The organism is Pseudomonas sp. MWU349, assembly GCF_017947325.1.
GTDB lineage: Bacteria > Pseudomonadota > Gammaproteobacteria > Pseudomonadales > Pseudomonadaceae > Aquipseudomonas > Aquipseudomonas protegens.
The window spans coordinates 1-56,198 of sequence record NZ_JAFEVP010000005.1; the positions used below are offsets into that span (position 1 = coordinate 1).

The window sequence follows — 56,198 nt, forward strand, 5'->3', positions numbered from 1 at the left end:
CCTGTGGAATCTGCCGTCAACAGTTATTTTCATAAATCTGTCATATCGGTCAGAAAACCCCATAAAAGCAAAGGCCGGCCCCAAGGGGCCGGCCTTTACGCTTCACATTTACAGGCTAGGGAAGGCGAACTGCGAGGCTTCGTGGCTGGCGCGTTGCGGCCAGCGCTGGGTGATCGCTTTGCGACGGGTATAGAAACGCACACCATCGGGACCGTAGGCATGCAGGTCACCAAACAGTGAACGCTTCCAGCCACCGAAGCTGTGATAGGCCACAGGCACCGGCAGCGGCACGTTGACGCCCACCATGCCCACCTCGATCTCGTCGCAGAACAGACGTGCCGCTTCACCGTCACGGGTAAAGATGCAGGTACCGTTCCCGTACTCGTGATCGTTGATCAGTTGCATGGCCTCCTCCAGGCTGTTGACCCGGACGATGCACAGCACCGGCCCGAAGATCTCTTCCTTATAGATGCGCATCTGCGGGGTAACGCGGTCGAACAGGCAGCCACCGAGGAAGAAGCCGTCTTCATGACCGGCCACGCTCAGGCCACGACCGTCCACCACCAGTTGCGCACCTGCGGCCACGCCGTCTTCTACATAACCACTAACCTTGTCACGCGCCTGGGCGGTAACCAGCGGCCCCATGTCCAGGCCACAGGAAGTACCGGCACCAATCTTCAGCGCCTTGATCTGTGGCACCAGCTTGGCCACCAGGGCATCGGCCACCTGATCGCCCACGCACACAGCTACCGAGATCGCCATGCAACGCTCACCGCATGAACCGTAGGCCGCGCCCATCAACGCACTGACGGCGTTATCCAGGTCGGCATCCGGCATCAGCACCGCGTGGTTCTTCGCCCCGCCCAGAGCCTGAACGCGCTTGCCGCGCTTGGTGCCTTCGGCATAGATGTACTCGGCAATCGGCGTCGAACCGACAAAACTCAGCGCCTTGACTTCCGGCGCCTCGATCAGCGCGTCCACCGCTGTTTTGTCACCGTGCACCACGTTCAGCACGCCCTTGGGCAGGCCGGCTTCATGCAGCAGCTCGGCAATCAGCAGGGTCGAGCTTGGGTCACGCTCAGAAGGCTTGAGGATGAAGCAGTTGCCACAGGCGATCGCCAGCGGATACATCCACAGCGGCACCATGGCCGGGAAGTTGAACGGAGTAATGCCGGCCACTACGCCCAGCGGCTGGAAGTCGGACCAGGCGTCGATGTTCGGGCCCACGTTACGGCTGTACTCGCCCTTGAGGATTTCCGGCGCGGCGCAGGCGTATTCGACGTTTTCGATACCGCGCTTCAATTCGCCCGCAGCGTCTTCCAGGGTCTTGCCGTGCTCTTCGCTGATCAGCTTGGCAATACGGGCTTCGTTCTGCTCCAGCAGTTGCTTGAAGCGGAACATCACCTGGGCGCGCTTGGCCGGTGGCGTATTGCGCCAGGCCGGGAATGCCGACTTAGCCGAGTCGATGGCTTGCTGGATGGTTTCACGGCTGGCCAGCGGCACTTTATGGATCGCCTGACCGGTGGACGGGTTGAACACGTCGGCGCTGCGACCGTTGTCGCTTACCAGCTCACCGTGGATCAGGTGTTGAATCAGACTCATGCGGGGACTCCTGAAAGAGGGAAAGCGCAGGCGCGAAACACTTCGCGCCTGCTTCTATATAAGAAGGATCGAATCAGTCGAGCTTGCTCAGCACTTCGCCAACCGCGTCGAACAGGCGATCGAGGTCCTGCGGCTTGCTGTTGAAGGTTGGGCCGAACTGCAAGGTGTCGCCGCCGAAGCGCACATAGAAGCCGGCCTTCCACAACGCCATGCCGGCCTCGAACGGACGCACGATGGCATCGCCATCACGGGGGGCAATCTGGATCGCGCCAGCCAGGCCGAAGTTACGGATGTCGATCACGTTCTTCGTACCCTTGATGCCGTGCAGTGCATTCTCGAAATGCGGGGCAACTTCGGCCACGCTCTGCACCAGGTTTTCCTTCTGCAGCAGGTCCAGTGCCGCCAGGCCCGCAGCACACGCCACCGGGTGCGCCGAGTAGGTGTAGCCGTGGGGGAATTCCACTGCGTACTCGGGTGTCGCCTGGTTCATGAAGGTCTGATAGATCTCGGAGCTGGCAATCACCGCGCCCATGGGGATCGCGCCGTTGGTGACCTGCTTGGCCACGCACATCAGATCCGGCGTCACGCCGAAGCTGTCAGCGCCGAACATGGCACCGGTACGGCCGAAGCCGGTGATCACTTCGTCGAACACCAGCAGGATGTTGTGCTGGTCGCAGATTTCCCGCAGGCGCTTGAGGTAACCCTGTGGCGGCACAAGCACACCAGCAGAGCCAGCCATCGGTTCGACGAAGACAGCAGCGATGTTGGAAGCATCGTGCAGTTCGATCAGCTTCAGCAGCTCATCGGCCAGGGCGATACCGCCCTGCTCCGGCATGCCGCGAGAAAACGCGTTGCTGGCCAGCAAGGTGTGCGGCAGGTGGTCGACGTCCATCATCGCCTGGCCGAACAGCTTGCGGTTGCCGTTGACACCGCCCAGGCTGGTGCCGGCGATATTCACCCCGTGGTAGCCACGGGCACGGCCGATCATCTTGGTCTTGGTCGACTGGCCTTTCAGGCGCCAGTAGGCGCGCACCATCTTCACGGCGGTATCGGCGCACTCGGAGCCGGAGTCAGTGAAGAACACGTGGTTCAGGTTGCCCGGGGTCAGGTCGGTGATCTTCTCGGCCAACTGGAACGACAGCGGGTGGCCGTATTGGAAGCCCGGGGAATAGTCCAGGGTGCCCAACTGCTTGGCGACCGCTTCCTGGATTTCCTTGCGCGAGTGGCCGGCACCGCAGGTCCACAGACCGGACAGCGAGTCATAGATCTTGCGGCCCTTGTCATCCACCAGCCAGCTGCCTTCGGCGCCGACGATCAGGCGCGGGTCACGCTGGAAGTTGCGGTTGGCGGTGTAGGGCATCCAGTGAGCGTCGAGCTTGAGCTGGCTGGCCAGGGACTGAGGGGCGGTTTCCGGCATGTTCATGAGCAAAACCTCGCAAGGCAATGAAGCGGCGTAGGAATAAAAAGCGTTGTTGCAGCTAAGTTGCCACGGCTATAAAGTCGGTGAAATCCAACTTTAATAACCTTCAGTCTGGCATCCACTAAACTATGAGCAGCCGTCGAGCCGACCCGCTGGCGCAAGTCAGCGACTTTGATATCCGCCTGCTGCGGATCTTTCGCAGCGTGGTGGAATGCGGTGGTTTCTCCGCCGCGGAAACCGTGCTCGGCATCGGCCGCTCGGCCATCAGCCAGCAGATGAGCGACCTGGAGCAACGGGTCGGCCTGCGCCTGTGCCAGCGCGGGCGCGCCGGGTTCTCCCTGACCGAGGAGGGCCGCGAGGTCTATCAGTCGACCCTGCAACTGCTCAGTGCCCTGGAAAGCTTCCGTACCGAGGTCAACGGCCTGCACCGCCACCTGCGCGGCGAATTGATCATCGGCCTCACCGACAACCTGGTGACCCTGCCCCACATGCGCATCACCCACGCCCTGGCGCAATTGAAGGAGCGTGGGCCGGACGTGCAGATCCAGATCCGCATGATCGCCCCCAACGAAGTGGAGCAAGGGGTACTCGACGGCCGCCTGCATGTCGGCGTGGTGCCCCAGGCCAGTGCCCTGCCCGGCCTGGAATACCAGCCGCTGTATGACGAACGCTCGCTGCTGTACTGCGCAGTGGGCCACCCGCTGTTCTATGTGGATGACCGGCAACTGGACGACCAGCGCCTCAACGACCAGGACGCCATCGCCCCGACCTTTCGCCTGCCGGCCGAGATCCAGGCCCACTACCAGGCGCTGAATTGCACCGCCAGCGCATCCGACCGGGAAGGCATGGCCTTCCTGATTCTCACCGGCCGCTACATCGGCTACCTGCCGGACCACTACGCCAGCCTCTGGGTGCAGCAGGGCCGGTTGCGTGCCCTCAAGCCCAAGTCACGCTTCTACGACCTCAGCCTGGCATCGGTCACGCGCAAGGGTCGGCGCCCTCATTTGGTGCTCGAAAGCTTTCTGGAGAGCCTGGCGGCAACCCGCTAGAGCGTCTTCACTCACCAGCAAGGTCCCGTACTCAAAGGCCCGCACCGCAAAGCAGACAAAATAACCTGAGCACCTGGACAGCTTTTTGCAGAGACCTCGGCACCTTGAACCCCAGCCCGAGCTCCACGCCATGCAGCCAGATGCTTCCCGCCCCAGCGAACTGATCTACGGCCTCGACGACCGCCCGCAACCCCTGCCCGCGCTGCTGGCGGCCCTGCAGCATGTGCTGGCCAGCTTTGTCGGCATCATCACCCCACCACTGGTGATGGGTTCGGCCCTGGGGCTTTCGGCGCACCTGCCGTACCTGATCAGCATGGCGCTGATGGTCTCCGGGGTCGGCACCTTTATCCAGGCCCGGCGCCCCTGGGGCATCGGGGCGGGCATGATCTGCCTGCAAGGCACCAGCTTCGCCTTCCTCGGCGCCGTACTGTCGGCGGGGTTCCTGGTCAAGCAACGGGGCGGCAGCCCGGAAGACATCCTGGCGATGATCTTCGGCGTGTGTTTCTTCGGCGCGCTGGTGCAGATCGTCCTCAGCCGCTTTATCGGACGACTGCGCCGGGTGATCACCCCATTGGTGACCGGCATCGTCATTAGCCTGATCGGCATCAGCCTGATCAAGGTGGGCATCACCGACCTGGGCGGCGGCTTCAATGCCGCAGACTTCGGCGCCCCGGGCAATCTCGGCCTGGGCCTGCTGGTGCTGCTGACCATCATTCTGCTCAACCGCAGCAACACCCCGTGGGTCCGCCTCAGCGCCATCATCATCGGCCTGGCCCTGGGCAGCCTGGCGGCCTGGTTCAGCGGCAAGCTGGTGCCCCAGCCACTGCCGGACCTGCCATTGATCAGCCTGCCCCTGCCCTTCAGGTACGGCTTCAGTTTCGACTGGAGCGCCTTTATCCCCGTAGCCCTGATCTACCTGATCAGCACCCTGGAAACCGTGGGAGATCTGACCGCCAACTGCATGCTGGCGCGCCAGCCCATTAGCGGCCCTTCCTATATAAGCAGGCTCAAGGGCGGGGTCCTGGGGGACGGCGTCAGTTGCCTGATCGCCGCCACCTTCAGCGCCTTCCCCAACACCACCTTCGCCCAGAACAACGGTGTGATTCAGTTGACCGGCGTGGCCAGCCGTTTCGTCGGCCTGTACATCGGCCTGATCCTGTTCTGCCTGGGCCTGTTCCCGCTGATCGGCGCGCTGCTGCAACAGATCCCCAAGCCGGTACTCGGCGGTGCCACCCTGGTGATGTTTGGCAGTGTCGCCGCCGCCGGGGTACGGATCCTCGCCCAGGCCCCGCTGGACCGGCGCAGCATGCTGATCATCGCCACGTCGTTCGGCGTCGGCCTGGGCATCGCCGCGCAACCGAACCTGCTGCACCTGCTGCCCAAGGTGGTGCAGACCCTGTTCGATTCGGCGATCACCAGCGGCGGCCTCACCGCCTTGCTGATGAGCCTGCTGTTGCCGGAAAACAAGGGCGCGGCGAATGACGCAAATACGCTTCCAGAAAACGACACCCTGAGGGCCCACTGAGGCTTTTGTAGCGCCAAGGCTTGTCTGATCCACGTGGGTGCGCTATCAACGCACAGGTTGCACCCACAGACTTGCTCGGAAACCTCCATGACCTTTGAAGTCCCCGCCCACAGCGCTCCTCACCCCGGCAAACCCGCCAGCCGCATTCGGCAGAAGAATGAAGAGGCCATCCTCCAGGCCGCCGAGGACGAGTTCGCCCGTCACGGTTTCAAAGGCACCAGCATGAACACCATCGCGCAGAAGGCCGGCCTGCCCAAAGCCAACCTGCACTACTACTTCACCAACAAGCTGGGGCTGTACATCGCGGTGCTGAGCAACATCCTCGAACTCTGGGACAGCACCTTCAACACCCTCACCGCCGAAGATGACCCGGCCGAAGCCCTGAGCCGCTACATCCGCGCCAAGATGGAATTCTCCCGCCGCCAGCCGCAAGCCTCGCGGATCTTCGCCATGGAGATCATCAGCGGTGGCGAATGCCTGAGCGAGTATTTCAGCCAGGACTACCGCGCCTGGTTCCAGGGCCGTGCCGCGGTGTTCCAGGCCTGGATCGACGCCGGCAAGATGGACCCGGTGGACCCGGTGCACCTGATCTTCCTGCTGTGGGGCAGCACCCAGCACTATGCCGATTTCGCCACCCAGATCTGCCGTGTCACCGGGCGCACCCGGCTGACCAAGCAGGACATGGAAGACGCCGGCAACAACCTGATCCGCATCATCCTCAAAGGCTGTGGCCTGACACCCGCACTGAAAGACTGACCCCATGCCCTTTACCCTGGCCGGCCTTTGCGAATACCGCGAGGAAATTCGCAAAAGCCGCTTCATCACCTTTGCCGCGCCCATCAGCAGCGCGGCCGAGGCCCAAGCCTTCATCCAGCAGTACAGCGACCTCAACGCTTCGCATAACTGCTGGGCGTGGAAACTCGCCGACCAGTACCGCAGCAACGACGACGGTGAACCCGGCGGCACCGCCGGGCGACCGATCCTCGCGGCCATCGAGGCCCAGGACTGCGACCAGGTGGCGGTGCTGGTGATCCGCTGGTACGGCGGCATCCAGCTGGGCACCGGCGGCCTGGCCCGAGCCTATGGCGGCGGCGCCAACAAGTGCCTGCAAGGCGCCGAGCGCATCGCCTTGGTCAACCGCGTACCGCTGCGTTGCGCCTGCAGCTTCAGCGAGCTGGCGCTGGTCAAGCTGCGGGTCGCCGAACTGGGTGGGCTGCTGGTCCAGGAAGACTTCACCGCCAACGGCGTAGAGCTGCAACTGGCCCTGGGCGAAGAACAGATCGACACCCTGCAGCAACAGCTGGCGGACCTCAGCCGCGGGCGCATCCTTTTGCAGCGCTGAAGGCACCAACCCGGCCCGGACCACCTTGTGCATAACCCGCAAGGGCCCCGGGCACTTGCCCACATCTACTGTGCACCCGACTGTGGATAAGCTGAGCACATAGCGCTGTAACCCTTCTGCAACGTGGCTTTGCGGGCTTTGTTCATTTTTTGTCCAAAGCGTCCCCAGGAAGCTTTTTTCCACAGCGAAACAGCCACTTAAGCCGGTTTATCGCAGTTCACGGACAAGCCAGTGGTGCTGATGCCCAAGCGCCGCTCTTGCACACAATTACTGTGGAGCAAGCTGTGGATAACCCGTGCAAGGCTGCTCCAGCCCCTGATTGCGCAGGGTCTGCAGGCAACTGATCATTTTCTGCGCAACGCCCTGGGGACAAAAACAGCGCCTTTTCAACCACCTTGCCCCGAAGTGGTGCCAGGACCCTGGTCCTGTCAGCCAGGCAGGATGCCGCCCGGGAGCACTCCACCGGCTTTCCTGACCCACTGGCCAGGAAATTGCTTTATCCACAGGCACAACTCCCAGAAGCCGAGCCTGTCATGTCCAATCACCCTGCACCCAGCAGCCAGGCTCCACGCCTGCAACTGCGCCGGATCAGCAAACGCTATCCCGGCTGCCTGGCCAACGACGCCATCGACCTGAACATCGCTGCGGGTGAAATCCATGCGTTGCTGGGCGAAAACGGCGCCGGCAAAAGCACCTTGATGAAGATCATCTACGGGGTGGTCCAGGCCGATTCAGGGGAGCTGCTCTGGCAAGGACAGCGCCAGCTCATCGACAACCCGGCCCAGGCACGCAGCCTGGGGATCGGCATGGTGTTCCAGCATTTCTCGCTGTTCGAAACCCTCAGCGTGGCGCAGAACATTGCCCTGGCCATGGGCGCCGGCGCCGGTACGCCGAACCAGCTGGAAGGCAGAATCCGCGAGGTTTCCCAGCGTTACGGCATGGCCCTCGAACCCCAGCGCCTGGTGCACAGCCTGTCCATCGGCGAACGCCAGCGGGTGGAAATCGTCCGCTGCCTGATGCAGGACATCCGCCTGCTGATCCTCGACGAGCCGACCTCGGTCCTGACCCCGCAGGAGGCCGACGACCTGTTCGTCACCCTGCGTCGGCTGGCCGACGAAGGCTGCAGCATCCTGTTCATCAGCCACAAGCTCGCCGAGGTGCGCGCCCTGTGCCACAGCGCCACGGTGCTGCGCGCGGGCCGGGTGGCCGGGCACTGCATACCGGCGCAGTGCTCGGATCGCGAGCTGGCGCGGCTGATGGTGGGGGATGCGGCGGCGATGATCACCGACTACCCGAAAGCCCGCGGCACGAACGACTTCCTGCGCCTGGACAACCTCAGCTGGGACAACCCCGACCCTTTCGGCTGCTCACTGAAGAACATCGACCTGCGCCTGCGCAGCGGCGAGATCGTCGGCATCGCCGGAGTCGCCGGCAATGGCCAGGACGAACTGCTGGCCCTGCTCAGCGGTGAACAGCGCCTGCCCCGCAGCGAAGCCGAACGTATCTGTTTCGCCGGCCAGGGCGTGGCTCATCTGTATCCCGACGCCCGACGCCAGCGCGGCCTGGCTTTCGTGCCCGCCGAACGCCTGGGCCACGGCGCCGTGCCGGAACTGAGCCTGGAGGACAACGCCCTGCTCAGCGCCTTTCAACAGGGCCTGGTGCGCCACGGTCTGATCCAGCGGCGCAAGGTGCGGGAACTGGCCGAGCGCATCATCCAGCGTTTCGGGGTCAAGAGCGCCGGTTCCCAGAGCCCGGCCCGCAGTCTGTCCGGCGGCAACCTGCAGAAATTCATCCTGGGCCGCGAGATTCTCCAGCAGCCTCGCCTGCTGATCGCCGCGCACCCGACCTGGGGTGTGGACGTCGGGGCCGCCGCCACTATCCATCGGGCCCTGATCGCCTTGCGCGATGCCGGTGCGGCGATCCTGGTGATCTCCGAAGACCTGGACGAGCTGTTCCAGATCAGCGACCGCCTCGCAGCCCTGTGCGCCGGGCGCCTTTCTCCCCTCAAGGCCTGCGCCGACACCTCGCTGGTGGAGGTTGGCGGCTGGATGGCCGGCCACGCCGATTCCCTGCACTCACCCGCTGCCCTGGCGATTTAACGGAGCTGTCCATGCTGCTTTCACTCGAACCCCGTGGCCGCCAGTCGCGGCTGATGCTCTGGTGCTCGCCACTGCTGGCGGCGCTACTGACCCTGGGCTGCGGTTCCCTGTTGTTCATGGCCCTGGGGCATGACCCCTGGCTGACCTTGCACACCCTGCTGATCGCCCCGGTCAGCGACCTGTATGGCGTGTCCGAACTGCTGGTCAAGGCGCTGCCTATCCTGCTCTGTGCCCTGGGCCTGGCGGTGGCCTACCAGGCGCGGGTGTGGAACATCGGCGCCGAGGGCCAGTTGCTGCTCGGGGCCCTGGTCGGCAGCGCCCTGGCGGTCAATCTCATCGAACTGCAAAGCCGCTGGGCGCTGGTGCTGATCCTGCTTGCCGGAACCCTGGCCGGCGCTGCCTGGGCCGGGCTCACCGCCTGGTTGCGCACCCGCTTCAACGCCAATGAAATCCTCACCAGCATCATGCTCAACTACATCGCCCTGAACCTCTTGCTGTACTGCGTGCATGGCCCGTTGAAAGACCCCGCCGGGTTCAACTTTCCCGAGTCGGCGATGTTCGGCGACGCCAGCCGCCTGCCGCTGCTGATGGAAGACGGCCGGGTCCACGCCGGGGTGTACTTCGCCCTACTGGCCCTGGTGGCGGTCTGGGTGCTGCTGCAGAAAAGCTTTGTCGGCTTCCAGATCAAGGTGCTCGGCCTGGACCCGCGTGCCGCCGGCTTCGTCGGCTTTCGCCAGAAGCGCCTGGTCTGGCTGGCGCTGTTGATCAGCGGTGCGCTGGCAGGGCTGGCCGGGGTCTGCGAAGTCGCCGGCCCCATCGGCCAACTGGTGCCCCAGGCCTCTCCCGGCTACGGCTACGCGGCCATTACCGTGGCTTTTCTCGGCCGCCTGAACCCCATCGGCATTGTGTTTTCCAGCCTGCTGATGGCGTTGCTGTACATCGGTGGCGAGAGCGCGCAGATGAGCCTCAACCTGCCCCAGGCCATCACCCAGCTGTTCCAGGGCATGATGCTGTTCTTCCTCCTGGCCAGCGACGTGCTGATTCTCTATCGCCCGCGCCTGAACCTGCGTTGGGTACGCCGTAACGCCAGCGCCACTGCAACCGCCGGAGCCCTGTGATGGATATCGATCTGCTGAGCAATATTCTCTACGCCATGGTTCGCTGCGGCACCCCGTTGCTGCTGGTGGCCCTGGGGGAACTGATCTGTGAAAAGAGCGGCGTCCTCAACCTGGGGCAGGAAGGCATGATGCTGTTCGGCGCGGTGATAGGTTTTATCGTCGCCCTCAACAGCGGCCATTTGTGGCTCGGGGTGCTGCTGGCGATGGCCGCCGGGATGCTGCTGGCGGCGCTGTTCGCCCTGGTGGCCCTGGTGTTCAACGCCAACCAGGTGGCCACCGGGCTGGCGCTGACGATCTTCGGGGTCGGCCTGTCGAGCTTTGTCGGTGCGGCCTGGGTCGGCAAGCCCCTGGCCGGCTTCGAACCGCTGGCGTTGCCGCTGCTGAGCGAGATCCCGCTGATCGGCCGCATGCTGTTCGCCCAGGATTTGCTGGTGTACCTGTCCTTCACCCTGTTCGCCCTCGTGGCCTGGGTGGTTCTCAAAAGCCGGGTCGGCCTGATCATCCAGGCCGTCGGCGAGAACCCCGACGCCGCCAGCGCCATGGGCCTGCCGGTGCTGCGGGTGCGCACGCTCGCGGTGCTGTTCGGCGGTGCCATGGCGGGGCTGGCCGGGGCCTACCTGTCCCTGGCCTACACCCCGATGTGGGCCGAGAACATGAGCGCCGGACGCGGCTGGATCGCGCTGGCGCTGGTGGTGTTCGCCAGCTGGCGGGTGTGGCGGCTGCTGCTCGGCGCCTACCTGTTCGGCCTGGCGAGCATCCTGCACCTGGTGGCCCAGGGCCTGGGCCTGGCGATTCCTTCCAACTTGCTGGCGATGCTGCCCTATGCCGCGACCATCCTGGTGCTGGTGCTACTATCCCGGGATGCCTTGCGCACCCGGCTGTATGCACCGGTGTCCCTCGGCCAGCCGTGGCAGGCGGGACACTAGAGGGCTGCCGGGGCCTTACCGGCAGCCGCTCGCACCGGCTGCAACTGGGCCACACACCAGGCCAGCTCGAAGAACAGGATCACCCCGATCAATGCCGTGGCTGCGTGGGCCAGGGCGTGGTGCACATAAATATCGCTCCATCGATTCAAGGAGCGCGCAGGCCAAAGCCTGGAGTATGCTTCAGGGTCAGCCCTTTCGAGCCCCATGCTTGCACATCGGAGAACCGGGCCAGTTGCGCCCCGTGCTGCAACTGCGACTGGGGCAAGCCTGTCCATTGAATCCGTGATCCTCACTTATCAAGGAACCTCATCATGTCCACGGCAAAAACCGCACTGATCATCGGCGCCTCCCGGGGCCTGGGCCTCGGCCTGGTCCAGCGCCTGCTGGAAGACGGCTGGCAGGTCACCGCCACCGTGCGCAACCCGCACAAGGCCGAGGCGCTGCAAGCCCTGGGCAAGGTGCAGATCGAGCAACTGGACATGGACGATCAGCAAGCGGTGATTGCCCTGAGCCAGAAGCTCAAGGACCAGGTGTTCGACCTGCTGTTCGTCAACGCCGGGGTCAAGGGCCCGGACAACCAGTTGCCGGGGCAGGCGACCCTGGCCGAAGTCGGCCAGCTGTTCTTCACCAACGCCGTGGCGCCGATCAACCTGGCCCAGCGCTTCGTCGGGCAGATCCGCAAGGACAGCGGCGTGCTGGCGTTCATGAGTTCGGTGCTGGGCAGCGTAACCATGCCCGACGCGCCGGAGCTGGCCCTGTACAAGGCCAGCAAGGCCGCGCTGAACTCCATGACCAACAGCTTCGTGACCCAGTTGGGGCAAAAGCTCACTGTGCTTTCGCTGCACCCGGGCTGGGTGAAGACCGACATGGGCGGCGAAGGCGCCGATATCGATGTGCAGACCAGCACCCGCGGGCTGATCGCCCAGGTCAATGCCTACACCGGCAAGGGCGGCCATCACTTCGTCAACTACAAGGGCGAAACCATTCCCTGGTAAGGCCGCGGCTGCCCCGGGCAGCCCTTGCACAGGCCAGCGAAGGCTCTGGAACGGGGGGCAAAATGCAAGTTTTGTCCCCCGGCAAATCTTTCGCTAGACTGCGCACCTCGCCCCTTGCGGCGACCCTGGATCAGCAGACAGGGCATCACTGAGCTGGCTAACCTGAACCCACTTTCAGAGGAGCCGGCCACCATGCCTGCGACCCGTACCTGGTTAAAAAATCCCCTGGCCATCTTCACCGGCAATGCCCTCGACGCCCGTGGCGGCCTGGTGCTGCAAGACGGTCTGATCGTTGAAGTGCTGGGCCTCGGCCAACAGCCTTCAAGCCCCTGCCAGCAGGTCTTCGACGCCCGCGAGCACGTGCTGCTGCCGGGCCTGATCAACACCCACCATCACTTCTATCAAACCCTGACCCGCGCCTGGGCGCCGGTGGTCAACCAGCCGCTGTTCCCCTGGCTCAAGACCCTGTACCCGGTCTGGGCCCGGCTGACCCCGGAAAAGCTCGCCCTGGCGACCAAAGTGGCACTGGCCGAACTGCTGCTCTCCGGCTGCACCACAGCCGCCGACCATCACTATCTGTTCCCGGACGGCCTGGAAAACGCCATCGACGTGCAAGTCGAAACCGTGCGTGAACTGGGCATGCGCGCCATGCTCACCCGCGGTTCGATGAGCCTTGGCGAAAAGGACGGCGGCCTGCCACCGCAACAGACCGTGCAGGAAGGCCAGGTGATTCTCGACGACAGTCAGCGCCTGATTCGGCAGTACCACGAGCGTGGCGACGGTGCGCAGATCCAGATCGCCCTGGCACCGTGCTCGCCGTTCTCGGTGACCCCGGAAATCATGTCGGCCAGCGCCGAACTGGCCAACGGGCTCGATGTGCGCCTGCACACGCACCTGGCCGAGACCCTCGACGAAGAAGACTTCTGCCTGCAGCGTTTCGGCCTGCGCACGGTGGATTATCTGGACAGCGTCGGCTGGCTCGGTCCGCGCACCTGGCTGGCCCACGGCATCCACTTCAACCCGGATGAGATCGCCCGCCTGGGCGCGGCTGGCACCGGCATCTGCCATTGCCCGAGTTCGAACATGCGCCTGGCGTCCGGCATCTGCCCCAGCATCGAGCTGACCGATGCAGGGGCGCTGTTCGGCTTGGGCGTGGACGGTTCGGCGTCCAATGACGCCTCGAACATGATCCTCGAAGCGCGCCAGGCGCTGTACATCCAGCGCCTGCGTTACGGCGCCGAAAAGATCACCCCGGAGCGGGTCCTGGGCTGGGCCACCCAGGGGTCGGCAAGCTTGTTGGGCCGTACCGACATCGGCGAACTGGCGGTAGGCAAGCAGGCGGACCTGGCGTTGTTCAAGCTCGATGAACTGCGTTTCTCGGGTAGCCATGATCCGATTTCGGCGCTGCTGTTGTGCGGCGCGGATCGGGCGGACCGGGTCATGATCGGCGGCAAGTGGCGGGTGATTGATGGCCAGGTCGAAGGGCTGGACCTGAAAAACCTGATCGCCGATCACAGCCAGGCGGCCCGGCAACTGATTGCCGGCACCTGATCGTTAACTCCAACGGCGAGGGAGCACATCCCTCGCCTGCGCGTTGAGCGCAATCGGCTCAAGGAAACATGTTAGTTTCCCCCCCCCTCTCCAACGAGCCGTTAGAAGGACATTACGTGAAACAAATGCACGGACTGGCGCTCTGCGTCGCGCTGCTGATTTCGGGCTGTGGGAAACAGGAGGTTGCAGGCCCCGCCAGCAAAGTGCTGTCACCTGAAAAAGTTGCCGACATTGCTTCGACCATCAGCCGCAGATACCCGGACCTGTCCCCGCAAGTCCGCGATGCGGTGCTCAACACCGTCGTGCGCTCGATGGACAACATGGTGCTGATTGAAGGGGGCGAATTCCAGATGGGGGATTTCGGCTGGCCCCGTGGCTTCGACCCACAGGCCTTGTGCCAATGGCCCTGTGGCGTGGACCCGGCCAACATGGAACGGATCAGCCTCGACATCGATGACGACTTCGTTCACCCGGTCAAATTGAGCAGTTATTACCTGTCCTCGCTGCAAACCACCTTGGGCGATTTCGATCTGTTCTTCCTGGCCCAAGGCAGGCCGCAATTCGACGCGGCACTGCGCAACCGCGAAGACATGAAACACCTCTACCAGGAAAACCTGCCCGCCCCGGCGTCTCGAAAATGGCAAGAGGCCAAGGATTACTGTGGCTGGCTGGCAGACCTCAGCGGCTATGCCGTGGATCTTCCGACCGAGGCCCAATGGGAATATGCGGCGCGCAACCGTGGCCAGCCGGTGATGTTCGCCACCGACAACGGCAATCTGGACTACGGCCGCAACTTTCCGGCGCCTGACGACAACGAAACCTTCGCTGTGGACAGGTTTGTGCCTAATCCGCTGGGCCTCTACAACCTCACCGGCAATGCCAGCGAATGGGTCAACGACTGGTACGACAAACACTACTACCGCGAATCTCCCGTGGAGAACCCGCAAGGGCCTGAAACAGGTATTTATCGGGCGCAACGGGGTGCCAACAACAAGTTTGCCAACGACCCGACCTTTTCTCCTTCGGCCAGCACCGTGCGCCGTTGGCGTTGGGGCGCACTCGCGGCCTGGAATGCCCCCGGGGTCAGCTTTCGCTGCGCTATCCAGTCGGCGCAACCCCTTTAAAGACCGAGCAGCGACAGCATGATGAAGGTGGCAAACAGCACGAAGTGAGTCATGCCTTCTATGGCATTGGTTTCACCGTCGTTGAGGTTGATCGCGCTGACGATCAGGGTGATGAACACCATCACCGTCTGTACCGGGGTCATGGCCATCTGGAACGGCTGGCCGGTGTACAAGGCCATGGCCTCCATCACCGGCACCGTGAGGATCACCGTCGACAGGGAAGCGCCCAGGGCCACGTTGACCACCGACTGCATGCGGTTGGCCAGGGCGGCGCGCAGGGCGGTCAGGATTTCCGGCGCGGCGGAAATCGCCGCCACCAGGATCGCCGTGATCACCGGCGGTGCACCCGTGTCTTCCAGCCCCAGGTCCAGGGTCTTGGACATCACCTCGGCCAGGGCGCCGATTACCACCACCCCGAACACCAGGATGCCGATGCTCCAGGCCAGGTTGATGGCATGGGGCTGTTCCTGGGCCTCTTTATTGCGGCGTTTTTCCGGGTAGCTGTAGCTGAAGAAATAGCTGTGCGGCCCGACCTGCATGCGCAGGAACAGGGTATAGAGCACCACCATGGCGCCGATGGTGAAGGCCGAGTAGACCTTCCAGTCGGCCTCGGGGATGAACTCCGGCACCACCATCGACACGCCCATGGCGGTAAGGATCATCACGCTGTAGGTGCGCGCCGAGTCGTCGTTGTAGGGCTGCTCGCCATGCTTGATGCCGCCCATCAGCGCGGCCAGGCCGAGGATACCGTTGATGTCCAGCATCACCGCCGAGTAGATGGTGTCGCGCACCAGGGTTGGCGAAGCCTCGTTGCTCATCATGATCGCCAGGATCACCACTTCCACCAGCACCGCGGCCAGGGTCAGGATCATGGTGCCGTAGGGGTCGCCAACCTTTTCCGCCAGCAGTTCAGCGTGGTGGGCGACGCGCATCGAAGCCATGACGATAAAGCCGATCAGCACCAGCCCGGCGCCCAGGGCGATGCCCTGGCCACTGCCCAGCAACAGGTGTTCAAGCGGATAGGCGGCCACGGCGGCCAACAGCGCAAGCAGTAGAAACTTTTCTTGCTTGAGGGAATTGAGCATTGCAGTCCTTTGACGGGAATAAAAACGAGTACAGGAGATGACTGAAAGACTGCACCAAGTCACTAACGTTTCGTTACATGTTAGTGCACCAGCCTCAGGCGCCGCGCACCGGGATGGATCTTGAACAGCCCTGCGCCGGCAAGCGGCCTCCTGCATTCCAACCCCGTAGAAGCTGGCTTGCCAGCGAAAAGCGCGCCCCAAAGCCCCCGTAGAAACCGCCTCGCCGGCGCAACAGCCATCTTTGTTGTCCTCTTGGTCAGCTATTTGCATTGCCCTCCAGCGCTTGCCGCCCCAGCCCCCACAACAAGATGGAGCTCCAATTCATGCATACACGCCCGTTGCACAAGTTGCTCTGCACCCTGGCCGCCGCCATCGGCCTGAGTGCCAGCCTTTCCGCCAGCGCCGCCGATCCGCTGAAGGTCGGTTTCGTCTACATCGGCCCCATAGGCGATCACGGCTGGACCTATCAGCATGAACAGGGGCGCAAGGCCCTGGTGGAAAAATTCGGCGACCAGATCAAGACCAACTACGTGGAGAACGTAGCCGAAGGCGCCGACGCCGAGCGGGTGATCCGCAACATGGCCAAGGACAACTACGACCTGATCTTCACCACCTCCTTCGGCTACATGAACCCCACGCTGAAGGTCGCCAGGCAGTTCCCCAAGGTGACCTTCGAACACGCCACCGGCTACAAGCAGGACAAGAACCTCGGCACCTACCTGGCGCGCACCTACGAGGGCCGCTATGTGGGTGGTTTCCTCGCGGCGAAGATGACCAAGAGCAAGAAGATCGGCTACGTCGCCTCCTTCCCCATCCCGGAGGTGATCCGCGACATCAACGCCATCCAGCTGGCCCTGAACAAGTACAACCCGGGCACCGAGATCAAGGTGGTGTGGGTCAACTCCTGGTTCGATCCGGGCAAGGAAGCCGACGCCGCCAATGCCCTGATCGACCAGGGCGCCGACGTGATCTTCCAGCACACCGACAGCCCGGCGCCGATCCAGGCCGCGGAACGCCGCGGCGTGTACGCGGTGGGCTATGCCTCGGACATGGCCCACTTCGGCCCCAAGGCGGTGCTGACCTCCATCGTCAATAACTGGGGCCCGCACTACATCCAGGCCACCCAGGGGGTCATGGACCACAGTTGGAAACCCCAGGACTACTGGGGTGGGCTGAAAGAGGGTACGGTTGAACTGCCCCTCAGCGAGCTGCTGCCGGCCCCGGTGAAAACCGAGGCCGAACAGATCATCGCCAGCATCAAGAGCGGCGAGTTCCACCCGTTCACCGGCCCGATCAAGGACCAGGCCGGGGTCGAAAAAATCGCCGCGGGGGTCAGCGCCAGCAATGCCGAACTGGCCTCGATGAACTACTACGTCGAAGGCCTGAAGGCGGACCTCCCCAAATAATCTGGTCGTCGCTGCCGGAGCATCCGCCAGCGACGACGGACCGCCAACAGGATGGGAGCATTTTCATGAATCAACTGCCGATCATCGATATCAGCCCGCTGTATCAGGATGAGCAGCAAGGCTGGGACAGTGTCGCCAAGCAGATCGACCGCGCCTGTCGCGAATGGGGCTTCTTCTACATCAAGGGTCACCCGATCGGTGCACAACGCATCGAGCAATTGCTGAGCACGGCCAAGCACTTCTTCGCCCTGCCCAGTGTTGAAAAACTCAAGATCGATATCACCCAGAGCCGTCACCATCGCGGCTACGGCGCCATCGCCACCGAGCAGCTGGACCCAAGCAAGCCCAGCGACCTCAAGGAAACCTTCGACATGGGCCTGCACCTGCCGGCCGAGCACCCGGACGTGCTGGCGGAAAAACCCCTGCGCGGGCCCAACCGCCACCCTGACCTGCCCGGCTGGCAAGCCCTGATGGAGCAGCACTACCAGGACATGCAGGCCCTGGCCCAGACCCTGCTGCGGGCCATGACCCTGGCCCTGGGCATCGAGCGTGATTTCTTCGACCGCCGCTTCCAGGACCCGGTGAGCGTGCTGCGGATGATCCACTACCCGCCGCGCCACACCGCCAGCAGCGCAGAACAGCAAGGCGCCGGCGCCCACACCGACTACGGCTGCATCACCCTGCTCTACCAGGACGCCGCTGGCGGCTTGCAGGTGCGCAACGTCAAGGGCCAATGGATCGACGCACCGCCCATCGACGGCACCTTCGTGGTCAACCTCGGCGACATGATGGCGCGCTGGAGCAACGACCGTTACCTGTCGACCCCGCACCGGGTCATCAGCCCGCTGGGGGTGGACCGCTACTCGATGCCGTTCTTCGCCGAGCCGCACCCGGACACCCGCATCGAATGCCTGCCCGGTTGCCAGGACGCAGAGCACCCGGCCCAGTACCCGGTGACCACCTGCGCCGAATTTCTCCTGTCGCGCTTTGCCGATACCTACGCCTACCGCCGGGAGCTGGAGCAGGCCTGACCGCCCCCCCGGTCAGGTTTTGCCGAACATTTGCGCCGCCAGATGTAGAATGGCGGCTTTTTCGGGCCCGGTGAAAACCTGGCGAAAGCCGCAAGCCACAGCCAGTTCCCCACAGAAGGGCACGGCCCCGGCAGCGCATCACTCTCGCAGCGCCCGCCTGCACCTGATGAGACGACACCATGTATGACTGGCTGAACGCCTTGCCCAAGGCCGAGTTGCACCTGCACCTGGAAGGTTCCCTGGAGCCGGAACTGCTGTTCGCCCTGGCCGAACGCAACAAGATTGCCCTGCCCTGGAGCGACGTCGAGACCCTGCGCAAGGCCTACGCCTTCAACAACCTGCAGGAATTCCTCGACCTGTACTACCAGGGCGCCGACGTGCTGCGCACCTCCCAGGACTTCTACGACCTGACCTGGGCCTACCTGCTGCGCTGCAAAGAGCAGAACGTGATCCACACCGAACCCTTCTTCGATCCACAGACCCACACCGACCGTGGCGTGCCGTTCGAAGTGGTGCTCAACGGCATCGCCAGCGCACTCAAAGATGGCGAGCAGCAACTGGGCATCACCAGCGGCCTGATCCTCAGTTTCCTGCGCCACTTGAGCGAAGAAGAGGCGCACAAGACCCTCGACCAGGCGCTGCCGTTTCGCGATGCATTCGTCGCCGTGGGCCTGGACAGTTCGGAAATGGGCCACCCGCCGAGCAAGTTCCAGCGGGTATTCGACCGCGCGCGCAGCGAAGGCTTCCTGACCGTCGCCCACGCCGGTGAAGAAGGCCCGCCGGAGTACATCTGGGAAGCCCTGGACCTGTTGAAGATCCAGCGCATCGACCACGGTGTACGTGCCTTCGAAGACGAGCGGCTGATGCAGCGGATCATCGACGAGCAGATCCCGCTGACTGTGTGCCCGCTGTCCAACACCAAGCTCTGCGTGTTCGACCACATGTCCCAGCACAACATCCTGCAAATGCTGGAGCGCGGGGTGAAGGTCACGGTCAACTCCGATGACCCGGCCTACTTCGGCGGCTACGTCACCGAGAACTTCCACGCCCTGCACACCGACCTGGGCATGACCCAGGACCAGGCCCGGCGCCTGGCGCAGAACAGCCTGGATGCACGGCTGGTCAAGCCGTAACGGCCTTCGCCGGCCAGCCGGCTCCTACACCAACCTGTAGGAGCCGGCTGGCCGGCGAACAGCTCCCCCCCGTCTCTATCAGCTCCCCGCCTCGCTCAACTCCTCCAGGGTCTTGCCCCGGGTTTCCATCCCGAACAGCCAGACCACCCCTGCGGCAATCACGAAGCACGCCGCCCCCAGGGCGAATACGCCGCCCTGCCCGGTCAACGGAAACACCAGCCCGGTCACCAGCGGCCCCAACAGCGAACCGATGCGCCCCACCGCCGAAGCGAACCCCGAGCCCGTGGCCCGGGCCGACGTCGGGTACAACTCGGGGGTATAGGTGTAGAGCACCGCCCACATGCCGAACAGGAAAAACTGCATCAGCAGCCCGGTGCCAATCAGCAGGCTGACGTTGCCGCCAAAGACCGCGCTCTGCCCGTAGAAGAAGGCCATGACCCCGCCGCCGAGCAAGGTCACGATGCACACCGGCTTGCGCCCCCAGCGCTCCACCAGCCAGGCCGCCATGAGGAACCCGGGAATCCCGCCCAGGGAAATCAGCACCGTGTAGTACACCGACTGGGTCACCGCAAAACCGGACTGCTGGAGCAAGGCGCTGAGCCAGGACGTCAGGCCGTAGAAGCCCAGCAGGGCGAAGAACCACAGGCTCCAGATCATCATCGTGCGCTGGCGGTAGAGCGGCGACCAGATCTGCTTCAGTGCCGAGAAAAAGTGCCCCGGCGCACTGTCGATACGCGGCAGGTGCAGCGGCTCCGGCAATTGCGCCGTGCCCAGGCAAGCACGCACCTTGTCTTCGATACCACACAGCACCCGGTCCGCGTCGGCGTGGCGCCCGGCCTGTTCCAGCCAGCGCGGCGACTCGGGAATGAAGAAGCGGATCACCAGCACGAACACCGCCGGTATCGCCAGCACCAGGAAGATGTCACGCCAGCCGATCAGCGGCAGGAGGAAATACGAGAGCACCCCGGCGGCGACGAAACCCAGGGGCCAGAAGCCGTCCATCAGGGCGATGTAGCGCCCGCGACGCTGGGCCGGAATCATCTCCGAGAGCATCGACTGGGCGATGGGAAACTCCATGCCCATGCCGATCCCCAGCAGCACCCGGAACAGGGTCAGGCTGTCCACACTCTGGGCGGTGGAACACAGGTAACTGGCCACGCCCCAGAGCACGATGCTCCATTGGAACACCGGCTTGCGCCCGAAGCGGTCGGCGAGCATGCCCGACAGCGAGGCGCCCAGCACCATGCCGAAGAAACTGGAGCTGGCCAGCAAGCCGGCCTGGGCCGAACTCAAGCCAAACTCGGTTTTGATCGAGCCGAGGAGGAAGGTCATCATCGCCAGGTCCATGGAGTCGAAGAAAAACGCCAGGGCGATGATGATGAAAATCACCCGGTGATAGCCGCTGATGGGTAGCCGTTCCAGGCGCTCTGCGGCGCTGTATTCCTGTATGCCCATGGCCGTTCCCCCGGTTGAATGCCTGATCGCCCGAGTGTGCGGGATCGAGGCCGGGACGGATGGCTGAGGACGACCTGTTCGCGTCAGGCAACGACGCCACGTGCACGCCGCCTGGGTCCGACGACAGGCCCGCGCCTAGGGACGGCGCGCGCTGATCTGCGCGCAACGCTCCTGGAGCAGGTCACGCAGCAATTTCACCGGTTTGCTCAGGTGCGCCCGATGGGTGCACAGCAGGTTCAGCGACGCGCCTTCGCAGCGCAGTTCCGGCAGCAGTATCTGCAGGCGGCCGGCCAGCACATCGGCGGCCACATCCAGCCAGGACTTGTAGGCAATCCCCTCGCCGGCCACGGCCCAGCGCCGCACCACATCGGCGTCGTCGCTCAGGCGGTCACCACTGACGGTGAGGCTCACCTCGCGCTTGCCGTCATGAAAGCTCCAGAGGTCATGAGCCCGGCTGTCGAGCATGTACAACAGGCAGTTGTGCTGGGCCAGTTGCTCCAGCTGGCGCGGCTCGCCGTAGCGGGCCAGATAACTGGGGGCGGCGCACAGCACCCGGCGGTTGTCCGGAGCCACTGGCAGCGCCACCAGGCTGGAGTCCTCCGGTTCGCCGTAACGCAGGGCAATGTCCACCGGCTGGCGGAACAGGTCGGCAATCCGGTCCCCCAGCAGCAGGCGCACGCTGAGCTTGGGATGTTCACGCTGGAACTCGTCGAGCCAGGGCAACAGCAGATTGCGGCCAAAATCCGAAGGGGCAGAAAGCTGCAACACGCCACTGACCTGATCCTGACCGCTGGCCAGCAGGCGCCGGCCTTCATCCAGGTTGCTCAACGCCGCCCGGGCGTATTCGAGAAAACCCTCGCCCTCGGCGGTGAGCCGCAAGCTGCGGGTGGAACGAGCCAGCAGGCGTGCGCCCAGGTGTTCCTCGATGCGCTTGAGGGCGGCGCTGGCCACCGCTGGCGAAAGGTCCATGACCCGGGCCGCCGCCGACAGGCTGCCCAAGTCTGCGGCACGCACGAACAACTGCAGGTCATCGAATCGCAGCATGAGGCCTTCCTGGATTATCAAAAAAATATTGAAAGAGCCTGCTCTTTTAGCCGGTTTTATCCTCGGGAGAAATAGCCAATCATCCCTCCCATCGCCCAGCACCTGAGGAAGCCCACATGTCCCAAGCCTTCACCGCGATTGCCACCCTGATCGCCAAGCCCCAGCAGCAAGACATTCTCAAGCGCGAGCTCAGCGCCCTGGTCTCGCCCAGCCGCGAGGAAAGCGGCTGCCAGTACTACGAGCTGCACCAGGATGCCGAGCAACCGGGCACCTTCTACGTGCTGGAGCGCTGGGACGATGAAGCAGCCCTGGAGTTTCACAACAACACCGCGCACTTCCGGCATTTCCTTCATCAGACCCGCGAGGCGATCGAGCACTTCGAGCTCAAGCGCCTGCAGTTGATTGTCTGAACCTTTTTTCCCTACTCATCATCAGGAACTCAACATGAAAGCCATCGCCTATTACGCTTCCCTGCCCATCGACGATCCCAAGTCCCTGCAAGACATCGAGCTGCCCGAGCCCGTGGCCGGCCCTCGCGATCTGCTGGTGGAGGTCAGGGCCATCTCGGTCAACCCGGTGGACACCAAGGTGCGCCAGAACGTCCAGCCCGAAGGCGGCGCGGCCAAGGTGCTGGGCTGGGACGTGGCCGGGGTGGTCAAGGCCGTGGGCCGCGACGTTAGCCTGTTCAAGGTCGGTGACCGAGTGTTCTACGCCGGCTCCATCGCCCGGGCCGGCGGCAACAGTGAGCTGCACACTGTGGATGAACGGATCGTCGGCCACATGCCCAAGAGCCTGGACTTCGCCGCCGCCGCCGCCCTCCCGCTGACCGCGATCACCGCCTGGGAGCTGCTGTTCGAACGCCTGCAGATCAGCCAGGAGCCGGCTGACAAAGGCCAGAGCCTGCTGATCGTCGGCGCTGCCGGCGGGGTCGGTTCGATCCTCACCCAGCTGGCCCGTCAGCTCACCGGCCTCAAGGTGATCGGCAGTGCCTCCCGCGAACAGACCCAGGCCTGGGTCCGCGAGCTGGGCGCCCATGCGGTGGTGGACCACAGCCAGCCACTGAGCGCCGAACTCCAGCGCATTGGCGCAGGCCAGGTGACCCACGTCGCCAGCCTGACCCAGACCGATGCCCACCTCGACCAACTGGTGGAAGCCCTGGCGCCCCAGGGCAAGCTGGCGTTGATCGACGATCCGAAAAGCCTCGACGTGACCAAGCTCAAGCGCAAGAGCCTGTCGTTGCACTGGGAGTTCATGTACACCCGTTCCCTGTTCGAAACCGCCGACATGCAAGAGCAGCACGTGCTGCTCAACCGGGTCGCCGAACTGATTGACGCCGGCACCTTGAAGACCACGGTCGGTGAACACTTCGGCCAGATCAACGCAGCCAACCTGCGCCGCGCCCACGCCCTGCTGGAGAGCGGCAAGGCTCGCGGCAAGATCGTCCTCGAAGGTTTCTGAGGCGTTAAGGAACGGCAGCCGGCACCGGTAAAAGGTGCTGGCTGCCGTCAGTCCGAGATTTGATTCCGGTCATATTTGTGACCGTATTCGGGTCTACACTGGGGGCCCTTGCAGCGCAGTCTTTTACCGTTAGGAGGTCAGCAATGAAGATCCTGATAAAAGAATTGGCACACCCCCTGGGCTCTCAATGGCAGGTGCGGCTCGACCAGCATGTGGTGACGTTCCGCAGCGAAGCCGAAGCCCGGGCCTTCACCCAGACCCTGCAAAGCCGCCTGCAAGCCCCCCACCCGATTCCCCAGAGCCAGCGCGCCACCGGCTGACTCAGAGCTCGGCAGCCTTCAGCGCCCGGGCATTCTGCAAGCGCCGGGTCATGACCGCCATGCTCACCGCCAGCACACCGCACAGGCTGATGACAATCGCCATCGGCATGGCGCTGCCGTCATGCAGCACACCCACCAGGTACGCCGCCCCTGCCGCCACGCTGAATTGCAGGCAACCGAGCATCGCCGAGGCGCTGCCGGCCCGTGCGCCCTGACCATTCATGGCGCAGGCCGCGGCATTGGGAATGATGCAGCCCAGGCTGGCGATACACACGAACAGCGGCAGCAGCAGCGGCCAGAGCGCACTGGTGTGCAAGGCGCTGACGCCGAGCAGGGTCAGGCCCGCTGCCAGGTAGATCCACACGGTGCGCGCCAGCAGGAACGCCGGGCCACGCTTGGCCAGCAGGCGCGCATTGATCTGCGCCACCAGGATGAAGCCCCCGGCATTGATCCCGAAGAACCAGCCGAAGTGCTCCGCTGGCACGCCGTAGAGCTTGATGAAGACAAAGGGCGAACCGGCAATGTAGGAAAACATCCCGGCAATGGCGATCCCGCCGGTCAAGGCATGGCCGAGAAATACCCGGTCCGACAGCAGCAGGCCATATTGGCGCAGCGCCCCGGACAGAGGCAGGCGCGGGCGGGTGGCCGGCATGCTTTCCGGCAGGCCCAGGGCCACTGCCAGCCCGGACAGTGCACTGAACACCGTGAGCATGATGAAGATCGACTGCCAGCCGTAGAGGTTGACCAGCAGGCCGCCCAGCATCGGCGCCAGGATCGGGGCCAGGCCCATCACCAGCATCAGTTGGGAGAAGACCTTGGCCGAACCCACCGCATCGCACTTGTCGCTGACCACGGCCCGGGAAATCACCATCCCGGCGCATCCGCCTAGGGCCTGGACAAAGCGTGCGCCGATCAGCCATTCCAGGTTCGGCGCATAGGCGCAGGCCAGGGAGGCCAGCGTGAACAGGCCCACCCCCGCCAGCAGCGGCAGGCGCCGGCCAAAGCGATCGGCCACCGGGCCATAGGCCAACTGGCCGATGGACAGGCCGAGGAAGTAGGCGGCCAGGGTCAGCTGAACGTGTTTTTCATCGGTGCCCAAAGCCAGGGCCATCGAGGGGAAAGCCGGCAGGTAGAAGTCGATGGCCAGCGGGCCGAAAGCGCTCAGAGCGCCGAGAATCAGGATTGTGCGGAGGTTCATGGCATCCAAACGAGCGTTGGTCAGCGGTCGCACAGTCTAGCCGCGCTTGGACGCCTTGAACATTCCGATAGGTCGCTAACTATATAAAAAGGCTCAGGCAACCTTGACCGCGTAGCCTTCCTCGCTGATCAGGCTGATCACCTCATCGCTGGACAGGCGGCTCTCGACCCCGACTTCCTTGGCCGCCAGATCCACCCGCACGGTGGCCGCCGGGTCCTTGCTTTGCAGCGCCTGGGTGATGGCACGCACACAGTGACCGCAGGACATGCCTTGAACGTTGAATACTTGCATTGCGCTTCTCCTGTATTGGGTTGGAGCAAGTCTTGTCCTTGCCACCGTGGCAAGGTCAAGTTCCGGATTGATCTGCCGGGCTGGAAATCGGCGGCGCGCTCGGCCAAGCTGCACGTCTTACGACATCACAGCGGGAGATTCAGCCATGCGCTGGTCAACTTTCAGCCTCGTCGGCCTCCTGGGCCTGTTCGCGGCAACCCCATCGGCGCTGGCCGCCGGAGAGGACTACGGCGTGCTGATCATTTCCAGGGAGCGGCTGGAAGTCGCCACGTCCTGCGAAATCGGCCTGTACATCCAGGACCAGCTCGCCGGCCGGCTGTTCCAGGAACAGAGCGCCTCGTTCAACCTGCCGCCGGGCAAGGTTTCCCTGCGCCTGAAACTGCTGCCAGGCCAGGCCCCGGGCTGCAACGCCGGGCTGCTTGCCCCGAGTTCCCAGGACATCAGCCTGCGGGCTGGCGACGTGCTGAAGTTCCGCATCGCCATGAACGCCTCGGGCATGTACCTCAAGCCCGCCGCCCTGGAATACTGACACCCCGCCCCCTGCCGAGCTCCCGGGGCCTGCTGTTCGCGCACTGCGAGCCGCCCCTGGGACAAAATGAAGCACCCGTGCAATGCCCCCTTGACCTTGCCTGCGTGGCAAGGTTGATCCTGTAGGCAACATTCACAGGGAGCGTCGCCATGCCTGAATCAACCACTTTCGACCTGCCGATTGCCGGCATGACCTGCGCCAGTTGCGCCGGGCGCGTAGAGCGTGCCCTGGGCAAGGTCGCCGGCATTCGCACGGTCAGCGTCAACCTGGCCACGGAACAGGCCCGGGTCGAAGCACCGCAAGACAGCCTGCCGGCCCTGCTGGAAGCCGTGGAAAACGCCGGCTACAGCGTGCCGGTGCAAGCCGTCGAACTGAGCATCGGCGGCATGACCTGCGCCACCTGCGCCGGGCGAGTCGAACGCGCCTTGAACAAACTCCCTGGCGTGCGCAGCGCCAGCGTCAACCTGGCCACCGAGCGTGCCCATGTCGAACTGCTGGGCCAGGTCGACCCGGCGCTGCTGATCAATGCCGTGACCCAGGCCGGCTACTCCGCCAGCCTGTGGCAGGCCGAGCAGAAACAGGGCGACGAGCAACAGCAGAAGCTGCGACGCGAGCGCTGGAGCCTGGTGCTGGCCATCCTCCTGGCCTTGCCCCTGGTGCTGCCAATGCTGGTGCAACCGTTCGGCCTGCACTGGATGCTTCCGGCCTGGGCCCAGTTCGCCCTGGCCACCCCGGTGCAGTTCATCTTCGGTGCACGCTTTTATGTCGCGGCCTGGAAGGCCGTGCGCGCCGGCAGCGGCAACATGGACCTGCTGGTGGCCCTGGGCACCAGCGCCGGCTATGGCTTGAGCCTGTACGAGTGGGCCACCGCCGCCGCGGGCAGCATGCCGCACCTGTACTTCGAAGCCTCGGCGGTGGTAATCGCCCTGGTACTGCTGGGCAAATACCTGGAAAGCCGCGCCAAGCGCCAGACCGCCAGTGCCATCCGCGCCCTGGAAGCCCTGCGTCCGGAGCGGGCGATCCAGGTCATCGACGGCCGCGAACAAGAAGTGGCGATCAGCGCCTTGCGCCTGGGTGACCTGGTGCTGGTCAAGCCCGGCGAGCGCTTTGCGGTGGACGGCGAAGTCATCGAAGGCCAGAGCCATGCCGATGAAGCGCTGATCAGCGGCGAGAGCCTGCCCGTGCCCAAGCAACCGGGCGACAAGGTCACCGGTGGCGCCATCAACGGCGAAGGCCGGCTGCTGGTGCGCACCCTGGCCCTGGGGTCGGAAACCGTGCTGGCGCGGATCATTCGCCTGGTGGAAGACGCCCAGGCCGGCAAGGCACCGATCCAGAAACTGGTGGATAAAGTCAGCCAGGTGTTCGTGCCCACTGTCCTGGTGCTGGCGCTGATCACGCTGGTGGGCTGGTGGCTGTACGGCGCACCGCTGGAAACCGCGGTGATCAACGCCGTGGCGGTGCTGGTGATCGCCTGCCCTTGCGCCCTGGGGCTGGCCACACCCACGGCGATCATGGCCGGCACCGGCGTGGCGGCCCGCCACGGCATCCTGATCAAGGATGCCGAAGCCCTGGAGCGGGCCCACGAAGTCAGTTCGGTGGTCTTCGACAAGACCGGCACCCTGACCTCCGGCACCCCGCGCATCGCCCATATGCAGGCGGTGCAAGGCGATGAAAACAGCGTGCTGCAATTGGCCGGTGCTCTGCAGCGCGGCAGTGAGCACCCTCTGGCCAAGGCGGTGCTGGACCTGTGCCAGGAACGCCAACTGCCGGTGGCTGACGTCAGCGCCAGCCAGTCCCTCACCGGGCGAGGCATCGCTGGCACCCTGGAGGGCCGCCAACTGGCCCTGGGCAACCGCCGTCTGCTGGAAGAAAGCGGCCTCAACCCCGGCAATCTGGCCCAGGCGGCCAGGGACTGGGAACACGAAGGCCGGACCCTGTCCTGGCTGATCGAGCAGAGCCCGCAACCCCGGGTGCTGGGCCTGTTCGCCTTTGGCGACACCCTCAAGCCCGGCGCGTTGCAGGCGGTGCAGCAACTCAATGCACGGCATATCAGCAGCCATTTGCTGACCGGTGACAACCGCGGCAGCGCCAAGGTGGTGGCCGACGCCCTGGGCATCACCGACGTGCACGCCGAAGTGCTGCCGGCGGACAAGGCGGCCACGGTGGCCGAGCTGAAAAAGACCGGCGTGGTGGCCATGGTCGGGGATGGTATCAACGACGCCCCGGCCCTGGCGGCGGCGGACATCGGCATCGCCATGGGTGGCGGCACCGACGTGGCCATGCATGCGGCCGGTATCACCCTGATGCGCGGCGATCCACGGTTGATCCCGGCGGCCCTGGAAATCAGCCGCAAGACCTACGCGAAGATCCGCCAGAACCTGTTCTGGGCCTTCGTCTACAACCTGATCGGCATCCCGCTGGCAGCCTTCGGCCTGCTCAACCCGGTGCTCGCCGGCGCGGCCATGGCACTGTCCAGCGTCAGCGTGGTCAGCAATGCGCTACTGTTGAAAACCTGGAAACCCAAAGACCTGGAGAACGCCGAATGAACATCGGCCAAGCAGCCCGAAAGAGCGGCCTGAGCGCCAAGATGATCCGTTACTACGAGTCCATCGGCCTGCTCAAGCCTGCCCATCGCAGTGACAGCGGCTATCGCCTGTATGGCGATGACGACCTGCACAGCCTGGCCTTCATCAAGCGCTCCCGGGACCTGGGGTTTTCCCTGGAGGAGGTGGGCAAGCTGCTGACCCTGTGGCAGGACCGGCAGCGGGCCAGCGCCGATGTGAAGGCCCTGGCTCGCCAGCATATCGACGAGCTGAACCAGAAGATCCGCGAGCTGGCAGGGCTGCGCGACACCCTGCAGGACCTGGTGGAGCACTGCCAGGGCGACCACCGCCCGGACTGCCCGATCCTCAAGGAACTGGCCTCGGGCAGTTGCTGCGGATCCTGAGCCTGTGACCTGCCGGTCCATGTAGCCGCTGCCGAGCCCTGGGCGAGGCTGCGAAAAGGCCCGCAGGGCCTTGCTTGGCGATCTCCCGCCAGACCTCGGCGCCCTCAAGATCCCTGCGTCCCTTCGGGCCGTGCGCAGCCTTCAGCAGCGGCTACAAGGTGCCAAGGTGCCAAGGTGCCAAGGTGCCAAGGTGCCAAGGTGCCAAGGTGCCGAGTAGTTTGCGGGAATGAAAAATCCGGCCAAGGCCGGATTTTTTATGGCATCACTGCATCCAGGGCGGAGGCGGTGGTTCTTCGGATTTGCCCGGCGGCGCATCATCCGCCGCGCGTACTGCCTGGCGACGCTCCTCGTCCAGGCGCGCCGCTTCGATCTCGCGGATCACGCTGCCGACATCCGCCAGTTCTTCGGGGTCGTCGAACTCGCCGGTCAGCACGCTGCCTGGATGCAAGGTGCCAGCCTCGTACAAGGCCCACATTTCCTTGGCATACCGGGTGCCCTTGAGTTCCGGGGCAAAACGCCCGAAATAGGACGCCATGTTGCCGACGTCACGCTCCAGCATGCTGAAGGCATGGTTGTTGCCGGCCGCATCCACCGCCTGGGGCAGGTCGATGATCACCGGGCCATCCGGGGTCAGCAGCACGTTGAACTCGGAAAGGTCACCGTGCACCAGGCCGGTACACAACATCAGCACGATCTGGGAAATCAGGAAGGCGTGATATTCACGGGCCTGGTCCGGTTCCAGCACCACATCGTTGAGCCGCGGCGCCGCATCGCCGTATTCGTCGGCCACCAACTCCATCAACAGCACACCTTCGAGGAAGTCGAACGGCTTGGGCACTCGCACCCCCGCGTTGGCCAGACGGAACAACGCCGCCACTTCGGCGTTCTGCCAGGCGTCCTCGGTTTCCTTGCGCCCGAACTTCGAGCCCTTGGCCATGGCCCGCGCCTGACGGCTGTTACGAACCTTGCGACCTTCCTGATACTCCGCCGCCTGACGGAAACTGCGTTTGTTCGCCTCCTTGTAGACCTTGGCGCAACGTAGCTCGTTGCCGCAGCGCACCACATACACAGCTGCCTCTTTACCACTCATGAGTGGGCGCAGCACCTCGTCTACCAGACCGTCTTCGATCAGCGGTTCAATGCGTTTTGGAGTCTTCATCAGCTTTTATTGTGGGTCCCTTGTTACCAAACACGCGAAAGTCACTCGTTATACGGCAATCCTCCCACGACGGGAAAGGGCTGCCGACCACCGAGCGACAGCAATGCACTCAATGTGCCAGATCAATCCCTCGACGCCGCCGAGGATCATAGCCGAGACGGCGTCCGCAACCGTCCATCAGCGGCAGCAAGGCCAGCCCCTTCGCAAGCCTGTCCGCGGAAGTTTTTTTCTGCCTGCGGCTCAATATTGCCCGGCGCCAGCCGAAGCCCTCAGAGAGACAGGGAGTTTGTCCGACAATCCAATAAAGACGTCAGCCACCGGCCAAGGTTCGATCGCCGCGGGCTCGACTTCACCCCAGGGATGCAATCAGCGTCATCTTTCAAGCTGCCGATAAATCCGCGAGTCGCCTGCACTTCGTGGTCTTACAAAAAACTGGAGCGCGGATGAACATCAAACAGAAATTGACCTGGGCCTTCGCCGTCATCGCCAGCCTGCCCGTGGTGCTGGTGGCCACGCTGGTGGTGATCAACCTGCGTAGCGAGGCCGAAAACACCTTCGTCGACGGCAGCGGCCGCGAGATCCGCCAAGTGGCCAACGCCATGCAGCTGTTCTTCGAAGGCATCAGCCAGAACATCGATTACCTGGCGGCGCAACCGCTGCTCACCCAGGCCGGCGACAACCTCAAGACCTGGATGAGCGCCGATGCGGCGAAGGCCCCGGAAGGCGAGCAGGACAAACGCATCTTCGAGCTGTTTGCCGCCATGGCCGCCAGCCATCCGGCCTATGCCTATGTGTCCTATGGCGTGAGCAACGGCGGCTACGTCTCCTGGCCCGCCGACCTGAAGCTGGCCAACTACGACCCCCGCGTACGCCCCTGGTACAAGACCGCCCAGGCCAACCCGGGCAAGACCCTGCGCACCGAGGCCTATTACTGGGCCAGCGACGATGCGGTGCTGGTCAGCACCGTGCGCTCCCTGGCCAACCAGTTGGGGCCTCAGGGCGGCGTGGTCGCAGTCGACGTGTCGCTCAAGCAGCTCACCGAAATCGTCAAACAGATCAAGCTGGGCGAATCGGGCTACCTGATGCTGATGGAAAACAACGGTACGGTGCTGGTGGATCCCAAGCAGCCGGAGCACAACTTCAAGGCCCTGGGCAGCCTCGGCGAGGGTTACGCGCAACTGGCCAAGGCCGGCAAGGGCCTGGTGCAGGTGGAGCTGGGCGGGGAGCACTACATGGCCAACGTCTGGCCTTCGGAGCAACTGGGCTGGACCTTCATCGGCCTGATCAAGCAGAAGGAAGTCATGGGCGCGGCCACCGAGCTGACCTGGATCATCGCCGGTATTGCCGCGATCCTGGCGGTGCTGTTCGCAGTGCTCGGGGCGAGTTTCGCCAGCCTCATCGTGCGGCCGATCCGCGGCGTGGCCAGTGGCTTGGAAGGCATTGCCCAAGGCGAAGGCGATCTGACCCGCAGCCTGAATATCCGTGGCAGCGACGAAACCGCGCAGTTGGCCAACTGGTTCAACCAGTTCCTGGCGGCAATCCGCAACCTGATCCAGAGCATCGGCCAGGCCGCGCAGAAGATCCTCGCCACCTCCCACAGTTCGACCCAGGTCTCCAGCGACATGGCCGAAGCCGCCGGGCGCCAGCGCGAAGCGGTGGACATGGTGTCCACCGCCTTCCACGAAATGGTCGCCACCGCCAACGAAGTGGCCCGCTCCTGCAGCCAGGCCGCCGAGTCGGCGGACAGCGGCCAGCGCCAGGCCCGGGAAGGCCAGCAGCAGATCGATGACGCGGTGCACAGCGTCGACCGCCTGAGCCAGGAGATCGAACAGTCGGCGCAGTCGATGCAGCAACTGGAACGCGACAGCACGGACATCCAGTCGATCCTCGGCACCATCCGCTCGATCGCCGAACAGACCAACCTGCTGGCGCTGAATGCGGCCATCGAGGCCGCCCGGGCCGGGGAGCAGGGTCGCGGTTTTGCCGTGGTGGCCGACGAGGTGCGGGCCCTGGCCAAGCGTACCGCCGACTCCACTGCCGAGATCGACGGGCTGCTGGGCAACCTGGCCAAGCGCACCAGCGCGGTAACCCAGCAGATGCACGCCAGCCTGGAAGTGTCCCAGCAATCGGTGAACCGCATCGGCCTGGCGCGCAACAGCTTCGGGCAGATCCGCGAATCGGTGGACGTGATCCGCGACATGAACACCCAGATCGCCACCGCCGCCGAAGAGCAGCATCAGGTAGCCGAGGACATCAACCGGCACATCAGCCAGATCCATGGCGATGCGCAACGGGTGGCGGAACTGGCGAACGCAGCACGCCTGGACTCCCAGAGCCTGGCGGGGCTGTCCAATGAACTGGATGCCCTGGTACGGCGCTTCAAGACCTGAAGACGTTTTCATCGGCACGCCGGCTCCTGCGGATGGGCGGCATTTCTGTGTAGGAGCCTGCGTGCCGGGGAAAGCCACGAACCTCAGCGTTCGATGATCGCCGTCACACCCTGGCCGCCCGCGGCGCAGATGGAAATCAGCCCGCGCCCCTGCCCCGCCACGCTCAGCAGCTTCGCCAGGTTGGCGACGATGCGCCCGCCGGTAGCGGCAAACGGGTGCCCTGCCGCCAGGGAACTGCCTTTGACGTTGAGCCGGGCGCGATCGATGCTGCCCAGAGGTGCCTCCAGGCCCAGCCTGGCCTTGCAGTACTCGGGGTCTTCCCAGGCCTTGAGAGTGCACAGCACCTGGGCGGCGAAGGCTTCGTGGATCTCGTAGTAGTCGAAGTCCTGCAGGCTCAGGCCATTGCGCGCCAGCAAGCGCGGCACGGCGTATACCGGCGCCATCAACAGCCCTTCGGCGCCGTTGACGAAATCCACCGCCGCGGCCTCGCCGTCGCGCAGGTAGGCAAGAACCGGCAGGCCCCGCTCCCTGGCCCAGGCCTCACTGCCCAGCAGCACCAGCGAGGCGCCATCGGTCAGGGGCGTGGAGTTGCCCGCCGTCAGCGTGCCGCTGGCGCTACGATCGAAGGCCGGCTTGAGGCTGGCGAGCTTCTCCAGGGTCAGGTCCGGGCGCAGGTTGTTGTCCCGGGTCAGGCCGAGGAAGGGAGTGATCAGGTCGTCCTGCCAGCCTTCGGCGTAGGCGGCGGCCATTTTCTGATGGCTTTCCAGGGCCAGTTGATCCTGATCGGCGCGGGCAATGTTCCAGGTCTTGGCCATCTGCTCGCAGTGCTCGCCCATGGACAAGCCCGTGCGCGGCTCACCATTGCGCGGCAGTTCCGGCTTGAGGTGATGGGGCCGCAGTTGCAGCAGGGTCTTGAGCTTGTCGCCGGTGCTCTTGGCGCGGTTGGCCTGCAACAGGATCTTGCGCAAGCCTTCGTTGACCCCGATCGGCGCATCCGAAGTGGTATCCACCCCGCCGGCGATGCCGCAGTCGATCTGCCCCAGGGCAATCTTGTTGGCCACCAGCAGCGCCGCTTCCAGGCCTGTGCCGCAGGCCTGCTGGATATCGTAGGCCGGGGTGGTGGGCGAAAGCCGCGAGCCGAGCACGCATTCGCGGGTCAGGTTGAAGTCCCGGGAATGCTTGAGCACCGCACCGGCGGCCACCTCGCCAAGGCGCAGGCCGTGCAGGTTGTAGCGCTCGATCAGGCCCTCCAGGGCGGCGGTGAGCATCGCCTGGTTGCTGGCGGTGGCATAGGGGCCGTTGGAACGGGCGAAGGGGATACGGTTGCCGCCGATAATCGCGACGCGACGCAGCTGTGTCATGGAAAGCTCCCTATTCTGTGAGTGCGACTGCGGTGGGTACCTCCTCCAGCGTAGGAGGGATCTGGCTGATCGAACGACCCAGGGCCATTCATGGTCCACACTTTGAACCCCAACCTTCGGAGTGCGTTCCATGTCTGACCGTTATATCGACTTCGCCAACTCGTCCATCGGCCAGCGCCTGGTCGGGGCCCTTGGCCTGCCGTCGCCGGTACGCCTGGAGCGCTGGCAAGCCGGTCGCCTGCGGCCCATCGAAGGTGCGCTGTTGCTCGGCGGCGGCGCGCTGGCACAGCAGGTGGCCGCCCTGGCGCCGCGCCTGACCGATGGCATCTACAGCTATGGCGCCGACCCGTCCCTGGCCACCCCCTGGATTCCCGGCCACGGGCCCAGGCTCAAGGCCGTGGTGTTCGACGCCAGCGAGCTGCTGCACACAGACCAGCTCAAGCAATTGCGAGAGTTCTTCCAGCCACTGCTGAGAAACCTCGAGCCCAGCGCCCACCTGGTCATCCTCGGGCGTGCCCCGGAAAGCCTTGACGAGCCCTTCGCCGCCAGCGCCCAGCGCGCCCTGGAAGGCTTCAGCCGCTCCCTGGCCAAGGAACTGCGCAACGGCGCCACCCTGCAATTGCTGTACGTGGCGCCCGGAGCGGAAGAACAGCTGGAAGGCGCCTTGCGCTTCTTTCTCTCGCCCAAGAGCGCCTACGTTTCCGGGCAGGTGATCCGCTTGCAGCCTTGCGCGACCCAGGTCCAGGACTGGAGCCGCCCCCTGGCCGGGCGCAAGGCCCTGGTCACCGGCGCCGCCCGCGGCATTGGTGCGGCCATCGCCGAAACCCTGGCCCGGGATGGTGCCCAGGTCCTGCTGCTGGACGTGCCCCAGGCCAAGGCCGATCTGGAAGCCCTGGCGGCCCGTCTCGGCGGCCGCGCCATCTGCCTGGACATCTGCGCCGAAGACGCTCCGGCACAGTTGATCGAGCAACTGCCGGAGGGCGTCGACATCCTGGTGCACAACGCCGGCATCACCCGGGACAAGACCCTGGCCAACATGACCCCGGAATACTGGGACGCGGTGCTGGCGGTGAACCTCAATGCGCCCCAGGTGCTGACCCAGGCCCTGCTGGACAGCGCACGCCTGCACGACCATGGCCGAGTGATCCTGCTGGCCTCCATCAGCGGCATCGCCGGCAACCGCGGGCAAACCAACTACGCCGCCAGCAAGGCCGGGCTCATTGGCCTGGCCCAGGCCTGGGCGCCGCTGCTGCACGCCCGGGATATCAGCATCAATGCCGTGGCGCCGGGCTTCATCGAGACCCAGATGACCGCCAAGGTCCCCTTCGCCCTGCGCGAAGCTGGAAGGCGCATGAGCTCCCTGGGCCAGGGCGGCCTGCCCCAGGACGTTGCCGAAGCGGTGGCCTGGCTCGGCCAGCCGGGTAGCGGCGCCGTCAGCGGGCAGGCCCTGCGGGTCTGCGGGCAAAGTCTCTTGGGGGCCTGAAAATGACTGCACACTGGCATGAACTGAACCTGCCCGCGTCCCTGGCGCCGCTGTTTCTCAAGGCGGCAATGCGCCGACGGATCAACGGCACGCAGTTACCCGAATACGGCCTGCGCTGCTGGATCAGCCTGGCCCCCGGGCAACTGGCGGCCTACTGCAAGGTCTGCGGCTTTGCCGATAACGGCCTGCTGCCCGCGACCTACCCCCATGTACTGGCGTTTCCCTTGCAGATGCAGTTGCTCACTGCCCGGGACTTTCCATTTCCACTGCTGGGGCTGATTCACCTGGGCAACAGGATTCGTGTGCTGCGCCCCATGGGCAATGTCAGCAGTGTTCGAATCGGGGTCCAGGTATGCAACCTGCAACCCCACGCCAAAGGCGCAACATTCGACCTGGTGACCACAGGGGACGATTTGCTGGGCCCCCTCTGGGAAGCGCAAAGCCGCATGCTCTGCCGTGGAGTCAAGCTGGCGGGAGAACCTTCCAGCCAACACCTGCCCAACGCCCGCAACCTGGCCGAAGTCGCCTGCTGGCGCGCCGAGCGCGATATCGGCCGGCGCTACGCCAGGGTTTCCGGCGACTACAACCCGATCCACCTGAGCGCCTGGAGCGCCCGGCTGTTTGGCTTTCCCCAGGCCATCGCCCATGGCCTGTGGAACAAGGCGCGCACCCTGGCAGCCCTGAGCGAGCATCTGCCAGCAGCGAACATCGAAGTGACAGTGCAGTTCATGAAGCCCGTGCTGCTGCCCGGCGAAGTGCGCCTGCTGGCCAGTGCCGGGGGTTCAAGTGGAGAACTGCAGTTGCTGGGCAGCGGCGAGTTGCAGCATATGCTGGGCAACTGGCAGCCCATTGCCTGAGGGGCCTCAGCCCCGGCGGATCAGCAGCACCCCGACGACGATCAGCAGCAATCCGGCAATCTTGCCGAGGCTGACCGGCGCTTCCCGAAACCCTACCCAGCCAAAGTGGTCCAGCGCCAGAGCCATGCTCAACTGGCCGGCCAGCACCAGCGCCATGAACAGCAGGGCGCCGACCCGCGGCCCGGCAAAGGCGGCGGTGGTTATGAAAAACGCCCCCAGCAGGCCGCCGCACCAATGCCACCAGGTCAGGCCCTTGAGGGCACCCAGGGTGGGCATTTCACGCTGCAGCACCACCAGCACCAGCAGCGCTGCAGTGCCGACGAAAAAAGAGATCAGGGCCGCAGCCAACACCCCGCCGACCTGCTTGGCCAGTTGACCGTTGATTCCGGCTTGCAGGGCGAGAAAGGCCCCGGCAACAAACGGCAGGCACAGCAGCCACCAGACAGGCGTCAGCATATTGAGCTCCAGAGAGTTTTGGGGGGCGCAGTATAAACCAGGCCACCATCCCATCCCCCTGCCAGCCACTAAACGCCGGCGAAAACGTGCAAGTACCGCGAGCTCAGCACAAAAACAGCCTATTAATTGTGTGTATATAACTTTAGTTTAACGAGCACTTTTAAAAGACCCTACAAAACATCAAGCCTTTGTTTTAAAACAATTACTCACACACTAGAAACACCAACCAATACTTTGGGAATAGCTACTTGTAAATCAATAAACCGAACAAAATAAGTCATTAATACCAAGTTCATAATTGTTCAATTTATTCCCTGCGCCTTTTATGTAGACAACGGACGAAGGTATCTCCAGCGCAAGAACTGGAGAGCTATCGAAAACAACGAACGTTGTAACAGGTGCAAGGAATACCAGACATGAAAACTCAATTCGGATGGAAAGCGTTAACCGCAATAACCATGATCCTGACCCTCAGCCTGGCAGGCTGCAGCGGCGGTGGTGGCGGCCATAAAAGTGGTGGCAGCAGCTCGCCAGCCAGTGCCAGCGGCGGTACTGACGGTACCGGTGGCACTGGTGGTGGCACCGGCGGAACAGGAGGCACTGGAGGTGGCACTGGTGGTACCGGTGGAGGCACTGGCGGCACTGGCGGAGGCACAGGTGGCACAGGTGGCACAGGTGGAACTGGCGGCACCGGGGGCACTGGCGGTACCACCCCTCCACTGACGACCAGCAGCCTGGTCTCGGATCTGGGTACCACCCTCAGCGGCGTGGGTACCGGTGTCAGCGGCCTGGGCACTTCCCTGGCCACCGTACCCGTGGTTGGAGGCGTGGTACAAAGCGCCGTCAACACCACGGGCAACGTGGTGGACACCGTCGGTGACGGCCTGACCAACGGCCTCGGCACATTGGGCACCGATCCCAAGGCCCTGAGCAAGACCACCGCCACCGTCGGCAACGTGGTCAGCGATGTGGGTACCGGGGTGACCGACCTCAGCGGCAAACTGGCGACCACCACCCAGAGCGTTCCGGTGGTGGGTGGCCTGGTGACCAGGGTGGCCCCGGTAGTCGGCGACGTAGGCACCCGGGTGACCATGCTCGGTAATACCCTGAGCACCGTCACCAGCAGCGGACCTCTGGGAACACTGACCGACAATGTCGGCGATAAGGTACTGGTTCCAGTGGTCAGCCTGGCGGAAGACGTGACCGGCAATATCGGCGGCGCCACCGGTCTTGGCTCCCCTGTAAAAGGTCTGCTCAATGGCGTAGCTCAGGCCGTGGACAGCACCGGTAACAAGATCACTGACGCTGGCAACGGCAACCCTGTAACAAATCTGTTGGGCAACACCCTGAGCAACGCAAGTACGGCCGTGGGCACTGCCGGCGGTTATGTAAGCAACTCGGGTAGCGGAACCGGGAATGGCAGTGGCCTCGGCGGCAACAACGGCCTGCTGGAAACTGTCGGCGGTGCAGTGGCCAACCTGAGTAACGGCCTGAATGCCGGCAATACCAACGGTACCGTTAGCGCTGGCGGGGTCACCGGAGCGGCAACCGGCAACCTGATCGCTTCGGTAGGCGGCGCTCTAGGCGGCAGCGGTACCCCTAACCTGGTAGTCACTGCACCATTGGCCAGCGTCGGAGTAAGCCTGGGCTCGGCATTGAACCCCGTCACCAGTTCGGTTACCGGCGTGACTCAGCAAGTCGGCGCAGCTACGGGCCTGGGTAGCCCGACCAGCAGTCTTCTGGGCCAGGTGGGCGGCGCAGTCAGCAACGTAGGCGCGGGCGTGGCCAGCAATAGTGGCGCCAATCCGATAGGTACCGCCTTGGGCAACACTCTTGGGGCAGTGGGCAACACCGTGACCTCGGTCGGCGGCCTGGTCAACGGCGGCACAGCGCCCAGTGGCGGCTTGCTCGGTGGCCTTGGCGTAGGTGCCAATGCTAACGCCAGCGCCAGCGGCAGCGCCTCTGCCGGTGCGGGTCTCAATGGCGGCCTGGGTGGCGTGCTCGGCGGCCTGACCGGCGCCTTGGGCGGCAACAAGAAATAATTTGCACCTGGCCGATTCGACGGCCTCACCTGCAGCGCCTACGCTTGGTTGAGGGCGGGAGATTCCCATGAGTCTCTCGCCTTTTTGTTTACCCAGACACAACCATCCAGAGCCAGATCGAGGCCAAGACCCGAGCGGCAACTGGAGCCAGGAACTTTCTACACCGCTGCGGCTCGACCATGGAGTGTCCTATGCGCACGTTGGCCAGTTTGTTGTTAGTTGGATGCTGTACCTCCGTTTACGCCGACTCCCTTCCGCGCTTTCTCAACAGCAATGACAGCATCAACAACCTGCCCCAACCCAACCTGCCGGTGGACGCCTACCGTCCGGCAACCCCGCAACCGCAACTGCCCGAGCAACCCACTGCGCCGCAAGGCCAGCAACCGCTGATGATGGGCACCAAGGTCACGGTGCGCCAGGTACAGATCGAGGGCGGCACGGTCTACCCCCTGGAAGAACTGGCAGCGATCTACCAGCCGCTGATCGGCCACGAGGCCAGCCTCGGCCAGTTGATCGAAGCCACACGCAACATCACCCGGCGCTATCAGAAGGACGGCTACCTGCTGTCCTACGCCTTCATGCCACAGCAGAACTTCGACCAGGGCGTGCTGAGGGTAGTGCTGGTGGAAGGCTACATCCGGGACTACCAGCTGCAGGGCGACATCGGCCCGGTATCCGCCTACCTGGACAAGCTGGTGAGCAAACTCAAGGCCGAGCGCCCACTGACTCGCAAGACCTTCGAACGCTACACCACGCTGATGAACAAGGTTCCCGGGGTCACCCTGCAGGCCGTCGTGCCGCCACCGGGCACTACCGACGGCGCGACCCAACTGGTGGCCGTGGCCAGCCGCAAGGCCATCGCCACCACCCTCAACAGCACCGACGACAACCGCAACGGCCTGCAGGCCCTGGTGGGCATCACCAGCAACTCGCAGACCGCCTGGGGCGAACAGCTCAGCCTCAGCGGGCTGTTCCCGCCGGGCCACGACAAGGAACACTACTATCGCCTGGACTACAGCCAGTTGCTGGGTTCGGAAGGCACGCAACTGAGCCTCTATGGCGCTCGCTACCGCGCCGACCCACGGAGCAACGTGCAGCTGGACAACGGGATCGAGCTGGAGCCCCATCGGGAGAACGACCGCTTTTCCATCGGCGTCAGCCACCCTTTCATCGCCTCGCCCAATGAAATGCTCACCGCCGGCACACGCCTGTATGCGGTAAACGACAAGACCCGTTACCGGGTCAGCAACAGCCCGCTGACCCTGGAAGAAAAAACCGACATCCGCGCCCTGGCACTTGAGACGGACTGGAGCAAGTCCGATCCGCGCCAACTGCGGATTCTCAGCGCCGGCCTGTACCGGGGCCTGGACAGCATGGGCGCCGAGACCAACAACAGCCTCTATGATCTGGATTTCTTCCGCCTGCGCCTGGCCGGGGTGCAGAGCGATCGTTTCCTGGACAATTGGCAAGGCGTGCTTTCCGCCGCCTGGTACTGGAGCAACGACAACCTGCCCGACAGCGAGCGGGCATCCTTTGGCGGGCAGAACTTCGCCCGCGGCTATCCCGATGACCAGGCGACCGGGGACAAAGGCTGGGGCGTGGCCTACGAAGTGAACTACAGTTTCAACCGCGAAGGGCCCTGGGTGCGTGTGCTGCAGCCCTATGTGGTGCTGGACCGCTCCAAGACCTGGTTCAACGAACTGCCGGTCAGGGGCAGCAGCCTGTCATCCGCCGCGCTCGGTTTGCGTTTCGGTGATACGAAGCACTACAACATCGCCCTGGAAGCGGCCAAGCCGATGTCCGATGAAGCCCTCGACACCTACAACCGCAAGCCACGCTATACCTTGAGCTTCAGCTATCAACTTTGAGCATCTGGATGACTGGGACCCGCTTTCGAGCGGGTCTTTCTTTACCGCCAGGACAGCACCGGCCAAACCCTGGGTCAGGGGCCAACGACATGCAGCCGGGGTTCGGGAAACAGATTGTTGAGGGTTTCCAGCAGGCGCACGTGGTAGATCGGCTTGCGAAACAGATCCAGGACCTGCAGCCGCAGCAGGTCGCTGACGTCATCCATGTCGGCGTGCCCCGACATGACGATCACCGGCAAGTGCTGGCGCGCGGTGTGCTCGCGCAGACGCTTGATCAGCGACAGGCCGCTTTCCTCGGGCATGCGCAGGTCAGTGATTACCAGGGCGATATCCGGATGCCGGGTGAGATGGTCCAGGGCAAGTTTCACCGAGGTGGCAGTGAAACAGCAGAAACCTTCGCCTTCGAGCAGTTCGGCAAGTTCCAGCAATGCATCCTCTTCGTCATCGACCAGAAGAAGTTGCTGACGTGAGGATGGGGAAGTCATGGACGGTACCCTGGTGTGAACTTCATGCAAGTGGGTGAACGCAGCCAATGCACAGCCGGCCGGGCGGAACCCGACCACCAGCAGGCCTTGGGTTAGACAAACCGCAGGCCTGCACGAGACCCGGATGGCTGGAAGGTCGGGCGATCACAGCCCAGCGGCTGCTCAGCTGGGCCCCTCCATGCTCAAGGACTAGGACGGGTGACGGTGCCGCCTCCGAGGTTAGTCAGGATGTTGTTGAAAATGGCCAGAACACGATCACCCAGGGGGGTGACGAAGGCCACGACCACAACGGCCACCATGGCCACGACAATGGCGTACTCGATGGCGGATGCGCCTTCGGTGCGGTCAAAAAACTGGCGCGCCCTGAGCAACAAGTATTGAAAAATCATCCTAGCTCTCCTTGCGCCGCAAGGCGCCGTTGGAACAGCCCCGGGCAAATTCCCCGGTGCCAATTGAGCATTGTCAACAAAGACCGGCCCAGCAACTGTAAGAACTGATTAGTCAGTAAGTATTAGTTGGAAGGTAGGCGCCAAAAAACCTGCCCATGTGGACGGACTCATCCCCTTGTTAGCTATTTTTGGGTGAGTTAATGGCATTTCGTCCTAGCTCTACTACCTTCACATAGCGAAATAGTTGCATGTTCATAGCTGCCTGATTGCGAAATTAACTCGTTTGGAATCACGGGCTGGTGGTGCAGCAGGAAAGGGAGAGCCTTCATGAACAGTCGCCTCACCATGGGTCTGGCCGGACTTCTTCTGGTAGGTGCGGTGTTTTTCGGTTACTGGGGCCTGGTTCTCAGTCGCAAACCCGAACCAGCACCACCGGTTCAACCCGTGGCGCCCAGTGTCGTCGAACCCACCACCACCAGCGCAGAAGACCAGACCCGCCAACCGGTGGTGGTGCTGGTGCGCGATGTGCCGCCCTTCGTGCCCCTGGCCGCCGCCGATCTGGCGCTGGAAAGACTGCGTACCGCGCCGGCCGGCAGCCTCAGTGCCATCAGCCAGGCGGTAGGCCGTACACCCTGGCGGCAGTTGAATGCCGGCACCTGGCTCAATGAGCAGAGCTTCAGTACCGGCGGCGCCCTGGCGCGGATGATTCACAGCGACGAACGAGCCCTGGCGGTCGCGGTCGACGAGGTGATCGGCGCTGCCGGGCAACTGAGCCCGGGGGACTATGTCGATGTCGTGCTGTTCCTGCGCCAGGACACCAGCAACCCGCAGCAGTCGGCACAGATCGCCGTGCCCGCCATGCGCGTGCTGGCGGTCGGCGAACAACTGGGCCTGGCCAATGACGGGCAACCCGCCGCCCCCGGGTTGAGCAACGAAGAAAAGCTCAAGCAGGACCAGCGTCGGCTGAATGCGCGCACGGTGGTCCTGGCCGTCCCCGAGCAACTCTTGAGCCGGCTGATGCTCGCCACGCAGGTTGGAGTGCTGCGCCTGGCCGTGCGCAGCAGTGAGGAACAGCGCCTGGCCCATTACTGGGCCGGCGACGAGCAAGCCCGCGAGCACCTCGATGCCGCCAACAGCAACCTGTTCCAGTTCAACCAACTTGCCCTGGGCAGCGCCCCGCGCGCACCGGCCGCCCAAGGCGGCGCACGGTCGGCGGTGGAAGTGATCCGGGGCAACCAAGTCACTCAACAAACTCCCTGATTGAGCAAGGATGCACTACATGCGCAGTCGTTCCATGCCGCTGTTCTCCGTACTGCTGACCCTGAGCCTGGGCCCGCTGCTCTGCACCCAGGCCCTGGCTGCGGCGGTGGCAGGCTGTTCGAACCTGGCACCGTTGCCCGCGGTGCTGGAGATCGGTGAAGGCTTGCAGCGAGAGCTGCAATCTGCGGTGGCCATCACCCGCCTGGCAGTGGGCGACCCCAAGATCGCGGACGTCCAGACCACCGGCAACAAAGCTTTCCTGCTCACCGGCATGGCGCCCGGCGCCACCAGCCTGATGGTCTGGACCGCCTGCGCCAGTACCCCGAGCCAGAGCATGGTGTTCGTCCAGGGCCGGGCCACCGCCGACATGAGCACCGGCCGCCTGCCGGCCAGTGACGATCCACTGCTGCCCAGCCAGGTACAGACCGACATCCGCTTTGTCGAAGTCAGCCGCACCAAGCTCAAGGAGGCCAGCGTTTCGATCTTCGGCCGCGGGCACAACTTCCTGTTCGGCGCCCCCGGCACCGCCCCCGTCACCGGTGGCACCTCCGGCAGCGTGACCCCGACCTTCGGCGGCCGCCGGACCAACATCCCACTGGACAACGGCACCTTCAACATCGGCTTCGGCAACGGCCGGGTGCTGACCCTGATCAACGCCCTGGAAGGCAGCGGCTTCGCCTATACCCTGGCAAGGCCTTCCCTGGTGGCCCTCAGCGGCCAGAGCGCAAGCTTTCTCGCCGGGGGCGAAATTCCCATCCCGGTGCCCAGCACCGGCAGCAACAGCGTGACCATCGAATACAAGGAGTTCGGTATCCGCCTGACCCTCACGCCCACCATCGTCGATCGCGGACGTATCTCGCTGAAGGTTGCCCCGGAGGTCAGCGAACTGGACTACAGCAACGCCGTGACCATTGCCGGGACCCAAGTCCCGGCGCTGACCATACGCCGCACCGATACCAGCATTTCCCTGGCCGACGGCGAAAGCTTCGTCATCAGCGGCCTGATCAGCTCCAACAACAGCTCTCAAGTGAACAAGTTTCCAGGGCTGGGGGACATTCCGGTGCTCGGTGCCTTCTTTCGCGACACCAAGATCAATCGCGAAGAGCGTGAACTGTTGATGGTAGTGACCCCGCATCTGGTCCAGCCCCTGGCCGCCGACGCCAAGCTGCCCGCCCTGCCCGGCGAACGACTGCGCAACTACGACCCGAACTTCTACCGCATGTTCTTCCTCGAGAACGGCAACTTCGACAAGCGCAGCGGGTTGTCACAATGAGCCAGGACCTGAGCCAGACGTTTCTCGCCATCACTCGCAACAGCACCGACCTGGAGTGGCTACAAGGCGCCCTGGCGCCCCTGGGCCAGGTCGTGGGTGCCGATGGCAGCCTCGACGAGCTGCTGGCACTGGTGGATGTGACCTTCGCCAACCTGGTGTTCGTCGGCCTTGATCGCGAACACGTGGTGGCCCAGGCCGCCCTGATCGAAGGCGCCCTGGAAGCCAAGCCGATGCTGGCGATCGTCGCCCTCGGCGATGGCATGGACAACCAGCTGGTGCTCAATGCCATGCGCGCCGGCGCCCGCGACTTTGTCGCCTATGGCTCACGCTCCAGTGAAGTGGCCGGGCTGGTCCGGCGTCTGAGCAAACGCCTGCCGGCAGTGACACCCAATACGCAACTGGGCGGCCTGACCGTGCTCTATGGCGCCCAGGGCGATGGCGACGGCGCCCTCCTGGCCAGCCACCTGGCGCTGGTGGTGCAAAAGAGCGGCCAGCAGACCCTGGTGCTGGACCTGGGCCTGCCCCGGGGCGACAGCCTGGCGCTGCTGGGCCTGGAAAGCTCGTTCCACTTCGGCGACGCCCTGCGCCACCTGCGGCGCCTGGATGCCACGCTGATCGACAGCGCCTTCACCAGCGCCGAGGCGGGCCTGCGGATCCTCGCCTACGCCAGCCACGACGCGCCTCTGGAGCACACCAGCGCGGCGGAGCTGTACATGCTCCTCAGTGCCTTGCGCCAGCACTTCCAGCACATAGTGGTGAACCTTGTCGGCCAGCCGGACAGCGAGGCCCTGCGTACCTTCGTCAGCCATTGCGACAAGCTGCTGTGGTGCACCGACCAGAACGTGCTCGACTGTCGGCGCAACCTGGCCGTACTCAATCACTGGCGTGAAAAAGGCATGAAACTCGAGCATGCGCGCTTGCTGGTCGACCGTTACCTGCGCACCGTGGCACCGGATTCCGAAACCCTGGGCAAGACCTTCGGCCTGGAGGTGATCGCGGTGCTGGCTTACAGCCCCGAGGTGCGCCTGAATGCCAAGAACCAGGGCGTTACCCTGTTCGAACTCGCCCCGCGCGAAGCCCTGACCCAAAGCCTGCGTACCTTGGGCGAGCGGTTGGCGAAACGCTCACAGGGCCTGCCCAAGCCCAAGGCCGGCTGGCTCAATCGCATCATGGGGGGCAGATGAGCGGCGAAAAACTCTTTGGCGCCCCACCCCGCGCAGGCGCCGGCAACAGCGACCACGAAGGCCTGAAGCTGGTGCTGCATCGATACATCATCGATGCCATCGAAGAGTCGGGGAAAAATCTGCTGGAAAGCTCCCGGCAGAACCTCTCGCAATTCGTCACCGACAAGGTGGCGGAGTACATCGCGCGCATGCACCTGGCAATCTCGCGCTATGAAATGGAGCGGCTGGCCGAGGAGATCGTCGACGAGCTGACCGGCTTCGGGCCCCTGGAAGTGCTGCTGCGCGATCCGGCGGTGACCGAGATCCTGGTGAACGGCCCGCATCGGGTGTTCGTCGAACGTGAAGGCGTGCTGCACCAGAGCGACCTGCGTTTCATCGACGCCCACCATGTGGAGCGGGTGATGCAGCGGATTCTCGCCCCCCTGGGCCGGCGCCTCGACGAGTCCTCGCCGATGGTCGATGCGCGCCTGCCGGACGGCAGCCGGGTCAACGCGATCATCCCGCCCATCGCCCTGGACGGACCCTGCCTGTCGATTCGAAAGTTTCGCAAGGACATGCTCAACAGCAGCGACCTGATTGCCATGCAGACCATCGACCTGGCGATCTTCGAATTCATCCAGGAAGCGGTGGGCAAGCGCTGCAACATCCTGATCAGCGGTGGCACCGGCACTGGCAAGACCACCCTGCTGAACATCCTCAGCCAGTTGATCAACCCCCATGAACGGCTGGTCACCATCGAGGACGTGGCCGAACTGCAACTGGGCCATCCCCACGTGGTCCGCCTGGAAACCCGCCCGCCCAATGCCGAGGGGCATGGCGAGGTAAAGGCCAGCGACCTGATCCGCAACGCCCTGCGGATGCGTCCGGACCGGATCATCCTCGGCGAGATCCGTGGTGTGGAAGTACTGGACGTGTTGACCGCAATGAACACCGGCCACGACGGTTCCATGAGCACCGTGCACGCCAACAACGCCCAGGACGCCCTGCTGCGCCTGGAAACCCTGGTGGGCCTGACCGGCCGCCAGATCGCCGAGCGTACCCTGCGGCAGATGATCTGCGCCGCCCTGGATGTGGTGATCCAGTTGACCCGCATGCCCGATGGCCGGCGTTGCGTCAGCGAAGTCGTGGAAGTGGTAGGCATACGTGACGACATCTACGTCACCAACACCCTGTTCCGCCTGGATCGTCGTACCGGCTTCGGCTTCCTGCGCGAAGCGATGAACCCTGCGGGTGACAAACTGCGCCGCGAAAGCGGGCTGGGCGTCAATTGAACCGGCGAGGTGGCCCATGATCGGTCTGCTGTTTACCTTGATCTGCCTGCTTCTGCTGGGGCTTTCCGGTTGGCTGTTCTACCACGGCGTGCGCAAGACCGAGCGGGAACGAGTGCTCAACCGCCTGGCCGAAGGGCAGCCCGACCTGGCGCCGCAACGCGCCTCCTGGGGTGGCCTGGAGCACGCATTCGCCCGGGCCGGCCTGGGCCAGCCCAGCGAGCGCCTGGGCCTGTGGCTGGCAGTATGGGTGGTACTGATGCTGCTGGGCTATGTGCTGGCGAGTTGGCTCGGCCTGTTGGGCGGCATTCTCCTGCCACCCCTGCTGCTGCGGCTATATATCGCCTGGCTGTATCAGCGTCGGCTCAAGCGCATGATCGAACAACTGCCCACCTTGCTCGATCACAGCGTGCGCAGCCTGAAGTCCGGGCGCACCCTGGCGGACGCCGTGCTGGGGGCCATCGAGGCCAGCAACGACCCGCTGAAGAACGCCATGGGCCGCATCCAGCGCAACGTGCAACTGGGGGTCAACCTGCCGGACGCGGTCAGCGATTTCGCCGAGTTCTACGAGCAGGACGAACTGCGCATGTTCGCCCTGGGCCTGAAGGTCAATCATCGCTACGGCGGCAACGCCAGCGAGTTGCTGGAAAACCTGATCAAGCTGATCCGCGAGCGCGAGCAAGGAGCGCGGCAACTGAGCGCGATGACCGGGGAAACCCGCATGACCGCCTGGGTCCTGGGCACCCTGCCGCTGTTGCTGGTGGGCTATTTCATGCTGACCAACCCCGGCTACATGCTGGGCATGTGGCACGACTCCGCGGGGCAGAAAATGCTGATCACCGCGGTGTGCCTGCAGATCTTCGGCTGCCTGGCCCTTTGGCGCATGTTGAGGAGCATCTGAAATGCTGGTTCTGGCCGCTGCACTGATGTTTCTCGGGGCGTTGCTGCTGCTTGGCAACGGCGTGCTGGAACAGCGCCGGCGCGAGCGCCAGATCGCCCAGCGCTTGCAGGGCAACATGACCCGCGACAGCCGCCTGGGCAACTGGCTGCGACTGCTGGGTGACAGCCGTTTCGGGCAGCGCGCGGTGAGCATGGACAGTGAAACCCAGACCCTGCTCAACCGCCTGGGCTGGCGCCGCGCCAGAGAACGCTCCCTGTTCGCCGCCAGCCAGATCGCTACGCCGGTGCTGGCCGTGTGCCTGGTGATCTTCATCCAGGAAGTGGCCTTTCCCGAGGCCCAGAGCAAGTGGCTGGTCCCCCTGCTGGCAATCGGTGCCGGCTACCTGCTGCCCAAGCGCGCGCTGGCCTACGCCGCCAAGCGCCGGCAGAAGCACATCGCCCTGGAGATCTCGACCTTCATTCCCCTGCTGCGCATCCTGTTCGAGTCGGGCATGGCAGTGGAACAGGCGTTGCGCGTACTGAGCAGCGAAGCGCAAAAGCTGCTGCCGGAACTGACCCAGGAACTGCGCCTGATCCTGGCCCGTGTCGACTCGGGGCTGGAGCTGGGCCATGAACTCAACCAGACCGCCACCCTGCTGGCGGTAGACGAGTTCACCGACACCTGCGTGATTCTCCAGCAACTGATCCTGCAGGGCGGCGGGGCCATGAAATCGCTACAGGCGCTCAAGCAGCTGCTGGACGACCGGCGCCTGACACGCCTTCAGGAATACATCTCGAAAATGTCCGCAAAGATGTCGGTGGTGATGATGCTGTTTCTCTTCCCCGCCCTGTTGATCGTACTGGCCGGGCCAGGCTTCACCGCCATCGCCCGGGCCTTCGCTTCCTAAGAGGGAACCTGATGAAAGCCATGATTGTCATTGCCAGCCTGTTGCTGCTCGGAGGATGCGCCAGCAACGGCCAGACGCCCTGGGCGGCCCTGACCAACTCCAGCAGTTGCGCCAAGCTCAGCTCCGAGCAGGAACTGGCAGTGAACCTCGCCGACGAAATGGCCACCGATGGCAAGCTGCACGCCAGCCTGGCCAACCTGCAGAACCTGCCGGACAACCTCGCCGAGGTGCGCGTACGCAAGGCGCGAGTCTATCGGTTGCTGGGCCGCAGTGAGGCCGAACCCTTGTACCGCAGCCTGCTGGGCTCGTGCCTGGCGGCCGAAGGCGAGCACGGCCTGGGGCAGTTGGCGGCGGCCAGGGGCGACAACGGCCAGGCCCAGGCGCACCTGCAACGGGCCGCGCGCCTGGCGCCGACCAATGAAAGAATCCGCAATGACCTGGGGGTGGTGTACCTCAACCAGTTGCGCATCGAGGATGCGCGCTTCGAGTTCCTCACCGCTATCGAGCTCAAGCAGTCAGAGCCCCTGGCGGCCATCAACCTGGTGACCCTGCTGCTCTACCAGGACAACTGGCAACAGGCCGCACAAGTGGTCAGCCAGGCCAGCCTGACCCCGCAGCAGTTCGCCCAGGCCCAGGCCCGCGCCGAAGAGCTCAAGGCCCCCACCGCCGCGCGCACCAAGGTGACCCAGGTCGCCAGGGGTGCTACCACCCTGCAGCCAGACGCCGCACCCGCCAAGGAGCGCTGATGATGAAACTGCCGATGTTCTATTGCACTGCCCTGCTGGCGTTGCCCCTGGCCGCCCAGGCCATCGAGCCCGGCCCTGCTTCGCCCCAGCAACAGGAAACCGAAGCCTGGCTACTGTTGCAGAACCGCAACCTGGCGCCCTCGCCCCAGCCCCAGGCGGCCACGCCCACCGAACGCGAGCTGGCGCTGCAGCGCTGGCTGAAGAAATACAAATACGAGATCCCGGACCTGTACGACCCGGACGCCGGCGGCAAGGTGGAAACCAAGTAGGGGAAAGCCCGCAACCGGCGGCGAACGGCTCGCCGCCGCAGGCTCAGTGGGCAGTCACCCGTTGGCGCAGCCCGGAGTTGCTTGGTGACAGGGCCAGGGCCAGCTGTGTGCGGTTATGCATGTGGGTCAGGCGCAGTACCTGGGAGACATACAGCTTGACGGTGTTTTCGGTGATCCCCAGCTCGCAGGCAATCTGGTAGTTGGTCTGGCCCTTGCCCACCAGTCGGGCCACATCCAGCTGCCTTGGCGACAGCTGGTTGAAGATGGCCGGGATCTCGATGGCATCCCCTTCGCCGGCGCCTTCGCCCCGGGGCTCTTCGCTGCGGCTGGTAGCCGGGCTGCGCCGGACCTTGTCCAGGTCCTGGTACAGGTCATCGATGGATTCGGAAAGAAACTGCAGCTTCTGGTTCAGGTGCCCCAGGTGCAGGTTCTTCTGCCGTTCCTGCAAGGCGACTTCCTGACGCTGCAGACCTTCGAGGAGTTCGTCCAGGTCGATGGGCTTCTGGTAGTAGTCGGCGATACCGGCGCGCAGAGCCTTGATCACATCCTGCTTGTCGGACTGCCCGGTAAGCATGATGGCTTCGAACACCCGCTGCTTGCCGGCCATCCGTTGCAGTTCCTGGACCAACTGAATGCCGTCCATATCGGGCATGTGCAGATCGCAGAGCACCAGGGAAATTTCCGGGTCCCTGTTGAAGCACTCCAGCGCCTGGCGGCTGGACTCGCAAGGGACACAACGGTAACCGCTGCTTTCGAGGAACTCGCAAAGCTCTTCGACAATCAGGGGCTGATCGTCGACCACGAGCACCTTCATCTGTGAGGTGAGCTTGTTCACGTGCTACTCCGTGCGGGCCTATCGCCGATTGGCCACTCCTGTGCTGCCACGCATGATCCGGGCAGCCACGACTTAAAACCTAGACCTACTTTCCGACTATGTACATAGCATTAATGGGTCCGGCGACTAGTGGATCACGCTCACAGTTAAGACCATTCCAGCCAGGACAAAGGGGGCAAAAGGGTATTTTTTTGACCCCCTCCCAGCGCGCCCTGCCACGGGGGTATCAAGTGCTTGTTTCTGCTGGGGCCGGAGCCTGAGCACAAGCAGCCAGAGCAGGCTGCACAGACCGGCGGCGATGAACGTTCCCAATAGATACAGGGGGCCGGAGGCCAGCCCCAGGGCCGCCATCAACTTGACGTCGCCGGCGCCCATTCGTCCGCTGGCGTAGCCGGGCAAGGTGAACAGCAATGCCAGCAACAACGCCCAACCGCCCTGGCTGGCGCTATCCCCCAGCCAGGTCGCGCCACTCCACAGCAGGTAGACCGTCGCCAAGAGCGCGGCGCCAAGAGTCAAGCCATTGGCAATATGCCGCTGACGCAGATCCTGCAGCGCACAGATTGCCAACCAGCCCCACAAAACCCAGAAATGCATCAGCCAGAACGGTCCCTTTTGCCGGAATGGTCCTATGCTCAATGGACATAGTGGTTGTCAGGGTAGACGCACTCATGAAACCGGGCCTCCCTAGAAAGCAGAAAGGCGCTGTGGCGATCGAATTCGCCGCGGTGTTCGTGATTTTTTTCGCGGTGTTCTACGGCCTGGTCAGCTACAGCCTGCCGCTGCTGATGATGCAGTCGTTCCACCAGGCCACCGCCGAGGCGGTGCGCCGTGCGGTGATGGTCGACCCCAATACCCCGAACTACGCCACCACGGTGCAGAACCTCGCCAACAGCGTGGTGCAGACCCAGACCCAGTGGATTCCCACGCCCTTCAACTTCGCCGCCAGCGACTACAGCGCGGTGTACAGCGCAGGCGTGCTGACGGTATCGGTGAACTACCCCACCAGCAAGCTGAACCAGGTGCTGCCGCGGCTGGTGCTGCCAGGAATCGGTCCGGTGCCCAGCCTGCCCACCACCCTGACTGCTAGCTCGAGTCTGCAATTTTGACCTCTGGCGACAAGCTGCTCGGACGTCTACTGGGCCGCCAGGCGCTGCCCGCCGCCCCGCCGCACAGCCCGCCGCCGCCCCAGGCAGTGGGCCTGCAACTGGTACTCGATCAACAGGGGCGCATCCTCACCAGCCATGGGCCGCTGCGCCACAGCCTGATCCAGCTGCCCCCCTCCCGCGAGCCACCACACCTGCTGGACTACGTATTGCCCGGCAGCGTCCTGGCCCTTGAGGGCGGCCCTGCCGACTGGAGCGGCCAGGTGCTGGACCTGGACCTGCGAGGCGCAGGCGGCCAGCCCCTGCATCTGCGCGGCTGGGTCCAGCGCTGGGGGCAGGAGTGGCACCTGCAACTGCTGGATATCGGCGATCTGGTCCAGCAGCGGCAACAGGCCCAGGGGCGCGAGCAGTGCCGGGTGTTTGCCGACCAGGCCAGTGAACAGTTGCGCCTGTGCAACCTGACTCGCCTGCCGGACGTGCTCCATGATCAACTCAGCGACCTGGCCCGCTATTGGCACATTCCCTGTATCGCCCTGGCCCTGCTCGACGAGCAGGAGCAGGGCTGGGTAGTCCACAGCTGCTACAGCGCCCATGACGCCCCGCGCCTGTGGCAGGAAGGCCAGGCTCTGGGGGCCGGCCTGGACAGCCTGAGCGGCAACACCCCGCAGCACCTGAACCAGATCCAGGGCCTCAACGAACACCCTCGACTGCAAGGCATCTTCGGCCATCGCGAAGGCTTCCTGGTGCCGTACCGGGATGATCACGGCGTCGCCGCCTGGCTCTTGTGCGGCTGCTACGCGGTCCAGCAGCAGGCCCCGTACCTGCTGGATCGCGACTGGCTGATGCTCACCGCAGCCCTGGCCGGGCCCTTGCTCAGCCGTCTGCGGGAGCATCGCCATCACCTGCACCTGGAACGCCTGGAGGCCCTCCAAGGACTGCTCGGCGCCGGCTGGTGGGAGCTGTGCCCGGACACCGCCGAAGTACTGCTGGCCAGCCGCCTGGCCGCCAGCCTGCACCTGCCCGAGGAGGGTGCCCGCCTGAACGTGCAGGCCTGGCTGGAACTGATTCATCCCGCCGACCGCGACGAATTCAACAGCCGCCTGCAGGAACTGAAACTGGGCAAGCCGCTGCTGCTCGATGTGCGCCTGCACGAGCCCGACCCCAGCGCCCTTCAGCACTGGTATCGCTTGCAGGGCCAGGCCCTGGGCCGAGGGGAAAGCCAACGCCTGGTGGGTTTCATGCTGGACATCAGCGACATCAAGAACCAACAGCAGCAGGCCGCCGCCGCCCATGCCCGGCTGGACAACCTGATCGCCAGTTCACCGGCGGTGATCTACGTCCAGCGTTACCAGGAAGGCGCCTTGCAGCCGAGCTTTTTCAGCGCCAGCCTGCAACCCCTGCTGGGCTGGAGCCTGGCGGACTGCGCGGCGCAGCCCCTGGCGGAGTGGGTGCACCCCGAAGACCGCGACCTGTATTTCCAGCGCTGCCGCCAGTTACTGCGCGAAGGCAGTGTGCATACCCGCTATCGGCTGCGCGATCGCCACGGGGCCTACCACTGGGTGCTGGACGAAGCCAAGCTGCTGCGCGACGACCTGGGGTTGCCGGTGGAAGCCGTCGGCCTGTGGCTGGACGTCACCGAGGCGACCCTGGCCGCCGAGCAGGTGCGCCAGAGCGAAGAGCGCTATCGGATCCTGGTGGAAGATTCACCGGCGATGATCTGCCGCTATCGCCCGGACCTGACCCTGACCTTCGGTAACCGACCGCTGGCGGCCTACCTGGAATGCGCCCCCGAGGAGCTGCCGGGCAGCAACCTGAGGCAGTGGCTGTCTGCCGAACAGCGTGAAGGCTTCGAGCGCCGGCTCAAGCTGTTGAGCCCGGAATATCCCGTGAGCACCGCCGAGATCAACCTGCAATTGCCCGGGCGCGAACATGCCTGGTGGGTGTGGTCGGATCGCGGGGTGTTCGATGAACAGGGGCAACTGCTGGAAATCCAGGCCGTGGGCCGCGACAACACCGAAGTCCGGCGCGCCCAGCAACAGCTCACGCAAAGCGCGAAAATGGCCACCCTGGGGGAAATGGCCACCGGGCTCGCCCACGAGATCAACCAGCCGCTCAACGTGATGCGCATGGCCATCGTCAACGTGCTCAAGCGCCTGGGTAACGGCGACGTGCAGATCGACTACCTCACCGACAAGCTCAAGCGCATCGATGCCCAGGTCCAGCGTGCGGCCCGGGTGGTGGACCACATGCGGGTGTTCGGCCGGCGCTCGGAAGTGGAACAGCAGCCGTTCAACCCGGCCCACGCCATCGAAGGCACCCTCTCGCTGCTGGCCGAAGGCATGCGTGGCAAGGGCCTGGAGTTGCGGATCAGCGAGCTGGGGTTCGAGGTCCTGGTGCTGGGGTTTGTCGACCAGTTGGAGCAGGTGTTGATCAACCTGCTGGTCAATGCCCGGGACGCCCTGCTGGGCAAACAGGAAAAGCAGCACGACTTCAAGCCCTGGATCGCCGTGTATGGCCAGCGCGACGAGCAGTGGGTACGCCTGTGGGTCGAGGACAATGGGGGCGGTATCGACCCGCGCCTGCTGGAGCGGATCTTCGAGCCGTTCTTCACCACCAAGCCGGTGGGCATCGGCACCGGGCTCGGGCTGTCGGTGAGCTATGGCATCGTGCAGAACATGGGGGGCCGCCTGAGCGTCAGCAACAGCCAGGACGGCGCGCGCTTCTGCATCGAACTGCCGATCGCCGAGGTGGATCAGATCACCAGGTAGGCCTTGCCGGTCTGCCCGCAGGTGAGGTTGGCCCCCACTTCCACGTCCATCAGGTTGATCCCCAACCCCGACAACAGGTTATTCAGCAGAGGGTCCAGCAGCGGGCTCAGGAGCCCGGTGATCAACGGCGTGAGCAGGTTGCTGACCCCGCTGATGGCCGAAGCCAGCCCCGTGACAATGGCCCCCAGCGGGTTGTTGTTGACCGGTTTGTAGACCATCAGGTTGATGCCGGCCAGGGTGCCCGCCAGGCTGTTGACGATGTTCGTGGTCGGGGCCGCCGTCTGGTAAGTCGGGGTCTGGTTGACGTTGGGCGGTATCGGAAACGGCGACGCCGAGCTGGAGAACACCAGGTCCTGGGGATTCTGCGCCACGCTGGTATTGACCATCACCGCTATGCCGCCGCCCGCGTAGTGCACCACCGGGTCGCAGTGCCCCGGCAGGATCAGGAACTGGTAGCAGGTGCGTATGCCCAGGTCCACCAGCGGCAAGGGTGCCACCGTGGGCTCGGCGGCAGACGAAAAGGCATTGGTCGGGTCGATCTGGCCGACCTTCAAGTCGGCGATGGAGCTGATGGCATGGGCGGTCAGGCTCTTGGTCCCGCTGTTGTTCACCGGGCAGCTGTAGTCGGTGACATAGGCAATCGCGCCCCCCGCGTCCAGACTCAGGTCGATTTCCGATGAGGAGGCGATGGCCGGGTACAACTGCTCGCACCCCGCCCCCAGCAGGCATAACGCCGAACCCAGGGTCGCCACCAGGTTCAGGCTCAGCAGGCTGTTCAACACCGGGGTCAGTGGCGCCACCAGGTTGCCCACCGCGGTGCTCAGCCCGGAAACCAGCGGCAGGGACAGATTGACCCGTACCAGGGTCCGCACCTGCGCAGTGCGCACATAGATCCGATTGGCGCCCGTGGGATCGGCCTTGGCCAGCGCCGGATTACCGATGGCCGACAACTGCGGCGGCTCGATGACCTTGGCCTGCACCGTGATATTGGCCAGCCCCAGCACGTTGATCGGCAAGGTCGCTGCCACCGCGCTGTTGCTGTTGGACAACTGGATCACCGCCTGCAAAAGCTGGAACAGTTGCAGGTTGGCATCCAGGGCGGTGCTGGGCAGGCCGGTCTGCAGCTGCAGGATATCCCCCAGCTTCAAGGGCGCGGCATTGAGCGCGGCAACCTGCAGGTTACCCAGGGCGGTCAGGACGTCGGCGGTGGCGCCATTGGCCTGGACCACGGTGATCGCCGCCTGGATCAGTTGCGTCACGCTGGTGGTGGTGTTGAGCAACTGGGTGTAATTGCCAGCGGCCACCCCCAGATTGATCGCCAGTTGGTTGAGGTAGCTCAGCAGGTTGATGTTGGTGTTGAGCAAGCCGTTCCAGCCCACCGCACTGAGGCTCAGGCTGCCGCCCAGCATCCCGCCCACCAACGGGTTGAGAATGCTCGATTGCGCGGTACTGACGGTGCCCAGGGTGCTGCGGATGCTCAACTGCGCCACGGTGGGCGTCGGCGCCGCGGCCACGGCCGTGGCGCTGAGCTGGGTGGTGAGGTTGATCGGCCCCGGTGTGAACAGGGCCGCGACTCCCGACGCTACGCTGATGGGCACAGTATTGGTGGCAATCACCCGTATCGCCACCGCTTGTGCAGGGTTGGCAGTGAAGGTCCGCAGGCCGTTGGCCCCGGTGGTCAAGGAACCGCAGGAGGTGCTCAGGCTACTGCCGGTGGCTACGGTGAAGCCGTTGCGGGTGGCGTTCTGGCCGGCGTAGGCGGCGGCCGTCAGGCCGGCCTGGCAGGTGCCCCCACGACTGACGGCCTCCAGCGCGGCGTTGTCCGCCACGCGCTGCAACTTGCGCTGCTCCATGTAGAGCCGGCCGCTGTCCACTACCAGCAGCATCAGCAACAAGGCCAGGCCGAAGGTCACCGCCGCCATCAGGCCAATGGCCCCGCGCTGACGGCCCGGGCCGTAAAACCGTTTCAGGGGAGACATCGAGGCACTCCTTTACCGGCTCGCAGCCGAGCGCTATCTCCATCGATGAAAGCAGTGTAGTCAAAGGCCGTGGCGGACGCCGGCCGGGGCGCGGGATCGCCGGACTGGCGGCACCAGGCAGGGCCACCCGCCCTGTGCCGCCCTGCCCGGTCGAAGGCTTCAGTGGGGCGGGTAGTTCTGCAGGATGCGCATCACCGTGGTGCGGACCGCTGCGCTGCGGTCTGCCGGGTTGGGCGAGCTGCTGAGCATCTGCTCGTCGCTACCGCGCCACACCAGCTTGCCGTCCTTGCCGTCCAGCAGGTCGATCTGGATGGTCGCCACCTTATAGGTGATGTTGCGGGTTTCGTTGTACATCGGCCCGCCCCAGTAGCCATTCCACGGGCCGCCCCAACCGCCGCCATAGTTGGTGGTGACCTGCTGCTGGCGGTCCTCGACGATCAGGTATGCCTGCACGTTCAGGTCGGCCCGGGCACCGCCCTGGGCCGGACGCAGGCCGCGCTGGTCCAGTTGCTCGGCCACCGCCTGGCGGATGCGCTGCTCGGTCAAGTCGCTCTTGATCCGTGGATCATCCGGTCGGTATTGCAGGGC

The 56,198-nt window shown here is 64.4% G+C and carries 51 protein-coding genes (1 of these 51 running past the window's edge); 34 read left to right on the plus strand and 17 right to left on the minus strand.

Going from position 1 to position 56,198, the window contains the following annotated elements; translation table 11 throughout:
• Window positions 1-108: 108 nt before the first annotated feature.
• Both KCG88_RS20115 and KCG88_RS20120 read right to left on the minus strand, forming a co-directional pair.
• On the minus strand, window positions 109-1,602 hold the full coding sequence (locus KCG88_RS20115) for a CoA-acylating methylmalonate-semialdehyde dehydrogenase (RefSeq protein WP_011059103.1): 1,494 nt from the start codon (window positions 1,600-1,602) through the stop codon (window positions 109-111).
• Between the two features lie 73 nt (window positions 1,603-1,675).
• Window positions 1,676-3,025, minus strand: a complete 1,350-nt coding sequence (locus tag KCG88_RS20120) for an aspartate aminotransferase family protein (RefSeq protein ID WP_015634038.1) — start codon at window positions 3,023-3,025, stop codon at window positions 1,676-1,678.
• Window positions 3,026-3,150: 125 nt separating this feature from the next.
• Here KCG88_RS20120 and KCG88_RS20125 point away from each other — a divergent pair, with 125 nt between their 5' ends.
• The 7 genes from KCG88_RS20125 to KCG88_RS20155 all read left to right on the plus strand — a co-directional run bounded on the left by KCG88_RS20125 (window position 3,151) and on the right by KCG88_RS20155 (window position 11,081).
• Window positions 3,151-4,071: a LysR family transcriptional regulator gene (locus tag KCG88_RS20125; protein ID WP_011059101.1), complete on the plus strand. Its 921-nt coding sequence runs from the start codon at window positions 3,151-3,153 to the stop codon at window positions 4,069-4,071.
• 130 nt (window positions 4,072-4,201) lie between these two features.
• Window positions 4,202-5,596, plus strand: coding sequence for a nucleobase:cation symporter-2 family protein (locus KCG88_RS20130; RefSeq protein ID WP_210712978.1), 1,395 nt, complete (start codon window positions 4,202-4,204; stop codon window positions 5,594-5,596).
• A gap of 87 nt (window positions 5,597-5,683) precedes the next feature.
• A complete protein-coding gene (locus KCG88_RS20135; protein ID WP_047283792.1) occupies window positions 5,684-6,352 on the plus strand; it encodes a TetR/AcrR family transcriptional regulator in 669 nt (222 codons plus the stop codon).
• Between the two features lie 4 nt (window positions 6,353-6,356).
• A complete protein-coding gene (locus KCG88_RS20140) occupies window positions 6,357-6,938 on the plus strand; it encodes a YigZ family protein (protein ID WP_019092788.1) in 582 nt (193 codons plus the stop codon).
• A gap of 533 nt (window positions 6,939-7,471) precedes the next feature.
• Window positions 7,472-9,037 (plus strand): ABC transporter ATP-binding protein, encoded by a 1,566-nt coding sequence (locus KCG88_RS20145; protein WP_210712979.1) that lies wholly within the window; start codon window positions 7,472-7,474, stop codon window positions 9,035-9,037.
• Between the two features lie 11 nt (window positions 9,038-9,048).
• Complete coding sequence (locus KCG88_RS20150) at window positions 9,049-10,155, plus strand: ABC transporter permease (protein ID WP_210712980.1); 1,107 nt, start codon at window positions 9,049-9,051, stop codon at window positions 10,153-10,155.
• Window positions 10,155-11,081 (plus strand): ABC transporter permease, encoded by a 927-nt coding sequence (locus KCG88_RS20155; protein WP_210712981.1) that lies wholly within the window; start codon window positions 10,155-10,157, stop codon window positions 11,079-11,081. Before KCG88_RS20150 ends, KCG88_RS20155 begins: the two co-directional genes overlap by 1 nt.
• On the opposite strand, the gene KCG88_RS31150 is transcribed toward KCG88_RS20155, so the two are convergent.
• Complete coding sequence (locus KCG88_RS31150) at window positions 11,078-11,206, minus strand: hypothetical protein (protein WP_263860793.1); 129 nt, start codon at window positions 11,204-11,206, stop codon at window positions 11,078-11,080. The two genes, KCG88_RS20155 and KCG88_RS31150, sit on opposite strands and share 4 nt — an antisense overlap.
• 186 nt (window positions 11,207-11,392) lie before the next feature.
• On the opposite strand from KCG88_RS31150, the gene KCG88_RS20160 reads away from it, so the two are divergent.
• The 3 genes from KCG88_RS20160 (at window position 11,393) to KCG88_RS20170 (ending at window position 14,751) form a co-directional block, all read left to right on the plus strand.
• Entirely contained in the window at window positions 11,393-12,076 is a 684-nt protein-coding gene (locus KCG88_RS20160) for an SDR family oxidoreductase (RefSeq protein ID WP_011059094.1), read from the plus strand.
• A gap of 192 nt (window positions 12,077-12,268) precedes the next feature.
• Window positions 12,269-13,627 (plus strand): 8-oxoguanine deaminase, encoded by a 1,359-nt coding sequence (locus KCG88_RS20165; protein ID WP_210712982.1) that lies wholly within the window; start codon window positions 12,269-12,271, stop codon window positions 13,625-13,627.
• 68 nt (window positions 13,628-13,695) lie between these two features.
• Entirely contained in the window at window positions 13,696-14,751 is a 1,056-nt protein-coding gene (locus KCG88_RS20170) for an SUMF1/EgtB/PvdO family nonheme iron enzyme (protein ID WP_246882771.1), read from the plus strand.
• On the opposite strand, the gene KCG88_RS20175 is transcribed toward KCG88_RS20170, so the two are convergent.
• Window positions 14,748-15,836: a calcium:proton antiporter gene (locus KCG88_RS20175; protein WP_210712983.1), complete on the minus strand. Its 1,089-nt coding sequence runs from the start codon at window positions 15,834-15,836 to the stop codon at window positions 14,748-14,750. The genes KCG88_RS20170 and KCG88_RS20175 overlap by 4 nt on opposite strands.
• Before the next feature lie 323 nt (window positions 15,837-16,159).
• Between KCG88_RS20175 and KCG88_RS20180 the strand changes: the two genes are divergently transcribed.
• The 3 genes from KCG88_RS20180 to KCG88_RS20190 all read left to right on the plus strand — a co-directional run bounded on the left by KCG88_RS20180 (window position 16,160) and on the right by KCG88_RS20190 (window position 19,406).
• Window positions 16,160-17,242 carry a BMP family ABC transporter substrate-binding protein gene (locus KCG88_RS20180; RefSeq protein ID WP_047283787.1) on the plus strand — a complete coding sequence of 361 codons (1,083 nt, stop codon included), beginning with the start codon at window positions 16,160-16,162 and terminating at the stop codon, window positions 17,240-17,242.
• Window positions 17,243-17,307: 65 nt separating this feature from the next.
• Window positions 17,308-18,273, plus strand: a complete 966-nt coding sequence (locus KCG88_RS20185; protein WP_047283786.1) for a 2-oxoglutarate and iron-dependent oxygenase domain-containing protein — start codon at window positions 17,308-17,310, stop codon at window positions 18,271-18,273.
• Window positions 18,274-18,452: 179 nt separating this feature from the next.
• Window positions 18,453-19,406, plus strand: a complete 954-nt coding sequence (locus KCG88_RS20190) for an adenosine deaminase (protein WP_047335584.1) — start codon at window positions 18,453-18,455, stop codon at window positions 19,404-19,406.
• A 78-nt stretch (window positions 19,407-19,484) separates the two neighbouring features.
• Here the strand turns inward: KCG88_RS20190 and KCG88_RS20195 are convergent, their stop codons facing one another.
• Together KCG88_RS20195 and KCG88_RS20200 are read right to left on the minus strand one after the other, a co-directional pair.
• A complete protein-coding gene (locus tag KCG88_RS20195) occupies window positions 19,485-20,861 on the minus strand; it encodes an MFS transporter (protein WP_210712984.1) in 1,377 nt (458 codons plus the stop codon).
• Between the two features lie 135 nt (window positions 20,862-20,996).
• Window positions 20,997-21,905, minus strand: coding sequence for a LysR family transcriptional regulator (locus KCG88_RS20200; RefSeq protein ID WP_047335582.1), 909 nt, complete (start codon window positions 21,903-21,905; stop codon window positions 20,997-20,999).
• A gap of 116 nt (window positions 21,906-22,021) precedes the next feature.
• On the opposite strand from KCG88_RS20200, the gene KCG88_RS20205 reads away from it, so the two are divergent.
• From KCG88_RS20205 to KCG88_RS20215, 3 genes are all read left to right on the plus strand, one after another.
• The gene (locus KCG88_RS20205; RefSeq protein ID WP_047283782.1) at window positions 22,022-22,315 is read left to right on the plus strand and encodes a putative quinol monooxygenase; all 294 of its coding nucleotides are present in this window, start codon (window positions 22,022-22,024) and stop codon (window positions 22,313-22,315) included.
• A 34-nt stretch (window positions 22,316-22,349) separates the two neighbouring features.
• Entirely contained in the window at window positions 22,350-23,363 is a 1,014-nt protein-coding gene (locus KCG88_RS20210) for a zinc-binding alcohol dehydrogenase family protein (protein WP_047283781.1), read from the plus strand.
• 143 nt (window positions 23,364-23,506) lie between these two features.
• Window positions 23,507-23,683, plus strand: coding sequence for a hypothetical protein (locus KCG88_RS20215; RefSeq protein WP_199521927.1), 177 nt, complete (start codon window positions 23,507-23,509; stop codon window positions 23,681-23,683).
• Between the two features lies 1 nt (window position 23,684).
• Here the strand turns inward: KCG88_RS20215 and KCG88_RS20220 are convergent, their stop codons facing one another.
• Together KCG88_RS20220 and KCG88_RS20225 are read right to left on the minus strand one after the other, a co-directional pair.
• A complete protein-coding gene (locus KCG88_RS20220) occupies window positions 23,685-24,881 on the minus strand; it encodes a multidrug effflux MFS transporter (RefSeq protein ID WP_047283780.1) in 1,197 nt (398 codons plus the stop codon).
• A gap of 93 nt (window positions 24,882-24,974) precedes the next feature.
• Window positions 24,975-25,172, minus strand: coding sequence for a cation transporter (locus tag KCG88_RS20225; protein ID WP_011059081.1), 198 nt, complete (start codon window positions 25,170-25,172; stop codon window positions 24,975-24,977).
• A 145-nt stretch (window positions 25,173-25,317) separates the two neighbouring features.
• Here KCG88_RS20225 and KCG88_RS20230 point away from each other — a divergent pair, with 145 nt between their 5' ends.
• From KCG88_RS20230 to cueR, 3 genes are all read left to right on the plus strand, one after another.
• The gene (locus KCG88_RS20230; protein WP_011059080.1) at window positions 25,318-25,701 is read left to right on the plus strand and encodes a hypothetical protein; all 384 of its coding nucleotides are present in this window, start codon (window positions 25,318-25,320) and stop codon (window positions 25,699-25,701) included.
• A gap of 149 nt (window positions 25,702-25,850) precedes the next feature.
• Entirely contained in the window at window positions 25,851-28,247 is a 2,397-nt protein-coding gene (locus KCG88_RS20235; protein ID WP_047335580.1) for a heavy metal translocating P-type ATPase, read from the plus strand.
• Window positions 28,244-28,648, plus strand: coding sequence for a Cu(I)-responsive transcriptional regulator (gene cueR / locus KCG88_RS20240; RefSeq protein WP_011059078.1), 405 nt, complete (start codon window positions 28,244-28,246; stop codon window positions 28,646-28,648). The genes KCG88_RS20235 and cueR overlap by 4 nt, the downstream gene beginning before the upstream one ends.
• A gap of 262 nt (window positions 28,649-28,910) precedes the next feature.
• Here cueR and KCG88_RS20245 read toward each other — a convergent pair whose 3' ends face one another.
• On the minus strand, window positions 28,911-29,807 hold the full coding sequence (locus KCG88_RS20245; RefSeq protein ID WP_011059077.1) for a PA4780 family RIO1-like protein kinase: 897 nt from the start codon (window positions 29,805-29,807) through the stop codon (window positions 28,911-28,913).
• A 443-nt stretch (window positions 29,808-30,250) separates the two neighbouring features.
• Here KCG88_RS20245 and KCG88_RS20250 point away from each other — a divergent pair, with 443 nt between their 5' ends.
• Window positions 30,251-32,197, plus strand: coding sequence for a methyl-accepting chemotaxis protein (locus tag KCG88_RS20250; RefSeq protein WP_210712985.1), 1,947 nt, complete (start codon window positions 30,251-30,253; stop codon window positions 32,195-32,197).
• A gap of 83 nt (window positions 32,198-32,280) precedes the next feature.
• Here the strand turns inward: KCG88_RS20250 and KCG88_RS20255 are convergent, their stop codons facing one another.
• Window positions 32,281-33,558, minus strand: a complete 1,278-nt coding sequence (locus KCG88_RS20255) for an acetyl-CoA C-acetyltransferase (protein WP_011059075.1) — start codon at window positions 33,556-33,558, stop codon at window positions 32,281-32,283.
• A 130-nt stretch (window positions 33,559-33,688) separates the two neighbouring features.
• Here KCG88_RS20255 and KCG88_RS20260 point away from each other — a divergent pair, with 130 nt between their 5' ends.
• Window positions 33,689-35,041 (plus strand): 3-oxoacyl-ACP reductase, encoded by a 1,353-nt coding sequence (locus tag KCG88_RS20260; RefSeq protein ID WP_210712986.1) that lies wholly within the window; start codon window positions 33,689-33,691, stop codon window positions 35,039-35,041.
• Window positions 35,042-35,043: 2 nt separating this feature from the next.
• Complete coding sequence (locus KCG88_RS20265; protein WP_210712987.1) at window positions 35,044-35,898, plus strand: MaoC/PaaZ C-terminal domain-containing protein; 855 nt, start codon at window positions 35,044-35,046, stop codon at window positions 35,896-35,898.
• Between the two features lie 6 nt (window positions 35,899-35,904).
• Here KCG88_RS20265 and KCG88_RS20270 read toward each other — a convergent pair whose 3' ends face one another.
• The gene (locus KCG88_RS20270) at window positions 35,905-36,354 is read right to left on the minus strand and encodes a DMT family transporter (protein ID WP_047283774.1); all 450 of its coding nucleotides are present in this window, start codon (window positions 36,352-36,354) and stop codon (window positions 35,905-35,907) included.
• Window positions 36,355-36,770: 416 nt separating this feature from the next.
• On the opposite strand from KCG88_RS20270, the gene KCG88_RS20275 reads away from it, so the two are divergent.
• Window positions 36,771-38,396 (plus strand): collagen-like triple helix repeat-containing protein, encoded by a 1,626-nt coding sequence (locus KCG88_RS20275; protein WP_210712988.1) that lies wholly within the window; start codon window positions 36,771-36,773, stop codon window positions 38,394-38,396.
• A gap of 191 nt (window positions 38,397-38,587) precedes the next feature.
• Window positions 38,588-40,264, plus strand: coding sequence for a POTRA domain-containing protein (locus KCG88_RS20280; protein ID WP_047283772.1), 1,677 nt, complete (start codon window positions 38,588-38,590; stop codon window positions 40,262-40,264).
• A 74-nt stretch (window positions 40,265-40,338) separates the two neighbouring features.
• Here the strand turns inward: KCG88_RS20280 and KCG88_RS20285 are convergent, their stop codons facing one another.
• Together KCG88_RS20285 and KCG88_RS20290 are read right to left on the minus strand one after the other, a co-directional pair.
• Window positions 40,339-40,749, minus strand: a complete 411-nt coding sequence (locus tag KCG88_RS20285; protein ID WP_015634016.1) for a response regulator — start codon at window positions 40,747-40,749, stop codon at window positions 40,339-40,341.
• Window positions 40,750-40,931: 182 nt separating this feature from the next.
• The gene (locus KCG88_RS20290) at window positions 40,932-41,138 is read right to left on the minus strand and encodes a Flp family type IVb pilin (RefSeq protein ID WP_047335575.1); all 207 of its coding nucleotides are present in this window, start codon (window positions 41,136-41,138) and stop codon (window positions 40,932-40,934) included.
• 327 nt (window positions 41,139-41,465) lie between these two features.
• Between KCG88_RS20290 and cpaB the strand changes: the two genes are divergently transcribed.
• The 8 genes from cpaB to KCG88_RS20330 are packed head-to-tail and all read left to right on the plus strand — an operon-like array spanning window position 41,466 to window position 48,925.
• Window positions 41,466-42,398, plus strand: a complete 933-nt coding sequence (gene cpaB / locus KCG88_RS20295; protein WP_210712989.1) for a Flp pilus assembly protein CpaB — start codon at window positions 41,466-41,468, stop codon at window positions 42,396-42,398.
• Between the two features lie 19 nt (window positions 42,399-42,417).
• Window positions 42,418-43,671: a type II and III secretion system protein family protein gene (locus tag KCG88_RS20300; RefSeq protein ID WP_047283805.1), complete on the plus strand. Its 1,254-nt coding sequence runs from the start codon at window positions 42,418-42,420 to the stop codon at window positions 43,669-43,671.
• Window positions 43,668-44,855, plus strand: coding sequence for a pilus assembly protein (locus tag KCG88_RS20305; protein ID WP_047335573.1), 1,188 nt, complete (start codon window positions 43,668-43,670; stop codon window positions 44,853-44,855). The genes KCG88_RS20300 and KCG88_RS20305 overlap by 4 nt, the downstream gene beginning before the upstream one ends.
• Complete coding sequence (locus KCG88_RS20310) at window positions 44,852-46,126, plus strand: CpaF family protein (protein WP_047335572.1); 1,275 nt, start codon at window positions 44,852-44,854, stop codon at window positions 46,124-46,126. The genes KCG88_RS20305 and KCG88_RS20310 overlap by 4 nt, the downstream gene beginning before the upstream one ends.
• Before the next feature lie 16 nt (window positions 46,127-46,142).
• Window positions 46,143-47,024 carry a type II secretion system F family protein gene (locus KCG88_RS20315; protein ID WP_047283767.1) on the plus strand — a complete coding sequence of 294 codons (882 nt, stop codon included), beginning with the start codon at window positions 46,143-46,145 and terminating at the stop codon, window positions 47,022-47,024.
• 1 nt (window position 47,025) lies between these two features.
• Window positions 47,026-47,910: a type II secretion system F family protein gene (locus KCG88_RS20320; RefSeq protein ID WP_047283766.1), complete on the plus strand. Its 885-nt coding sequence runs from the start codon at window positions 47,026-47,028 to the stop codon at window positions 47,908-47,910.
• 11 nt (window positions 47,911-47,921) lie between these two features.
• The gene (locus KCG88_RS20325; protein ID WP_210712990.1) at window positions 47,922-48,656 is read left to right on the plus strand and encodes a tetratricopeptide repeat protein; all 735 of its coding nucleotides are present in this window, start codon (window positions 47,922-47,924) and stop codon (window positions 48,654-48,656) included.
• A complete protein-coding gene (locus tag KCG88_RS20330; RefSeq protein WP_047283764.1) occupies window positions 48,656-48,925 on the plus strand; it encodes a DUF3613 domain-containing protein in 270 nt (89 codons plus the stop codon). Before KCG88_RS20325 ends, KCG88_RS20330 begins: the two co-directional genes overlap by 1 nt.
• Window positions 48,926-48,968: 43 nt before the next feature.
• Here KCG88_RS20330 and KCG88_RS20335 read toward each other — a convergent pair whose 3' ends face one another.
• A complete protein-coding gene (locus KCG88_RS20335) occupies window positions 48,969-49,760 on the minus strand; it encodes a response regulator transcription factor (RefSeq protein ID WP_047283763.1) in 792 nt (263 codons plus the stop codon).
• Between the two features lie 126 nt (window positions 49,761-49,886).
• Window positions 49,887-50,354 (minus strand): A24 family peptidase, encoded by a 468-nt coding sequence (locus KCG88_RS20340; protein WP_210712991.1) that lies wholly within the window; start codon window positions 50,352-50,354, stop codon window positions 49,887-49,889.
• 74 nt (window positions 50,355-50,428) lie between these two features.
• On the opposite strand from KCG88_RS20340, the gene KCG88_RS20345 reads away from it, so the two are divergent.
• Together KCG88_RS20345 and KCG88_RS20350 are read left to right on the plus strand one after the other, a co-directional pair.
• A complete protein-coding gene (locus tag KCG88_RS20345) occupies window positions 50,429-50,866 on the plus strand; it encodes a TadE/TadG family type IV pilus assembly protein (protein WP_047283761.1) in 438 nt (145 codons plus the stop codon).
• The gene (locus KCG88_RS20350) at window positions 50,863-53,631 is read left to right on the plus strand and encodes a PAS domain-containing sensor histidine kinase (protein ID WP_210712992.1); all 2,769 of its coding nucleotides are present in this window, start codon (window positions 50,863-50,865) and stop codon (window positions 53,629-53,631) included. The genes KCG88_RS20345 and KCG88_RS20350 overlap by 4 nt, the downstream gene beginning before the upstream one ends.
• Here KCG88_RS20350 and KCG88_RS20355 read toward each other — a convergent pair.
• Complete coding sequence (locus tag KCG88_RS20355) at window positions 53,616-55,610, minus strand: pilus assembly protein TadG-related protein (RefSeq protein WP_047283759.1); 1,995 nt, start codon at window positions 55,608-55,610, stop codon at window positions 53,616-53,618. The two genes, KCG88_RS20350 and KCG88_RS20355, sit on opposite strands and share 16 nt — an antisense overlap.
• 159 nt (window positions 55,611-55,769) lie before the next feature.
• Window positions 55,770-56,198, minus strand: the 3' portion of a protein-coding gene (locus tag KCG88_RS20360; protein WP_210712993.1) for a DUF4136 domain-containing protein. Its footprint extends 129 nt past the window's final position; the window shows 429 of its 558 coding nt (coding positions 130-558); the start codon falls outside the window, past its right edge; the stop codon is at window positions 55,770-55,772.

Excerpts from the sequence above, each read along its gene's own strand:
- KCG88_RS20115 (WP_011059103.1), bottom strand. The coding sequence starts at position 1,602 with ATGAGTCTGATTCAACACCTGATCCACGGTGAGCTGGTAAGCGACAAC.
- KCG88_RS20120 (WP_015634038.1), bottom strand. The coding sequence starts at position 3,025 with ATGAACATGCCGGAAACCGCCCCTCAGTCCCTGGCCAGCCAGCTCAAG.
- KCG88_RS20125 (WP_011059101.1), top strand. The coding sequence starts at position 3,151 with ATGAGCAGCCGTCGAGCCGACCCGCTGGCGCAAGTCAGCGACTTTGAT.
- KCG88_RS20130 (WP_210712978.1), top strand. The coding sequence starts at position 4,202 with ATGCAGCCAGATGCTTCCCGCCCCAGCGAACTGATCTACGGCCTCGAC.
- KCG88_RS20135 (WP_047283792.1), top strand. The coding sequence starts at position 5,684 with ATGACCTTTGAAGTCCCCGCCCACAGCGCTCCTCACCCCGGCAAACCC.
- KCG88_RS20140 (WP_019092788.1), top strand. The coding sequence starts at position 6,357 with ATGCCCTTTACCCTGGCCGGCCTTTGCGAATACCGCGAGGAAATTCGC.
- KCG88_RS20145 (WP_210712979.1), top strand. The coding sequence starts at position 7,472 with ATGTCCAATCACCCTGCACCCAGCAGCCAGGCTCCACGCCTGCAACTG.
- KCG88_RS20150 (WP_210712980.1), top strand. The coding sequence starts at position 9,049 with ATGCTGCTTTCACTCGAACCCCGTGGCCGCCAGTCGCGGCTGATGCTC.
- KCG88_RS20155 (WP_210712981.1), top strand. The coding sequence starts at position 10,155 with ATGGATATCGATCTGCTGAGCAATATTCTCTACGCCATGGTTCGCTGC.
- KCG88_RS20160 (WP_011059094.1), top strand. The coding sequence starts at position 11,393 with ATGTCCACGGCAAAAACCGCACTGATCATCGGCGCCTCCCGGGGCCTG.
- KCG88_RS20165 (WP_210712982.1), top strand. The coding sequence starts at position 12,269 with ATGCCTGCGACCCGTACCTGGTTAAAAAATCCCCTGGCCATCTTCACC.
- KCG88_RS20170 (WP_246882771.1), top strand. The coding sequence starts at position 13,696 with ATGTTAGTTTCCCCCCCCCTCTCCAACGAGCCGTTAGAAGGACATTAC.
- KCG88_RS20175 (WP_210712983.1), bottom strand. The coding sequence starts at position 15,836 with ATGCTCAATTCCCTCAAGCAAGAAAAGTTTCTACTGCTTGCGCTGTTG.
- KCG88_RS20180 (WP_047283787.1), top strand. The coding sequence starts at position 16,160 with ATGCATACACGCCCGTTGCACAAGTTGCTCTGCACCCTGGCCGCCGCC.
- KCG88_RS20185 (WP_047283786.1), top strand. The coding sequence starts at position 17,308 with ATGAATCAACTGCCGATCATCGATATCAGCCCGCTGTATCAGGATGAG.
- KCG88_RS20190 (WP_047335584.1), top strand. The coding sequence starts at position 18,453 with ATGTATGACTGGCTGAACGCCTTGCCCAAGGCCGAGTTGCACCTGCAC.
- KCG88_RS20195 (WP_210712984.1), bottom strand. The coding sequence starts at position 20,861 with ATGGGCATACAGGAATACAGCGCCGCAGAGCGCCTGGAACGGCTACCC.
- KCG88_RS20200 (WP_047335582.1), bottom strand. The coding sequence starts at position 21,905 with ATGCTGCGATTCGATGACCTGCAGTTGTTCGTGCGTGCCGCAGACTTG.
- KCG88_RS20205 (WP_047283782.1), top strand. The coding sequence starts at position 22,022 with ATGTCCCAAGCCTTCACCGCGATTGCCACCCTGATCGCCAAGCCCCAG.
- KCG88_RS20210 (WP_047283781.1), top strand. The coding sequence starts at position 22,350 with ATGAAAGCCATCGCCTATTACGCTTCCCTGCCCATCGACGATCCCAAG.
- KCG88_RS20215 (WP_199521927.1), top strand. The coding sequence starts at position 23,507 with ATGAAGATCCTGATAAAAGAATTGGCACACCCCCTGGGCTCTCAATGG.
- KCG88_RS20220 (WP_047283780.1), bottom strand. The coding sequence starts at position 24,881 with ATGAACCTCCGCACAATCCTGATTCTCGGCGCTCTGAGCGCTTTCGGC.
- KCG88_RS20225 (WP_011059081.1), bottom strand. The coding sequence starts at position 25,172 with ATGCAAGTATTCAACGTTCAAGGCATGTCCTGCGGTCACTGTGTGCGT.
- KCG88_RS20230 (WP_011059080.1), top strand. The coding sequence starts at position 25,318 with ATGCGCTGGTCAACTTTCAGCCTCGTCGGCCTCCTGGGCCTGTTCGCG.
- KCG88_RS20235 (WP_047335580.1), top strand. The coding sequence starts at position 25,851 with ATGCCTGAATCAACCACTTTCGACCTGCCGATTGCCGGCATGACCTGC.
- cueR (WP_011059078.1), top strand. The coding sequence starts at position 28,244 with ATGAACATCGGCCAAGCAGCCCGAAAGAGCGGCCTGAGCGCCAAGATG.
- KCG88_RS20245 (WP_011059077.1), bottom strand. The coding sequence starts at position 29,807 with ATGAAGACTCCAAAACGCATTGAACCGCTGATCGAAGACGGTCTGGTA.
- KCG88_RS20250 (WP_210712985.1), top strand. The coding sequence starts at position 30,251 with ATGAACATCAAACAGAAATTGACCTGGGCCTTCGCCGTCATCGCCAGC.
- KCG88_RS20255 (WP_011059075.1), bottom strand. The coding sequence starts at position 33,558 with ATGACACAGCTGCGTCGCGTCGCGATTATCGGCGGCAACCGTATCCCC.
- KCG88_RS20260 (WP_210712986.1), top strand. The coding sequence starts at position 33,689 with ATGTCTGACCGTTATATCGACTTCGCCAACTCGTCCATCGGCCAGCGC.
- KCG88_RS20265 (WP_210712987.1), top strand. The coding sequence starts at position 35,044 with ATGACTGCACACTGGCATGAACTGAACCTGCCCGCGTCCCTGGCGCCG.
- KCG88_RS20270 (WP_047283774.1), bottom strand. The coding sequence starts at position 36,354 with ATGCTGACGCCTGTCTGGTGGCTGCTGTGCCTGCCGTTTGTTGCCGGG.
- KCG88_RS20275 (WP_210712988.1), top strand. The coding sequence starts at position 36,771 with ATGAAAACTCAATTCGGATGGAAAGCGTTAACCGCAATAACCATGATC.
- KCG88_RS20280 (WP_047283772.1), top strand. The coding sequence starts at position 38,588 with ATGCGCACGTTGGCCAGTTTGTTGTTAGTTGGATGCTGTACCTCCGTT.
- KCG88_RS20285 (WP_015634016.1), bottom strand. The coding sequence starts at position 40,749 with ATGACTTCCCCATCCTCACGTCAGCAACTTCTTCTGGTCGATGACGAA.
- KCG88_RS20290 (WP_047335575.1), bottom strand. The coding sequence starts at position 41,138 with ATGATTTTTCAATACTTGTTGCTCAGGGCGCGCCAGTTTTTTGACCGC.
- cpaB (WP_210712989.1), top strand. The coding sequence starts at position 41,466 with ATGAACAGTCGCCTCACCATGGGTCTGGCCGGACTTCTTCTGGTAGGT.
- KCG88_RS20300 (WP_047283805.1), top strand. The coding sequence starts at position 42,418 with ATGCGCAGTCGTTCCATGCCGCTGTTCTCCGTACTGCTGACCCTGAGC.
- KCG88_RS20305 (WP_047335573.1), top strand. The coding sequence starts at position 43,668 with ATGAGCCAGGACCTGAGCCAGACGTTTCTCGCCATCACTCGCAACAGC.
- KCG88_RS20310 (WP_047335572.1), top strand. The coding sequence starts at position 44,852 with ATGAGCGGCGAAAAACTCTTTGGCGCCCCACCCCGCGCAGGCGCCGGC.
- KCG88_RS20315 (WP_047283767.1), top strand. The coding sequence starts at position 46,143 with ATGATCGGTCTGCTGTTTACCTTGATCTGCCTGCTTCTGCTGGGGCTT.
- KCG88_RS20320 (WP_047283766.1), top strand. The coding sequence starts at position 47,026 with ATGCTGGTTCTGGCCGCTGCACTGATGTTTCTCGGGGCGTTGCTGCTG.
- KCG88_RS20325 (WP_210712990.1), top strand. The coding sequence starts at position 47,922 with ATGAAAGCCATGATTGTCATTGCCAGCCTGTTGCTGCTCGGAGGATGC.
- KCG88_RS20330 (WP_047283764.1), top strand. The coding sequence starts at position 48,656 with ATGATGAAACTGCCGATGTTCTATTGCACTGCCCTGCTGGCGTTGCCC.
- KCG88_RS20340 (WP_210712991.1), bottom strand. The coding sequence starts at position 50,354 with ATGCATTTCTGGGTTTTGTGGGGCTGGTTGGCAATCTGTGCGCTGCAG.
- KCG88_RS20345 (WP_047283761.1), top strand. The coding sequence starts at position 50,429 with ATGAAACCGGGCCTCCCTAGAAAGCAGAAAGGCGCTGTGGCGATCGAA.
- KCG88_RS20355 (WP_047283759.1), bottom strand. The coding sequence starts at position 55,610 with ATGTCTCCCCTGAAACGGTTTTACGGCCCGGGCCGTCAGCGCGGGGCC.